Raw genomic sequence first — 57,671 nt, 5'->3', positions numbered from 1 at the left:
CAGAGCTGGAGTGAAGGAAATGACAGATACAATTGTCGTGGTGGATGATGAAAAGGAAATTGCCAATCTGATGGCAACCTTTTTGAAAAATGAAGGCTTTCAGGTGGCAGCCTTTTATAACGGCAGCGAGGCTTTGGCCTTCATTGACCAAAATGCTGTTTCTTTGGCGGTGCTGGACGTGATGCTGCCGGACATCGACGGCTTTCAATTATTGCAAAACATTCGGGAACATTATTTTTTTCCGGTGCTGATGCTAACCGCAAAGGGCGAGGACTTGGATAAAATTACTGGACTGACTTTGGGGGCAGATGATTATATCACCAAGCCCTTTAATCCATTAGAGGTTGTGGCACGGGTCAAAACGCAATTGCGCCGCAGTCAGCGCTATAATCAACCGACAGCCCCGCAAGCAGATACGGAATTTGCCAAAGACGGGCTGATTCTTCAAAAAAACAGCCATAAAGTCTTACTTTTTGAGCGGGAAATCATGATTACCCCGATTGAATTTAAAATTTTGCTGTATTTATTTGAACATCAAGGGACCGTCGTTTCCTCCGAGGAATTGTTTGAGGCCGTCTGGCAGGAAAAATATTTAGACAACAACAATACGGTGATGGCCCACATTGCGCGGCTGCGGGAAAAGCTCAAGGAGCAGCCCCGCAAACCAAAATTTATTAAGACCGTCTGGGGGGTTGGCTATATCATTGAAAAATAACTTGAAAAATCCGTTAATCAGAAGAATTCTTTTCCGCTACGTGTCGACAATCGTGATTGCCTTTGCCATTTTGGCGCTGATTCCCTTGACGATTTTAATCGTCATGAATTTTTGGACCTGGTATGGAGATGAGTTTATTTATCGGCTGGTTCATTTCTTCTATAATAATCTGATTGCGACCTTTTTAATCAGCGGCATTGCTCTTTGGTTAGCTATCACCTTTTATTTCTTTAGCAAGATTGCCAGCTATTTGAATGAAACCATTCATGGCACTAGCCAACTGCTGGCCAGTCCCGAGCAGCGCATTAAATTATCACCAGATTTGGTGGCGGTTCAAGACGAAATGAATGAGCTGCGGGAAAATAATAACCGCACGCAGCGGGCCGCCAAAGAAGCCGAACAGCGGAAAAATGATTTAATCGTTTATTTGGCCCATGATTTGCGGACGCCTTTGACTAGTGTCATCGGCTATTTGACTCTCTTAAAGGAAGAGCCCCAGCTATCTTTAGATATGCGGGCCCGCTACACTGATATTGCCTTAGACAAGGCGGAGCGTTTGGAACAATTAATCAATGAATTCTTTGAAATCACCCGTTTTAATTTGACTAGCCTGACATTGAATAAACAAGTGATTGATTTGAGCATTATGCTAGAGCAGATTAGCTATGAGTTTCTGCCAATTTTAGAAGAAAAAAATCTCCAGTGGCAATTGGAGATTGAAAAGGAAGTTTTGGCAACCGTCGATGCAGAAAAAATGGAGCGGGTCTTTGATAATCTGATTCGCAATGCGATTAATTACAGTTTTGCTGATTCAGTTATTACCTTGAAACTAGCCAAAAAAGAACAAATTGAAATTACGTTTAGCAATAGCGGCTACACGATTCCCCCGGAGAAACTGGCCCGAATTTTCGAGCCCTTTTACCGGATGGACAGCTCCCGGGCCAGCGCCACCGGTGGCACCGGCTTAGGCCTGCCGATTGCAAAAGATATTGTCGAGGCTTTAGACGGCATGATAACTGCCGCCAGTCGTGACAACCAGATTATTTTTACCATCAGCTTACCTTTGAGCAATTAATTTTTGTTAACCGTCACGAGGCTGTGACATTAGTTAGAACAAAGCCGAACTTTACGAAGGACAGCTAGTGAAACCACTAGCTAGTGTTAATTTGCGCTTCGGACATATTGGACCGCAGGAGCAAGTATCATATAGTTCGGGGGTTCAGCTGTTAAAAAAACTAATATCAAAGGCTCGTTTTTTTCTGATTTAAACTGCCCAACGCCTGCAAAATACGGTAAACTAGTGAGTAAATAAATGCAAAAAGGAGATTTAAACCCATGTTGCCAAAAGAAATTTTTGATACGTTAAATTCTGGTGAGCTCTACTTTGAAACCAAGGAAATGAATCAGCTGCAAGCCCATTATCGGGACTTGTTATTCGAATTCAATCAGCTGCCCCCCAACGAACCACAGCGCTTAGCGGCGATTGCTGCTGAATTATTCGGGGATTTTGCTGAGGGTGCTTACATCGAGCGACCCGTTAAAGCCAATTGGGGCATCAACACTTATTTTGGAAAAAACGTTTATGCCAATTTTGGCTTGACTCTCGTCGATGACGCTAAGATTGATTTAAAAGACGATGTTATGATTGGACCAAATGTGACGATTATCACCGGCACCCATCCTTTAAAGGCTGCCGAACGAAAAGAGCGGGGGCAGTACAATCTACCCGTCACGATTGAAAAAAATGTCTGGCTAGGTGCCGGTTCCATTATTTTTCCCGGCGTGACCATCGGTGAAAATACCGTGATTGGCGCCGGCAGTTTGGTGACCAAATCTGTTCCGGCAAATGTTGTCGCTTATGGCCAGCCGTGTAAAGTAATTAAAGAGTTAGAAAAATAAAAAGCATGGCTGTAACCTTAGTCTTGTTAACAGATGGAATCCCAAACTATATTATATTTGGCGGTGTTTACCAGATATTGTTTGGAAAATCAGTTCTGTTTTAACTAAGGTCACAGCCTCACTACCTAAAATCAAAAAATAACCGCAACCTGTAAGCTCACCAAAGCCAGCTAGTGAAACTGGCTTTTGACGAAAAGCTTGGGTTGCGGTTTTTTTTAAAACAAAAAAATTGCCTCCTAATTTTTTTCCTTTAAAACATATTCAGCTAGAGCTTGGGCAACACCGTGTTGATTATTGCTGACAGTCTGAAAACGAGCCTGTTGCCGCACTGCTTCCGGTGCATTAGCCATCGCCACACCGATACCGGCTAGTTCTAACATTGGCAAATCATTGAAATTGTCGCCAATCGTCAACACTTCCTTTAAATCTACGTGATAATATGCCGCTAATTCCCGCAACGCCTTTTCTTTAGAAACTGCTTGGTGAGTAATTTCCAGATAATTATCTTTAGAAAGATAAAAGACAGTTTCTGATAGCGGCAGCTCTTTTAAAAACCCTAACGCTATTTCAATTTCTGCAACTTCGCCGACAATCAAAAATTTATGAATAGGCAGTTGAGCATTTTCCAACAGCTGGCTGATGTCGTGAATCTTTGGTGTGTCCTCAGTAATAGTTGCCTCGATTTCCACCCAACGATCTAGTCTTTCGGCATACCAATCGGCTCCTGAATACAGACTGATGGATAGAGCGGGAAAATTAGTTAACAGGGCTGTGACAATTTTTTGGGCCTCATGCCGCTTAATTTCATGGCTGAAAAGTGGTTGATAATTCGCTGGATTGGCTTCCTTCAAAATCAAGGCACCGTTGTAACAGGCCAGCGGCTCACTTTGTAGATTCAAATCAGCAGCAATCTGATACATGCCCTTAGGAGAACGGGCTGAAGCCAAAATAAAAGGAATATCTTTTTGCTTTAGTTGTCGCAGCGCCAATTTTAATGGCTCCTCCACCTGGTGCTGGTCATTTAAAATGGTCCCGTCAATATCACTGATAACTAATTTAATTTCTCCTGCTGTCATCCTGTTGTCCTCCTTAATAAATAATTTTCAACTGGGGTGTCAAAAGTGCCTGCTGCGCTGCATTTGGTTTTTTATCAGTAATAAGATAGTCAAATTGATTGATGCTGCCAATGCTGTATGTCGACATCTTTTCAAACTTGCTACCTTCTGCCAGCAGCACTTTTTTCTTGGCTTGGGCCAAAATTAATTGCTTCACTCTAGCATCCTCTTCATCCTGATAACTAACAAGACCGTCTTTTAAACCGGCCGCACCGATAAAGGCCAGATCAAAGCGCATATTTTCCAATAACTGGGTTTCCTTTAAAGAATAATAAAACCGGTTCTCTGGATAAAACTTACCGCCAATCAAGTGAAAGCTAACATTTTGTTTACCACTTAATAAAATTGCGTTGTCGAGGGAGTGGGAATAAATCTTACTCTTCTGGGTAACTAATTGCGCTAGTTTTAACACAATCGTTGACACATCAAAAAAATAAGTGCCGTTGTCCTCTATAAAACTATTGGCCAATTTTGCGATATAGCGCTTAGATTCTGTGAAATCCTGTAGGCGCTCTTGGAAGCCCGCCATTTCATTGCCACCATTTTTACGAATGATGCCCCCGTGAATCCGTTTCAGTTGTCCCTTTTCTGCTAACAAGGCCACATCCCGACGAATAGTATCCTTGGAGACATCAAACAACTCCATTAACTCATTGGTTGACAGCTCCTCTTGTTTTTCCAATAATTCTAAAATTCTCACTAAGCGCTGTTCTTGATACATCTGCCTCACCTCATAGAGAGCATACCACACTTTTTAAGTTTTTGTAAGTATTTATAATTTTATCTAAGTTTTTAACCAAAAAAATCTCCAGACTAGCTAATACATTTAGCAAATAGTCTGAAGATTACTTTTAGCATTTTTAAATTTTTTAAACTTCTATCTAACCGCCAAAAACAAGTTTGGCATCTTCAATTTGATACACTTCCTCAGCGACGGCCTCCACAAAATAGCGGTCGTGAGAAGTAAACAATAGGGTTCCCGGATAAGCTCGTATTAATTTTTCCAAGGCGGAAATAGTGGCTGCATCGATAAAATTAGTCGGCTCATCCAAAATCAACACGTTGGCTGGCCGTAAAAAGACTAAGGCGAGGGCAACCCGTGTCGCTTCGCCGCCACTTAACGCAGCTAGCGGTTTGGTGATTTCTCCTTGTGCAAAGCCTAAATTATTTAAAATACTGCGGATGGTTGTTTCGGCAAACTCCGTTCGCTGACTGAGATAATCCAGAAGTCTTTGCTGACTAGCTAGTTGATAATCCAACTGCTGATAAGTCGAAAAAACAACCTTTGGCGAGACGGTGATGCCGGGAGCACCGGCCTGAATTGCCTTTAAAAAAGTGGATTTGCCAACACCGTTGCTGCCGGTAATCGCAATTTTTTTACCTAGAGGAAATTGAAAGTCGACGGCCTCCAATATAGTTTTCTCACCAAAGGCTAGGCTAACAGCTTCACCACGAATCGGAAATTTATTGTGGAGCGTCAACAATTTATTTTCGGGAAAAATTATTGCTCTACTGGTTTTGACGGGGGTCACCTCCGTCAATTGTGTCAATCTGGTTTCCAAACTCTTGGCTGATTTTTGCAGCCGTTTTTGTACGGTGTCCTTTTGCTTGGAAGCAGACAGGCGGTCTGGACGAACAGCTTGCTGTCGCTGTTTTTGCGTGACCTTGCCAGCCTTTTGCGCCTGCTCCTGTTTTTTAGCGATTGCTTTCGTCAGCCACTGTTTTTCCTGTAGGTATTGATCTGCTGCCCGCTCCTGCACTAAGGCAGCCTGCTCTTTTTGCTCCTTATAGGCGCTAAAATTGCCAGCAAATTCCCGTACCTGACCCTCAGCTACCTCCCAAATTTTGGTTGCCAGCTGATCTAAAAAATAGCGGTCATGACTGACAAAAATCAAAGTGCCATAATAATAGGTCAGCTCTGCTAATAAACTATCAATCCCCTGTTGGTCCAGATGGGTTGTTGGCTCATCCAACAGCAAACCCATTTGATAATTGCCCAACACTTCAGCCAATCTCAACTTGGTCGTTTCGCCGCCGCTTAAGACAGCGGCGGGTGCATTGGGCACTCGAAAGCGGCTTAGTAATTCGCCGACTTCGCTGTTTGCCATCAGCTGATCAGTCCCATTTTCCATCTGCGCAAAATAATTAAACTGAATTTCCCGCTGAACGTGACCTTTTTCTGGGGCAAGCTGGCCTTGAATCATCTTTAATAAAGTTGATTTGCCAGCTCCATTGGCCCCAACAATGCCGATACGCTCCTGTTGATAGGCACTTAGTTCAGGGATTGTTAAAATTTCTTGATTGCCGTAGCTATGTTCGATATTGCTCAATTTAACTGCTAAGGTTTCCATAATTTCCTGCTTTCTTCTCAGGAAAGCTGGTGCAACAAAAAAGGTTCTATCATCGGCGCGCCACTCAGCAAATCACCGCCGAAGCACAACAGGTTTAATAGCTGGCTAAAGTCAGCTTTTTAAACCTGTCCCACTAAGGCGCCAATTAGTCTGGCGGCCGCTTCTGATACAACCACTGATTTTTCATTGAAACTGAGGGCAGACTCCCCCCTTGAAACAGCTTTTCCCAAGACTTTTGAATGTTTTATTTAGTTATGATTCAAAAGTGGTAAGCGTAATTTCATGGATGCAGTCATCTGTCAGTCTCCTCATCAATTTAATAAACTAAGCTTAGCAGAAATTTTTCCGAAAGGCAATTGGAACTTATTTGGCCAAGCCTGTTGCAATCTGTTCAAAATTCCAGGCCATCATACTGTAATAGCTATCACCTTCTTCACCGGGCTCAGCTACTGAATCTGTAAATAATTTGGCATCATTGATGGGAATGCCGGTGTCCTTGGCAACCGTCTGCATCGACCGCTCGTCAACACTGCTTTCGACAAACAATGTCGGAACTGAAGAGGCCCGCAGCTGTTCAATCAAGCTTTGAATTTGCTCAGGAGTGCCTTCCTCTTCGGTATTTATTTCCCAAATATAGGCTGCCGGAATTCCGTAAGCCGCTGAAAAATATTTCATACAGCCTTCACTGGTCACCAAAAGCTTTTGCTCATCCGGCAGAGCCGCAAATTTTTCTTTGGCGGAGGCATCTAATTCCCGCAGCTGACTGAGATAAGTTTCTAGATTAGCTTCATAATGATCGGCATTTTCTGGATCTTTAAGGCTAAGCTGCTTTGCAATATTTTCTGCGTAAATCATCCCATTGCTTAAATTCAGCCAAGCGTGGGGATCTTCTTTCCCCTGTTCCTCGGCCCCCTCCAGATAAATCACCTCGACACCATCACTGACGGCAAAATAATCTTGATCTTTGACTTTGCCGGCATTCTCCATCAAAGTCGTAAACCAGCCGTTGCCGCCAGTTTCCAGATTGATGCCGTTATAAAAAATCACGTCCGCTTCAGAGGTCTTTTGGACATCCGCCGGTAAAAATTCATATTCATGGGGATCACGCCCGACTGGGACAATGCTGTATAAATCAATTTTATCCCCGCCGATATTTTTAGCGATATCGGCGATAATCGAATTGGTGGCGACGACCTCCACTAAATCAGCATTTCCCTGCTGATTTTCTCCTTGACCAGCTGTCCCGCTACAACCTGTCAAAACTAACAAACTCCCAAATAAGGCAGCCAAAACTAGCTTAATTTTTTTCATTTTCCAGAATCCTCCTCGTAAAAAAATTTTGCTTCGGTGATAAAAAGAAACCGACGACGAAGAATGCGGCTGCGGTTAAGACAATCGTCGAGCCCACCGCTAAATTGAAGCTATACCCGATAAAAAGTCCTAATAGCGAAGCTAAACCACCGAGGCTTGCCGATAGTAAAATCATCGACCGCAAGCGATTGGTAAAGAGATAAGCTGTGGCGGCGGGCGTAATCAAGAGGGCGACGATTAAAATCGTGCCGACGCTTTGCATAGCGGCCACGGCAACTAATGTCAATAAAATCATCAGCAGATAATGGTAAAACTGAACTTTCATTCCCACGGCTTTAGCTAACAGTGGGTCAAAGGAGGTCAGCAGTAGTTCTTTGAAAAACAAACCAATTATCACGAGCACAAATAACGACACGCCTATGGTTAAATACATATCGGTAGTCTGTACTGCTAAGACATTGCCAAATAAAATATGGAATAAATCCGTCGAGCTGTTGGCAACGCCGATTAGAATCACCCCTAAAGCTAAAAAGGAGCTGAAGGTGATTCCGATGGCTGTGTCCCCTTTGATTAAGCTATTACTTTTGATAAAAGTAATCAGCAGGGAGGCCAGCATGCCAAAGAAAATTGCGCCGACGAAAAAATTAATTCCTAAAATATAGGAGAGAGCGACTCCCGGTAAAACCGCATGGGAAATCGCATCCCCCATTAGAGACATCCCCCGCAAGATAATAAAACAACCAATCGCACCGGCCACGATGCCAATCGTCACCGAAGTAATCAAGGCATTCCTCAGAAATTGAAACTCTGTTAACCCATAGATGAAATTTTCAATCATGCAACATCCCCTCCAAAATAAAGCTGCCCGTTAAAGGCTTTACCTAAATAATTTTTATTAAAAACTGTCGCCGTCTCGCCATATGCAATCACTTCTTTATCGAGAATCAAGAGCTGATCAAAATAGTTTTGCACCTTTGCTAAATCATGGTGCACCACAAAAATAGTTTTTCCGGCCTGTTGCAACTCCCGCAAAATCTCAAAAATAATTTCTTCGCTGACAGCATCAATCCCGACAAATGGTTCATCTAAAAAAATATATTGGGCTTCCTGCACCAAACAGCGGGCAATTAAAATCCGTTGGAACTGTCCGCCAGAAAGCTCGCTGATTTGGCGGCTGCCCAAAGCCGCCAAGCCGACCTGTTCCAAAGCCGCGGCCACCTGCTGCCAATTTTTTTTCGTCAAGCGCCGCAAGATCCCCACTTCCCGATACAAGCCTAAAGAGACAAATTCAGCCACAGTGATTGGAAAAGTAAAATCCAAATTGCTTTTTTGTTCGACATAGGCCACCTGCTGTCGCTGCTCTTTGATTGGCTTGCCGTCAATGGTGATATTGCCGGCAAAGGGAATGATTCCTAAAATCGCCTTAATCAAAGTCGATTTACCCGCACCATTCGGCCCGATAATGCCGGTGATGGCATGATCTTCTAAATGCAGATTTATATTTTTTAATGCTAGCTGCTGCTGATAAGCAACAGACACATTTTGACAGATAATCATTTTTATTCTCCTTTACAATTTTTAGGCACGCCTAACTTTTTATATTTTTAGGCTAACCTAAAAATTATTTCTTGTCAATAATTTTAAAAAAATATCCTTTGGACCTATTTATTTTTTCAAAGAAAAATAGTCGTAAAATCGCTGTATAGTTTTTTTAGTGTTTTTTTCGGTAGCCAGCTTTACTTTTAAAAAAAACTGGGTTAAAATTTCGTTAACCAAAAAAAATAAAGGTTAACGAAAGGAAAATCATGAAATCTATTAGCTTACGAGAATTAATTTTAGCTGCCATCTTTGCAGCCGTTATCGTGGTCTTATCCCAAATTACGATTCCCGCCGGTTTAGTTCCCTTCACCATGCAAACTTTTGCTGTTGGTTTAGTGGCAACTATTTTAGGCAAAAAAGTCGGCACCATTTCCGTCTTCATCTACTTATTGTTAGGTCTTATCGGACTACCGGTTTTTGCCGGCTTCAGCTCAGGCTTTGCTGTTTTATTTGGCCCAACAGGTGGCTTTTTAGTCGGCTTTTTGGCGAATGCCTTTGTCACCGGCTGGTTGTGTGAATTAAAAGAAAACAATTTACCGATGGCAATCATTGCCAATCTAGTCGGTGCTTTGCTGACTTTAGTCTTTGGCACTTTCTGGCTGCAACTTGCTGCCAGCATGAGCTTTGGCGCAGCAGCAGCGGCGGCCTTCACACCATTTATTATTCCGGGCATTGTCAAAGCTGTAGCCGCAGCCTTCGTCGGAATCTTAGTGACTCGCCGGCTACCAGTAGCAGCCCGCAGCTAATTTTTATTTATTCGAACACAAAAAGCGCCGAATCCTGCTGGATATCGGCGCTTTTTTTACATATACAACTGTCCTATACTTAAATAACTTTGCGCTGCTTTTCTTTGATCTGCAGCTTTTTGTATCGATTTTTTAGCATTTTACTGGCTAAAAGAGTCCCACAAATAATTGTCACCCCGGCTAGTGCTTGCTGTCCGTTAAATTCCAAATCATACGAAAATCCCTCAGCTTTAATACTTAGCTTCATTTCCATCACCTTCCCTTTCGTCAATTTCATTCAGTCTATTTCAGCTTACCCGAAATAGCAGAAATTACCAACTCCTAAAGGGGCGATTCTTCAAAAAATCCAACATAAAATTTTATATCAGATAGAAACGTTAAGAAATGTTTAAGGCATTTCACAGAAAAATCATGATTTTAAATCTTTTTCCCTCACTATTCCATATTTTTTAACATAATAAAAAGCAAAATATTCTTTCTTTGATTGCCCAAACGCATAATTTTCGCTCTTGACTTTCTGCAAAATGCATTTTTTTCATTTCTTGATAACATTTTGAATTTTTGATAAAAATTAGTTTTATTTTTATATTCTCAAAAGAGCGTTTTAAAAAACTATTTCTTAAAATAAAGTTTCTTTTATTCAACGATAAAATCGGTCTTTTTCCATGAAAAACGCTTCCTATAATCTCTTTCTGATGAAATAAAATAACAAGTGCCAAAACCTGTTTTCATTCAATTCAAAGGGAGCAAATAATGTTTACTAAGTTCAAGTCTTTCCTTATAAGGAGGGCATTTAATTTGCTAGATTGTTTAGTAAACGGTTATGGTTCCCCATGAAAATAAAAACACACGTAAATATCTTTTTCCATGAAAAGTGGCTAGCTGCTTTGAGTCATTTTTTAACTTGTTGGTTAAGAGTTACAGAAGGAAGGTTTCATCAATGAAAAAAATAAAAAAAGGTTTTATCTTGGTGGTTGCTTTAGCGGCTGTTTTGGTACCTCTTTATCACGTTTTTGCGGCGACGGCAGAAACCGGCACCGTGACCGATGATTTAACGGATACCAGTGATAACTTGCTGGGGATTGCCTCGCAGTTTCATATCTTTGCCGAAAATGCTAGCTTAAATGCCCACACTGAAGGAAATTTGGCCGTTGATAATTTAACTGGTAGTGCCAATTTTGGAACGAATGGCATCGCAAACAGCGGCAAACTGGATTTATATTATATTGAAAATATTTCTGCCATAAATGGTGGTTCATTTGTGTCGGGAAATAATACAAAAGTTGTTCTTGGCAGTAGCATTACCGTTACCAATAATGCTAATCAAGTGTTTGCTAATGGCTTAGACCTCGGCAATGTGACGCTAGATGACGTCTATACAGATACAAATGATTCCTATTTAAATATTGCCGACACTTTAGCAACTTTAGCCACCACTTCAGCATCCTTGGCAACCGCCGCTACTTCTGATGGTGTCGTGGAAAACTTTTCAGATATGAACAATCGCACCATTGACCTAAGTAACGCCACTCCAACCGATGGCGTGATTACTGTCGATTTGACTGCTGCTGATTTGGCTGCATCGACACCGATTTATTTCACCGGCATCAGTTCATCACCCGGTTATACAGTGGTGATTAACGCAACGGATACAACGACTGTTAACAGCCATATTTATATGCAAATTGACGGCCAAAATGTCAGCAACGGCGAAGTTGCAGATTACAGCAATAACGTTGTCTTATGGAATTTCGGAACTACTGCTAACGCGATTAATATTAACGCTGATTTTATCGGCAGCTTACTGGCGCCAAATGCCACTGTTGCCACTGGTCAAAATCTGAACGGTAATATCGTGGCTAAAAATGTTATCGTCAACGCTGAAAGTCATCGCTGGGATCTACAACCAAAAACGATGATGACTACACCTAGCAGCAGTTCTAGCACAGACAGCAGCTCATCAACCAGCACAAGCAGTACAACTACCGATTCGACTACGAGCACTTCATCTACCGACAGTTCTTCGTCTACTACCGATTCAACAACGAGCACTTCGTCTACCGATAGCTCTTCATCTACTACTGATTCGACGACGAGCACTTCGTCTACCGATATCTCTTCATCTACTACTGATTCGACGACTAGTACTTCGTCTACCGACAGTTCTTCGTCTACTACCGATTCAACGACGAGCACTTCGTCTACCGATAGTTCTTCATCTACTACCGATTCGACTACGAGCACTTCAACGACTGATAGTTCTTCGTCTACTACCGATTCAACGACGAGCACTTCAACGACTGATAGTTCTTCGTCTACTACCGACTCGACGACAAGTGATTCGACTACCGACAGTTCTTCGTCCACTACAGATTCGACTACCGACAGTTCTTCGTCCACTACAGATTCAACGACGAGCACTTCGACTACCGATAGTTCTTCGTCTACTACCGATTCAACGACGAGCACTTCGTCCACCGATAGTTCTTCGTCTACCACTGATTCAACGACGAGCAGCACGACGCCAAATTCTGGTACATCGGGTAGCACTTCTACCACAGATTCGACGACGAGCGATTCTTCAACTAGCGGAAGCTCAACGACGGACTCAACGACAAGTAGCAGTATGAATTCAACTAACTCAAGCACTTCGACTTCCAATACTCCGACAGGAACGAGTTCTTCAAATACCAGCAGCGGCTTACCACAATTAAGTGATGTCTCAAGCTGGAGTTTAATTGCGTTGGGTGGGGCGTTGATTGGAGCCGCCATTTATCTCTTCAAACTTAAAAAATAGTTAGTAGTTTGAAATTCTAACGAAAATTTCCCTCCTTTGAAATAGAAAAAACGAGTTCTGCAAAAATCATAGCAGAACTCGTTTTTTCGTTTTTAAAGCCTATTGATAATAGATTGGCTCTGGTGTTGTAAAATCAAAATTTGATATCCAGTGGGCAATTTCTTTGGCCAGCTGCTGCGTTAATGTTGAAGCAGCCGCAATCTGGGCTGATGTAATCTGATTGACATGGACACCGGCTGTAATCACACAGGTGCCGGGTAATAGCGGTTGAATTTTTTTCGCGACTATCAACGCTAAGACATCATCTTTATGCAGGCGACCATCATGGCTGGGAAAACAACGGGTCTCGATGGCCGCCGTTTTAGTTAAGGTGGTGACTGTCCCGATATGCGGCGTGTCACCGCCGCTAATTTTGATTGCTAAATCTTTGCCGACAATCGCCACTTCGGCCGAAATGGTCAACCCCAGTTCACCTGCTGAAAAAATTTTTAGCTCTGTCATCCTTTAGCCCTCCCAGCGTTGACTTAATTGATTGTGAATGCCGAGGGCGTCCAAAATCTTCATCGTATGATGGTCAATTAAATCTTGAATTGTTTGCGGCTGATTGTAAAAGCCGGGAATCGGCGGAATAATTTGCACGCCGAGTTTTGCCAGCTTCGTTAGATTTTCCAAATGAATCACACTCAAAGGCGTTTCTCTAGGCACAATAATTAATTTTCGCTGTTCCTTTAAGGTGACGTCAGCGGCCCGGCCGATTAAATTATCGCTGAAACCACAGGCGATACCGGCGACTGTCTTCATGCTAGCCGGCAAGATCACCATACCGTCCACTAAAAAGGAGCCACTGGCAATTTTTGCTCCAAGGTCACGATTTTTATAGGTGAAGTCGGCTAATTCCGCCACTTCATGGAAGGAATAGTCGGTTTCAATTTTTAAATTTTCTTTGGCCCAGTCGCTGAAAACTGTGTGGACCTCGACTTCAGGATTATTTTGCAGCTGCTGCAATAGATTGATAGCATAAATTGTACCTGAAGCTCCTGTGACACCGACGACGATTCGTTTCATTTTCGATTCCTCCATGATTTTTATTTTCACCTGTAATGGCTATTGCAAATATTTTTGCCAATCCGTTACTTCTTTGAATTGAGCCCGCTGAAATTCCCCCTTCAAATCAAAGGGCACTGTGCCATCCAAAACTAATTTGGAAGACATGCCTTTAAAACGGATGATGCCCGGCGAATATTCCGGCCGCTCCGATGGGTCCAGCGGATGATTGCGCATCCCTTCCAAGACCATGATGTCTTGGTGGGCTTGAAAGCGGGTATTGATGGTCCAGATAACATCATTCATATCAAAAATATCAACATCATCATCCACTAAAATGATGGTTTTCAGCTCTTTAAAAGCTGAAAAAGCTAACAAGGCTGCCTGCCGTTGAATCCCTTCATCAGCGGCATTTTCCTTATGAATCTGCATGATGGTCATAAATTTGCCACCGCCGGCTGACGGATTGTACACATTGACAACTTTTCCGGGAATGGCTTTGTCCACTAGATTTAAAATACTGGCTTCAGTCGGAATGCCCGCCATCGAAACATGTTCTTCACTAGGGCCGATGGTCGTTTGCATAATTGGACGGTCTTTGCGGTGGGTGACTGCTTTGACTTTGATGACATTGACCGCCGGATTAGCCTCACCGTTATAACCGGGAAACTCCGGCATCGCATAACCAGTGTTGGTGTTAATATCTTCGCGGATTGTTTCGTGGGGCAAAATTTCCCCTTCGATAATAAATTCCGCCCGCGCCAAACCAACTTCATCAACAGCAATGCCGTCAACTAATTGGACAGGTTCATTTCTCAAGGAACCTGCTACCCACAGTTCGTTGTAGCCTAATGGCGTGGTCGGCGGTTCAAAGGTGGTGCCAATACTAATCGCTGGATCCAAGCCGATGCTAATCGTAATCGGCATTGGTTTATCGAGGGCTTGATATTCTTCAAGAAAATGCCCGATATGCCGACCGCCGGGCATGATATAAATCCCCAATGTATCTTTATCCTCCAACACCATCCGATGAATCGTGACATCGCTGATTTTTTTGTCAGGACTGGAGCCGTAGACAACACCCATCGTGATATACGGTCCTGCGTCATATTCTGTATTGGTAGGAGCGGCCACCAGCTTACGAATATCAAAATCCGCATCGCTAGCTAAATGAACAACTTCTTGAGCAGGTGCCTGCTCCCGCGACACTTTAATCGGCTTTACCGGATTGCTGACAGCCTGGTTTAATAATTGCCCCAAAGTGCGGTAGTCATGTTTTAAAATTTGACCGACCCGTTGACGGCTGGCCATAATGCCCGTCAGCACCCGCGTTCCCGGAAAGCCTTTGACATTGTTAAACATCATCGTCGGACCGATTTGAGTCGGACGCATCACGGTTCCGCCCGCACCGATGTAACGATAGACTCCCGCCAATTCAGCATGGGGATCAATTTCAACATCTGTTTCATGATACTGACCAGGCATTTCCTTCAACTCAGCTAATACTTTTCTTAAATCATATGGTTCTGTCATCGCTCATACTCCCTTTCGTTTCTTCTTCTTTAGTTTAAGGAGAAATTCAGAGAAGAACAATTCGGATTCATAGGCAAACTATTCCAAATTGGAATAGTTGCTAGTTGCTTTCTCTAAGTTGAATTGCTAGGCGAAAAAAAGTTACTCCTTAGCGGAAATTAGAAAAGCATTGCGCAGTTTTTTGAGAAAAACATTGCCGAGAAAGTGAATTGAGGGCAATGTAAAAAGGCTGGCAGCTTTTCAAGTTTTAAGGGCTGGTAGCAATTTGAGTTATCCAGATTGAGAAGTGACTGCTTTATGCAGGAAAATCCTTTTTTGAGAAAATCAGGGGATTTGTTGCTAGATTGTCTCAAGAAGCGGCTAAGTCTTTTTGAAAAGCTTAGCAATATTTTTCTTGGATGTACGGCATTTTTAGGAGAATTTTCGGTATCTGCAAACAATAAACAATAGCTTTGTTTCTTGATGCTTGCTTTTTGCTGATTGCTTTTTGCATCAGGCTTAGCTGTTAATTTTGCTTGTTTTCCAATTTCTGTATTGAGCGAAGCAGTAAATTCTCCCTCGCCTTTTTCTGTCACAGGCATTTCCTCCAACTCCGCAGCAATCAACTTCTGCTGAGAAGGTACCCCGCTCCTTCTTTTCAAAAGTTGCAGTCGGTTAAAAAGCGGCGTTACTTTTTTCTCGACATACTTTGCCCCGATGATTTCCGTGCAGAGTTGGACCCCATTACGCTCAAATAGTTTCAACGCAATCAACTCCTCCATAATAGTTTTCACAAATTCCGGTGCTAAGTTTTGCTGACAAAGGTGAATAATCAGTGTCTTTTTGCTTCCATCGCCATTTTTGAACATTAAATGTAATTTTCGCATCATAGTCCCTCCAAAAAAATTTCCTTAGTTACTATAAACACAACTTTAGCTAAGGAAAAATCAACACCCTGAGTAAATTTTTTCAAAAAAAAGCAGATAACTTTTTTCGTCATCTGCTTTGAATCTATTTTTTTTATTTAAATGCTGCTAATCAATATTTTTTGGAAGATGTTCGTGCAAATATTCCCAAAATAAGTCGCTGCTTTTGGAACCACGATTCTTTTTTCGCATAAAGCCGACTTCGCTGTACTCTTTTGAATCCAGCGGTACCACCGCCACTAAGTTTTTGTCAAAAGAAGCCGCCGCCCGCTCCATCATAATCGAAATGCCCATTTCATTGGCCACCACATTTAAAATAACTTCTACCCGCCGTCCATAATAACCGATTTTCGGCGTGAAGCCCGCCTTATGACAAAGCGCCATTACCGCTTCATAAATATTCGTGCTCTTTCCTAAAAGAAAAAACTCTTCCCCCTGCAAGGCCTTCAACGAAATCTGCTTTTCCTGAGCCAGCGGATGATTTTTCGGCAGCACCGCCACAAAGCGTTCCTTAGCCAAAGGGACTTCCTCCCAATCCGGCTCCAAAGCCTTAAATCTGCGGGCGACAATCACATCACATTGATCTGTTTTCAGTTGTTCAAACAGCTGATAGCTTTCAGCTTCTGCCAAATGCAGCTGAATCTCAGGCTCCTGCTTATGAAACTGGCCAATGATTTCCATCGCATGATAGGTCGTCATCGTAGGAATCCCATGAATCGCCAATTTGCTAGCGGCCGCATCTTTAAAAGCGGCGGCTGAATCAAGAAAAGCCCGATAATTTTTCAAAATTAAGTCGGCCTCCGGCAATAATTCTTTGCCAGCCGCCGTCAACGCAACTTGTCGGTGCTCCCGCTTAAACAGCGGCAGCTCCAATTCCTTTTCTAAAGCCATAATTTGCTTGGAGACATTGCCTTGAGTGGTAAAAAGACGTTCGGCAGCTTCGCTGTAACTTAGCGTCTGAGCCAGCATCACAAAATATTCCAATTTTTGAATTGTCATCCTTTGAACTCCTCATAGTTTTTGAAAAAACGAGTGGCTAACCCAAACTGAACTCTCTTCGAAAAGATCCCATACACTAGCTTCTGTGGTTATTTTTTACTATTCTATTGGGCAATCTTGTACTGGATTTGCCTCAGTAAAAAACATCTCCACTACTTCTAAATTTCAGAAGGATCGATTATTTCGACAACTGTAAATTTCCCGTCCGCAAAGGTCAATTGAATAATACCCGCATTAGGAATGCTGGTGGTTCTTGAGGTAGCATAGTCGCCGGAAATATAACTTAAAAAGCTATAGATGGCCCCACTGTGGGAAACCGCCAACACTGACTGATGATCCGGCATTTCCATCAGAGATGTCAGTGTTTCACTGACTCTAGTTCGTAATTCTTGAATCGTTTCGCCGCCAAATTGCTGATAATAATCGCTGTATTTTTCATGGGGCATCGGCTGCAAAAGCTGGCGCTCGCCTTCATAGGCGCCAAAGCTCATCTCTTTAATGCCTTTTAACCGTTGATAACTTTGATCCGTGACAATTTCCAAAGTGTCAGAAGCCCGCTCCTGCGTCGAACAATAGGCGTGATCAAAAACAATTTCCTGCTGAGAAAAATAACGAGCCGCCGCTTGAGCTTGGCTGATACCTTTTTCAGTCAGCGGAGAATCACAGCTCCCTTGAATCTTATTCAGTACATTGAACAACGTTTCCCCATGGCGCATCAAATAAAGTGTTTTCGTCAAAAAATCTCCTCCTAATTCCGTTACTTACGTTAATTTAAGAGTAATATACTTTGCCGCCGCAAACAATCTAAAAAAGTAAAAACTGGCTATTCATCGACAGAACCCAGTGGGAAACAAAAAAATCAGCCAGCAATGACTGATTTTTTGAAAAAACAATTTATTGAGGGAGTGTGTGTAGCAAGCTCACTTGTACTAAAAGATAGACTATCTTTAAAAATCCTCTTACCTAGCTCTAGCACATTTATAACTTAATACTTTAGGATTAGAGCCGAGGCTGCTTCTACAGATTTTTTTAGACTAATTCAATAAATTTCAAAACGAGAAGACCGCCTGCTGCCGTTTTATCTTTAAGAATTTCCCAAGTAATATTTTCTAACTCTAATGGTGTTCCCGTAGCATTTTCAGCCTGTGCTGGCACTCCAAAGAGAACCGAAGCTTGCCAATTTTTTTCTGTAGCCAGAATATTGCTTAATTGTAGTTTTAAAAAAGCTGATTCTGATACATCAGAGTTGGCGCATACAATTATTGTCTGTTCTCTATTTTGATAAAAATAAGGCTGTGGTAGATTTTTTTGACTCAAATAGGCAACTTTACCATAATCCGTATCTGTTGCTCCCATCCGTCGTGCCTTAATCAAATCGCTATGCTCCTTACGGATTTGGATAATTTTTTTGGTGTCTGCTAAAGTTGTCTGTTTCTCTGGTTGCTTTAGCTGTTCCCAATCCAGCCAACTACCATAAAGCCAGCTACCAGTTCCAAAATCTTTTTTCTCAAATAATCTTGGGGCTAAATTTGGCAATGGCCGGTAGCTTGCTGCGAATTCTTCTCCAGACATAAAAATCGGAATAGCGGGTACTAATAATGTCGTGTAACCTAAAAGATAACGGCTACCTTGTGCCGCATAAGGGTTTTCCAATTTATAGCCGTCCCAGCCGCCATCATGGCAACTTAATTGCACCGACATACGCTGATAATCCTGCAATCTCAACGGAAATTCCAGCAACAATGTTCTACCTTCTTGCTTAACCGTAATAGAAAAGTCAACTTCAATATTCTCTACCAAATCAAAATTACTATTCCACAGTTGCCCTTGACGGTCCTTAATTTGAATATTTTTGATTTCAGATTCTGCCAGTATATTTTCAATTCTTATTTTCCCAAGCTGTTCTCGATAAACAACATCATAGGTTTCTGGTTTGATTTGACGAGTTTCTGTTCCTTGCCAAATTAATTCTGGAACTGGTGTCGACTGATACCAAAAATTATCCGTCGTACTTTGAACTCTACCATCTTGATAAAAAATTTTTACTTGATAGTCTTCATTTGCCCGTGATTGCCGATCTTTAAAATAACCGCCGGCATCGTTTAGTATTCGCGAAGATAGATTCAGGCCATAGTTATGAGACACATTTTCGCCATGCTGTAAAAAGTCAACTACACCATTGGTTGCCGGCCCGTTCTCTGCGATGATGACAATTCTTTTGCCTGCCTTCAAGCTACGTTTTCTTAACTCTGCCCACAAATCATTACGGTAATGAGCGACATCCAATCGAAATCCGTCAATCCCAAAATCCGTCACATAGGTCAGCCAAGTTTTCAGCCACCATTCATCCAAATCTTGATGATTGCCATACCAGTCAAAATCCTTCATGCCCCATGATTCACCCTTAAACCACTCAGGATGTTCCTTAACCAAAGGACTATTCTTCATTACGCCATGAGTAATCACGTCTAAAAATATTTTCAACCCCTGCTGATGGGCGGTATCGACTAAGTTTTTAAATTCTGCCTTTGTTCCCAAAGAAGGGTCGAGCTGATCAGGGCGAATACACGCATACTCAGTCCAGATATTATAAAAATGCTGATCATCACATAATTGATGGCCAGATAACCAGATAGCATTCACTCCTAATTCGCTCAAATAAGGTATTTTTTCAGCTAAAGAAGCAAATGTTCCTGATTCTGGTCCCTTTGGTGAGGTAAAGCCTTTGGTAGCTATCTCATAAATGATTAGCTGATCGGTATCCAGTGGTGCCTCAATGATATTTTCCATCATTATATCTCCTTTACTTATGCAACTTCAATTTAGCAGCGGTGGCCACATTCAGAAAAAATAGTCTTAATTACCCATTGCTAGCTTGATAACTACAAGTCTAAATCACTACTCGATGTCGACATTTTAGACTTTTTAGGAAGTAAGCTTTTTTTCCTGCAAATTAGTTTGCTCAGCAATTTTTTTGAAAAAGCGAACCAATAAATAACTCCTGATAAAGAGCAACAAAGCCGTTCCGAAAACAAGACCCATGTATAAACCAAAGATAAAAAAATACGGAGAGGCGATCATCAAAAATAGCGGCAGCAGCCAGAGGGCTAAAAGTCCTGTGCTGCGCATTGGATATTTGACTGTGATTTTCACAATATTGACCAGGATAGTCTTAACTGACTCTTCGTAACGAGCCATGTAAAAAAAGCTATACTGCAAAACATTGCCAAAAATAAAGGCGACAATCACCCAACCGACTACCAGCCAGATGGAAAAGCCCTGCGCAATTTGAAAGTAACGCCAGTTCACTAAAAGCATTCCGCCAAAAAAAAGGCCGGCAAGAAAAAATAAGGTTCCTTGCTTTAAATTTTTCCGGAAAGCCCTAAAAAAACTCGGGACAATTGCAACTGCTTCGCGATTGATTATTTTGATTGCCACTGAAAATCCAGCAGCTTGAGAAGCGCCAATGGTAAATAGCGGCAGACTAGTGACAATCAATAAAAAGTTTAAAATCAATAGCTGCCAAAGCAAGCTCATCCAGCGATATAAGGGACCATCTAAACTAAAAAAGTGGTTCATCTAATCACTCCTTCACTGCTCCAACGACAATCCCTTGGACAAAATATTTTTGCAAGAATGGATAAATAACTAACAATGGCACAATTGCCACGACAATTTTTGCAGCATTTAAATTTTGATTGGAAACCGCCAGTAAACTTTGTAGCTGTTCTGTGGTCATTCCAGAGGCATTTTGCAATGTTTCGGCAATGTTGACGGTCAGTGATTGAATATAAGTCATCAGAGGATAATTTTCAATTTTGGTCATATAAATCAAGCCACCGAGAAAATCATTCCAGCTACCGACAATACTAAATAAAGAAACAGTTGCCAAAGATGGTAATGAGATGGGGATATAAATTTTTGTCAGGATATCCCATTGGCTAGCCCCCTCTAGCTGAGCCGATTCCTCCAAGGCCTTCGGAACTCCTCGGAAAAAGTTCATTACTAAAATCATACTGCCGATTGGCACAGCCCCCGGTAAGACTAATGCCCAAAAGCTATTAATTAGGCCTAAATTTTTGACTATCAAGTAAGTAGGAATCATCCCACCATTGAAGAGCATGGCAAAAATAATAAAGCCCATAAAAAATTTCCGCGAGTAGAAAACTTTCTGTGATTTTGATAAAGGATAGGCCAAGGTCACTATCAAAAAAAGATTTAATACTAAAGCGGCAGCAACCCGTAAAACCGAAGTCCCAAATGACCGCCAAAACTGACTGTCATTCATAATCCGCTCATAAGCAGCCCAAGTAAACTCGACTGGCAGTAAACTAACTTTATTAGCAGCAACCGCTTGAGAACTACTAAGGGACAAAGAGACAACATTCATTAAAGGAATTAAACAAGATAGCGTTAGTAAAATAACAATGCCGTAGATAATCCCCTGGCGCAAACCAAATTTCTCCTTCATATTGATCTACTCCTTCTTCGTTTTAAGATATTTTTTTAATAAATTTATGCTCACTCATATACCGTTTCGTTAAAATCAGACAGCTTTGATTTCTAGGAAAAACTGAAACGGTATCAAGAAGTTCTTCTCAGATATTCTAAAACATCACACGATCAGTGGTCTTTTCAGCCAATTTATTGGAAGAAAGGATTAGCACTAGGCCGACAACCGAGCGAATCAGGCCAACGGCAGCTCCTAAACTATAATCCCGACCCAATAAACCAATCCTGTAAATATAAGTATCCAAGACATCCCCACTAGCGTATACAGGCGGAGAATACAAATTGTAAACTTGGTCGAAGCCGGCACTTAAAATGCCCGGCAATGCTAAAATTGTCATCAAAATAATAAAAGGCAGCATGCCAGGTATTGTTACATGCCAAACCTTTTGCCACCAGCTTGCACCATCCATTGTAGCGGCTTCGTATAAGCCTGGGTCAATCGAAGTGATGGCAGCTAAGAAAATAATCGAATTATAACCGAAGCTTTTCCAGACATCCGTCCAAATAAGCAATTGAGGGAAGGCAGTGTTACTGCCTAAAAAGTTAATTGGGTCCATACCAATTGCCCCTAAAAGCTGATTGACCGTCCCATCTAAACTGAATAAGTTGACAACTACTGAAGCTAAAATGACCCATGAAAGAAAATAAGGCAGATAAACGACTGTCTGCATAGAACGCTTCATCCACTTCACACGGATTTCATTGAGTAAAATGGCAAAGACAATGGGAATTATTGTATTTAAGATAATTTTACCTACAGCAATAAAGACAGTATTATAAGTCACTTTCCAAATATCTGGCAGGTTCAGCAAATAACTGAAATTGCTTAATCCGACAAAGTCAGAACCTAAAAAACCTTTGGCAGGGACAAAATCTTGAAAGGCCATAATTAGACCAAACATTGGTCCGTAAGTAAAAATCAAAAGAAAGGCCATTCCGGGAACAATCATGGCTAACAAAAGTCGCTGATCTTTCGCAAACCAATTTTTCCTTTTAGTATTGCCGAGGTAGCTATTGCTTCTTGGCTGCATTTTATTTCTAAAAAACCAATTTTTAGTTACTTGTTTTTTTTCCATAAGGTCCTCCTTTGCTTAAAAGAAACCATCCTTTAATGCCAAAATGTTTCAAAAAAATCGGGAGTAAACAGTGAACTCCCGATTTTCTTATCACCTTTTGCGTACAGCACAATGTAGTTATTTCTCTTCAGCTAAAATATCACTCATCTCATTGAGAATTTCGGTACCGCCTTGGCTTTCCCAAGTGCTGACATAACTAGAAAAATTGCTCAATGGTTCTTCACCGGTAACATATTTGATAAAGGTTTCTTCTTCAAGCTTGGCGATTTGGGCACCATTTCGTTCGTTGGCTCTAATCGTTTGGAAAATTACAGCGGGATAGACCTCATTTAAAATATTTTCTTGACGAACGCCATTCATCACTTGGCCAATTGCCATACTGCGAGACTCATAAACTGCCCAGTCCGTTGGGTCAGCATTTTCTGGATCATCGAGATAGTTTTTAATCTTCAAAGCATTGTTTTTTACATTAAAGTTACTGATATCATCAATGTTCAGTTTTCCTTCGGCCGCTTCTGTCGCTTCAACCGCATCAGCAATCTCACTAAGATTACTGTACATTTCAATGTTCAATGGACGTACCGAACCATCGACCGCTTTTTGATAATAATCATAAATCTCTGGGTATTCTGTTTCTAAATCAGATGAATTGGCAATTTCATCAAACAGTAAGTTCATCATTTGCACGACAGCTTCTGGATTGCTAAAGTCTTTGCGAACAACCACAAAATTACCAACTCCTACTTTATCGACAGCATTGACCTGTCCTTCACTATCTTCAACGGCAAATGGTGTAAATTCTGCTGTTGAATCAGCCGTTTTAACTTGGACTAGCCCCCAATCGGATAAATGCCAAGGGCCCGGTAAAATTCCTAGCTCACCATTGACTAGCATCGCTGTAATATCGTCCCCGCTACGGGTACCAAATTGCGGATCTAAAATACCATCATCAAAAAGCTCCTTCATATAAGCTAAGCCTTCTTCCATTTCAGGTGTATTAGAACCGTATTCCAATTGACCATCTGCCGTTTCCAAATAGGTCTTGGGATAAGCTTGAAAAGCATTTAAAATGGCATTGGCTGTATAGCCAGAGCTGCCATGGCTATCGGCGGTTAAATTACTATTTAAAGCTAAACCAACCGTTTTGCCTGTACCGCTGATATCGGCATCGATAAAAGCTTGCGCTGTAGTTTTTAATTCGTCTAAACTAATGGCATGATTGCCATCTTGATCCAACTGAATATTTAATTGATCCAGCCAATCTTGTCTAATCCAGACTAAATTTGGGCCAAAATCGGTTGCTGTCCCAGGTAGCCCCATCAAGCGATCATCAATTGTTGCTGCTTCTAATTGAGCGTCATCATAGGAACTGTAAATATCTTTTAAATAATCACTGGCATATTCCTCATAGACATCGGTTAAATCAGCAATTAAATCATTGGCAGCCAATTCCTCAAATTCATCTAAAGAAACGGTCATTACATCGGGTAAATCACCAGAAGCAATCGCTAAGGAAACTTGCCGATCATAATCATCCCCGACAGCCGCCTCGAAAGCACTCTCAATTTTGACATCATATTCCTCTTCAATTGCTCGACGATAGGCATTGTCACCATAGCTATCGCCTTCTGGCAATTTAGAATTTGGTTGCGTTTGCTGTCCGACAGTCATAATAATTTTACCGTCTTCCGTGACATTACCTTCTTCCGCTTCTGTGCCGCCGCTGCAGGCTCCCAATAAGACAACGGATGCTGCTAGTAATGAATAAAAACCATTGCGTTTTTTCATTTTCTTGCCCCCTGATAGTTGATACACTAAGTATAAGAAATCGCTTACGCCATTAAAACTGATGATTTTCCAGATTTATGTAATATTTTCCGCTAATTAAACCGCTTTCAGATATTATTACTAGTCTTGATTGTTTCACCTGCATATTCAGTCTATACTATTTTTAAGGAAAGACGGAATTTTTTTCTGATAAAGGAGTGGCAAGATTATGCGGGTACTAATAGTGGATGATCATTTGGATCAAAGAGAATTACTTAGCTTTCTCTTGCAAAAACAATCAAACGACTGGCAGATTTATAATGCTGCAAATGGTAAAGAAGCCTTGAATGTTTTTGCTGAAAATAACATTGATTTGATTATCACTGACGTCAAAATGCCTTTTATTGACGGCATTGAACTAGCAGAAACCTTGCGGCAGCAAGCAAATCTGGTGCCAATTCTCTTTATTAGTGGCTATGATGACTTCCAATATGTAAAAAAGGCTCTTGATTTGCAAGTAGTCAACTACTTATTGAAACCTATCAATCCAGAGGAATTTTATCAGCAGCTGGCTAAAATGATTGCCTTAAGCAAAGAACAGAAAAATAATGCCAAAATGAAAGAGCACATTGTTCTACAGGATTCTTTGATGAAACTGATTCAAGGTCACTCTATCGATCAACTAGCGATATCTGAAAAAGAAATCATACTACCTATTTTAGAGGGGACTAAGTTTTTACTAGCTTTGGACGTTAATCCGCGTGAGTCCGCCAGATTTGCCCGCCATGTTACTAATGGTGATGGCCTGCAAAAATTATTTTTGCAAACTAGTTTGACCCGTTTCATTTACCTACTAAATGGCCCTAGCAAGTTTGAGGCTTTAAGACAAAAACAACAACTACTAGAAGAGTTACAGCCCCAGTTAACAGAAGACTATGAGACTGAACTTTCAGAAGAAATTGTCGCTAGCAATGATTTTTATAGGGTTTATCAACAGTTAACTAATCAAATCAATCTCAATTTCTACCAAAAGGAAAGCCGTGCCGCTGACACTAAAGAGCTACCCACAGCCAGTCCTGAGCAAGAGGAGCTGGTCATGAAAAAATTGAAGCAGGCTTTACAGCACCGGGACTATCCCCGCTTTGCTAACTTTTTGACTGAGTATCTGACCCGCTATCAAGAATCTGCGAGTGAGACACCAAGTATTGTAAAATTTTTCTTTGCCAATCTTTATCGGATGATTATTGAGGTCAGCAAGAGTGACTCTATAGCAGCCCGCCAACCAATCAAACAAATTTTAGAGTCTGAGCGCTATCATGAAATTCTTGATATCTATGACAGATTACTGACTCAGTTAAACGAACAAAGTGATGCGCTAAGCTCCACCACCAATAATTATGTGGCTGAAACTAAGACCTATATTTTAAACCATTATCCTGAAGAACTAAATTTGGAGATTTTAGCAAAAAATGTCCATCTTTCTCCAAAATATTTGAGCGATTTATTTAAGCGGGAAGAAACTATTGGAATCATCAAATACTTAAATAATGTGCGGATGAAAAAAGCCGAAGAATTACTGCAAGATACCCATTTTCGAGTCAATGATATCAGCAAAAAAGTCGGCTTTAACAGCTATTCCTATTTCATCAAGCAATTTCAAAAGAAGAATGGAACAACTCCAGAGCGTTATCGAAAACTAGCACAAACAAAGGAAGACAGTTATGATAAACCGCTTTAAAACAGCCTTTCGCAACCTTGCTTTTCAAAAAAAAATAATGGCTATCTCTTTAATATCCGGCATTTTTCCTCTTTTGCTGCTGGTTTTTTTCAGTGTGGGCAATATCTATCAATTAATGTCTACAACTGAACAGTCCAATACGCAAGATAATTTGAACTCTGTAGAGCAACAGCTACAGTTACGATTGACAACACTGGAAGAGGGCATCTCCTATTTAGCAAATAATGAACTTTTAACAACAGCCTTAGCTATCGAAAACCCTAGTAACTTTGCCCAATACGATTTATATACCAATACCATTGTGCCACTTTTCCGTGGAGTCGCCTCCCAACAATCCGCCATTGAGGCAGTTACCTTGTACACCACTATAAATCTTTATGATCACAGTACATATGTAAAAAAAATTGTGGCAAATGATATTACCCAACACTTTACATTGAATAATACCACTGAAAATGATTACTATTTTGACCCTGAGACACAGAAACTATATTTATACACTCAAATTTATTCTGCTAAAAAAACAGATATTAATATTATCGTCTTTGAAGTGTCCTTGCCTATCCTATTTGCAGGCTTTGACACGATTTCTTTAGAGCCTTATCAGCTATCTATCTCGGATGCGACTCATCAATCGCTCTTTACCTTTTCAAATGAAACAGAAAATCAACAGTTGAATTTTTTTGCGAAAATCATCCAATTTTTCAATAATTCTTATTCAACCAGTATGACTGAATTAACTAATCAGTGGGAAATTGCTTTTTCGCGACCAAATTATTCTGTCTACTATGGAGTTTTCCTACAGGCTGTTATTGCCATTTTGATTTTTATTTTAGCCGTCATCATGCTGACCTTGTCCATCTTCGCTCTTTCGCGAACTATCGTCTCGCCAATTAAAAATTTAGCCCAAGATATGGAAAACGCTCCTGAAAAAACTTTGGAATCACAGTTTAGCTATGAATCCAAAGATGAAATTGGCCGACTATACGAAAGTTTTTCAGATATGATTGTAAAAATCAATCAGCTGATTGACGATGTCTACAAAGGTGAAATTCAACAACAAAAACACGAATTGCGAGCTCTGCAAGCTCAAATCAATCCGCATTTTTTCTATAACTCATTGTCATTGATTAACAATAAAGCAATCGTTTCTGATAACTTGGAAATCAGTGAGATGGCTCAACTGCTATCCAATTTTTACCGCCTTAGTTTAAACAATGGCGAAAGCAAACTGACTGTCGCAAAGGAATTAGAACTGACCATCATCTACGCTAAAATCCAGCTAAAAATGCACAATTATTCCTTTGACTTAGTTACAGAGGTCGCTGATTCTTTGATGGACTATCAAATTATTACACTTTTGATTCAACCCTTTGTTGAAAATGCTATTTTCCATGGGATCGACCACATCGCAGACCAAAGAAGGGGCAAACTCAGCATCCTCGGTTATGAGACCGAGCAGCAGTTAATTTTTGAAATCAGTGATAATGGTGCCGGCATGACCGACGAACAGCTAAAACATATCTTCACCTTCAGGAGCAAACACTACGGCATGCGTAATGTCCAACAGCGGATAAAATTATATTACGGCCTAGAAGACGCTATTGAATACTTTTCCGAAGTAAATGTGGGGACCACGGTGAAGATTAGTTTGCCGAAGGGAATTTAGCTTAGTCATCTGAAACTATTAAACCAGAAAAGCTGGAAAAGAATGGCAACCAACCAAGAATTTTTCACTCCCCCGGCCACCGCATCTCCAACAAATATTCGACATGATACTTCTCAGCCAAGCTTTTTAAAAAGCTTGGCAATTGGTCGTCAGCGGGGGCACTTGCCAATAGCGTCATCAATTGCTGATAAGTTTTCCGCTCTGCTGGATTGGCTGATTTTTTGAAATAGCCCCAAATATGCTGATAAGCGACTGTCAAAGTCTTGACAGTCGGCTCTTTATCCTCTAATTGCGCAAGAATTTTGTTGTAGCGGGCATCTTTAGCCAGACACCATTCATTATTTTTGGCTAATAAACGAATTTCATTATAAGCCTGCTGACTGCGGGACATGACCCAGTATTTATTTTGGCTCCAAGATTGCTGGAAATTTTTCAATAAAGCTTTAGTCATCTTTTTGCTTTCCTTCGCTGGTCTCTCTGGCAAATTCTTTACTGGCTTCATACTTGGATATCGCTTGTTTACGCCGCTCTTTGTGGTCAACGACGGGCTTGGGGTAATCCTCTCCTAAAATTACTCCGTACTCCTCCTGCTCTTCTTTACTTAAGGATTCCGGCTGATGAATAAATTTATTCGGCACATTGGCCAGCTCTGTGACATATTCCCGGATAAAATCACCCTTTTGATCAAAACGTTCTGATTGAGTCGTGGGATTAAAAATTCGGAAATACGGCACCGCATCTGTTCCGGTGGAGGCGGCCCACTGCCAGCCGCCAATATTGCTGGCGGGGTCGTAATCAATCAGCATTTTCTGAAAATACTGCTCGCCCCAGCGCCAGTCAATTAACAAATCCTTCGTCAAAAAAGAAGCCACAATCATTCGCAGACGGTTGTGCATCCAGCCGGTTTTCTGCAATTGGCGCATCGCGGCATCGACAATCGGAAAGCCGGTCTGCCCCTGCTTCCAGCAGTCAAACAAAGCGGCATCGTTCTCCCATTTAATATGCTGAAACTGGTCCTGTAGCGGCTGATTTTTCTGCTTAGGGGCAAAGCTGTAAATCATATTATAAAAATCCCGCCAGCAAAGCTCCTGTTGGAAAACTTTGCGGCCTTCAGAAGAAGCGGCCGCCTCCACTAGCTGCCAAACAGTCCGAATCGAAATTTCGCCAGTGCGCAAAAACCGTGACAAATGGCTTGTCTGATCTAGGCTCGGAATATCTCGAGATTTCTGATAATCTTTGACTGAATTTTTAATAAATTTTTCCAAGCGCTTTTTGGCGGCAGCTTCCCCTAAAGGTCGCTGGTTTTCCGGCAGTTTTTCAAGCAATTTTTTAAACTGCTCTTCATCCTCGGGAAATAAAACCTTTTGCTGAACGGCTTGCGGCTGAAAATCCACCTTCAGCGGCGTCTCCTTCGTCTGCTCGGCCCATTTTTTATGGTACGGGGTGAATACTTTATAATGCTCCACCTGCTGATTTTTGATTTCATCAGCGCCGTGAAGATAAGCATCTTGATAGGCGTGGCTAGTAATCTCATTTTCCTTGAAAAATTCCTCGGCAGCCTGATCCCGCTCAGCTCCAAAGCCGCTAGTATCCTCATTATAATAAATCCGTTGCCAGTCGGGCAGTTGCTTCTTTAATTTTTTAAACAGCTCCACAGGCTCGCCTACCATCACTTGCAGCTGAGCCTGCTCGTCAATTTTTTCTTTAAAATAACCAACACTGGCAAAAAAAGCCTGGTGATTGGGACTATCTTCAATAAACTGCTCAGGATTAGCCTGAAACAGTAGAATCAGCTCGTCTTGACCCAAATCACGGCAGGCGTGGTATAAAGCTTTATTATCTTGAATTCTTAAATCACGGCGAAACCATACAACTGTCTGCATCTTACTACACCTCAAAATTTCTCAATTTAACGTTCCTGTTACTTTTCAACGTAGCATAGATTGCTTGAAAGTGCATTTGATAAGCTAACTGGTCAGCTGGATTTTTTAAGATTTCACTTGAGAATAACCACCATAAATTTCAAAGTTCCTGCTATTCTCCTACGCAAATTTTAAACTATTTGCCCGCAGCTATTCCGCCAACTCCAGCATCTTTAAAACGGTGCGGGAATTTCGAATGGTCACCCGTCGATTCACGGTTGAACTGGCAATTTTCGACCAACGGGATTTATTGAAAGTCTTCAGCGGAGTTGACCAAAAGATAACATTCTGATAAACAGAAAGCTGTTCATACTGCGGGTCTATTTCACCAACGGCCTCCACTACCTCCGCCACAGTCAATGGCGGTAGCAGAAAAATGGCATAGGTCACGATTTCTTTATCTGTCGTCCACCATTCCGGCGCATGAGCGACCACTTCCTGCAACTCCTCCACAGAAATAATGGCGACGGGAATCGCCAAGTCAAATTCTGCCAAAATAATTTGCTGGCACAGCTCAACTAAAGCAGCTGGCTCTTGTTGTGGAGCGCTGAACAAAATATTCCCGCTATTGATATAAGTTTTAACCTTCGTAAAGCCGGCAGCCGCAAAAACCTCCCGCAAAATCGGCATACTAATTTTATTTTTCCCACTGACGTTGATGCCTCTTAAAAAGGCGATATATTGTTTCATACTGGCTCCTTGTCCTCTATTATTTTAAATCAAGTGATCCTTGCTTGCTTCAACTTTTTTAGTATTACTAAAGTCAAAATTATTATTCGTTTTTTCCTCAGCGATAACGGCAAGTGCGCCGCTCGATGACGTCTAAGCCGCTGAAAATCAAAAAGCCCAGCAGGCCGATGGTTAAAATACCGGCAAACATTTCCGGATAATCCATTTTAGTCCAGGCGCTCAAAATCAGATAGCCCAAACCATAACGAGTATTATAATTTTCCGCAAAAAACAGTGAAGCTAAAGAAATCCCCACACTGACCCGCAAGCTTGCTAATAAATTAGGCAGCAGCGCTGGTAAAATCAGCAGACGGATTTTTTGCCATTGGCTGCTGTTGTAGTTGTCCATCACTTGATTGTAGCCTGCGGGAATATTTTTGACGCTGTCCCGCACAGAAACAATCACTTGAATGGAGACAATCGCAAAAATCAGCAAAATTTTCGATAGATTTCCCAGACCAAAGAAAATCATAAAGACTGGCAAAAAAGCAACTTTTGGTAATGGATAAAGAAAATAAATCAGCGGGCCTAAAAAACGATCCACCAGTTCACTGCGTCCCATAAAAATTCCAAAGGGTAGTCCAATGGCAACCGCTATTGTTAAAGCGGCAAGAATTCGTAAGAGACTGGCGCCGGCATGAAGTAGGAGTGGGCCCTTTATTTCCCAAGCTTTCACAATGGTGATCAGGGGACTCGGCAGCGACTGATTATTGGTCAGCAGGCATAAAAGCTGCCATAAAATCAGCGTCGATAATACGCCAAACACCAAGACGCTTATTTTTGATTTATTCATGGGCGGCCCCCTTCAACAAAGCTCTTAAGTAAATACAGAATTCGTAAAAAGCTAAATCTTCTCGCCGATTTTCCAGTTGAAAGACTGGATTTTCAACAACCTGTAGCTGGCCAGCCGCCATAATTAAAATGATTTCCCCCAGATAGGCTGCCTCTTCAATATCATGAGTCACCGTAATCAGCGTATTTGTACGTTTTTGCTGCTCCCGCAAAATTAACTCTTGAGCCATTTCCTTCGTCTCCTGATCTAAAGAAGAAGTCGGTTCATCTAAAAGCAGGTAATCGGGATTAGTCACCAACCCACGAGCCATCGCAACTCTTTGCTTTTGACCGCCGCTTAAAGCCGCCGGATATTGCTCCTTGAACTCAGTTAAGCCTAATTCTGCCAGCAGGATGTTCACCTTTTCACGTCTTTTATCCTTGGCCAGCCGCTGAATTTTCAACGGCAGCTCGACCCCTTGAAAAACTGTCTGCCAAGGAAATAAAAATAAATCTTGAAAGACAATCTCCACCGCTTCAGGCGTCGTTCCCTGATAAATAATTTCGCCGGCTACCGGCTTTTCAAAGCCCTTCAGCAAAGACAGTAATGTACTTTTGCCAATACCTGAACGCCCCAGTAGGACATAGCTCCGTCCTGCTTCAAAACTAAAAGACAGCTCTTCTAGAATTTTTTTTTCGCCATATTGAAAGGAAACCTTGTTAAACTCAATTACCATTTTTAAACTCCTCGTGAATAAAACTACAAAAATCAGCTTGATTCTATGCTATACTGTTATCCGAAATGAATCTAAGAAAGTCAGGTGAAATGCGTGTTTAGAACTCTAGTCTTCCACGAAATTCGGCCGCAAAATGAACTGAACGGCCAGCAGCGCCCCATCATTGTCCACGATGGCTACCAAGATGCGCTGCCGTTGCCTCTTTTTGATAGTTTACCGCTTTTTGAAGAACGAATAAACTATCTCGTGGAAAAAAACTATCATCTTTTAACTCTTACTGAGCTGAAAGCTTTTTATCAACAACAAACTCCGCTACCGGAAAAGTCGGTCCTGTTAACCTTTGACGATTGCTTCCAATCTTTAAAGGAATACGCTTATCCCGTTTTAAAAGCCGCCGGAGTCAAGGCTAGCGTCTTTGTAGCCACTGGCTGGCTTTTTCCAAAGCCCGCCGCTTATCAAGCGGATGTTTCAAAAGTTTTGAGTCCCGAAGACTTAACAGCGATGGCAGAAGTCTTTGAATACGCCAATCACACGGCCCATTTCCATCAGCGTCGAGGAACGACAGCGGCCAAATCAATGTGGAAAACACCAGCAGATTTTAAAGCGGATGTTGCTTTGGCCAATCAAGCTGAGATTATTCAGCATAAAGATGTTTTCGCCTATCCCTTTGGCCTATATGATCAACAAACCGTTACTTCTTTAGAAGAGATGGCTTTTAAATTAGCCTTTACTACCAAGCCTGGCTACAACACAGCGGCGACCAATCCATTAGAGTTGCAGCGGGATGTTATTCCGGCAGCGATGTCGCTAGCAACCTTTAAAGAATTAATGGCCGCTCCAGCCGACTGATTACAAAATAATTTTAAAAAAAACAACTTAGACAAAGGAAAGGAATGAATCAAGAAAAATGAAAAAAATTTGGGGTACTTTGGGGATTATGTTATTGGGAATCGGTGTGTTAAGCGCCTGTGGTTCCGATACTGCAGATAGCACCGACACAACTGACAGCACTACCGTTGCCAGTGAAGCAGCGGTCACCGACCAAACTTTGAATGTCGGCATTCTGCCATCCGAATCAGCAATTCCAATTATTTTGGCCAAGGAAGAAGGCTACTTTTCTGACCTAGGTCTAGATGTCGAAATCAAATCTTTCTCCTCGCCAAATGACCGCAACGTTGCCATTCAAGCCCAGGAAATTGATGGCACCATCAGCGATGTCATGACAGAAGCTACCTTTAAAAAGAATGGCACCGACTTAACAATTACCTCAAACATTTTAGAAGATTTTAAAGTCTTGGCTTCACCGGACTCTGGTATCACGGAAATGAGTGGCCTAGCGGATAAAACTGTTACTTTAGTACCAAATTTTATTTTAGAATACATCATGGACGAATTTGCAGCGGAAAATGATTTCACCTATGAAATTGTTGACATCCCTTCTTTTTCTGCCCGTTCGGAGGCCCTTTTAAATAACCAAGTCGACGGTGCCGTTTATACGGAACCGCAGGCCAGCATGTTAGCTGCTCAAGGAGCCATCGTCTTAGGCAGCTCCAAAGAACAAGGCATCAAAGGCGGCACGATTCAGTTTATGGACGCTGTTTTAGATGATCGTCCACAGGATATTAAAGCCTTTTACACTGCATACAATCAAGCAATTGATTATATGAATGAGCACGCCGCTTCAGAGTACGCAGACATTTTGGCCAACTATCAATTTCCTGACGCCATGAGCCAATACTTGGACAGCCAAGAGGAAGACTACCCTTATGCCCAAGCAGTACCACAGGACCAATTTGAAAAAATCATCACTTGGACCAAAGATAAAGGCCAGATTGACGAAGAATATACCTATGAACAATTAACCGATTTTAGCTATTTAAGTAAATAAAAAAAAATCAAAAACTCTTTTGCAGCGGTGAAGCTTTGCTGCAAAAGAGTTTTTTTAGACGCTATCTTAAAACAAATGTTCAACTTTCTCTACACTCTGAATCACCTTGTCAAAGGGTGATTTTGATTAGCAAATCTTCAATACACCTGCGCAGCCTCGCTGCCATCCAAGACCCGCTGAGCACCGGCATATAAGGCTTCCATTTCCATTTCGCCTGGTGCGACTGCGACTGGGGCAATCCACGCGACGCCCTCGGTAATTTTTGCAACAATATTTTTTGAATAGCTGACGCCACCCGTTAAAATTATGCGGTCAACTTTCCCGTGGAGCACGGCTGCCATCGCACCAATTTCCTTTTGAATTTGATAGCACATGCCGTCAATATAATATTGGGCTTCTTCATCGCCAGCTTGAATCCGTTTTTCAATCACCCGAATATCAATCTCATCAAGATAGGAGCTTAACCCGCCATTGCCGGCAATTGTTTTTTTGACTTCAGGTAAAGTTAATCCCTCCTGCAAAACTTTGGCAACGAAGGGAGTTACCGGCAGAGCGCCGGTTCTTTCTGGCGTGTATGGACCTTCACCGTCTAGGCCGTTGCTCAAATCAATAATGCGGCCATTTTGATGGGCGCCGACGCTGATGCCTCCACCGAGATGCGCCACCACCACTGAGCTAGTCTTATAGCTTTTGCCAATTTCCGCTAAAATTTTTCTAGCCACAGCTTTTTGATTCAGCGGATGCCCGACCGACCGCCGCTCAATCCCCTTCAAACCTGAAATGCGGGCGACTGGAGTAAACTCATCCACCACCACTGGATCCACAATATAAGCCTTCACACCAAATTTCTCAGCAAAATCATTGGCTAAAATCGCCCCCAAGTTTGAAGCGTGACTGCCATTTTTTTCTGACAAAATATCGGCAAGCATTTTTTCATCCACTAAGAAAGTTCCGCCAGGCACCGGATCTACTAAGCCGCCCCGGCCCACAACGGCGGCAATATCTTGTTGGTCGATGGTCTGTTGGTCTAAAAAGCGTTGAATTTCTGCCTCCCGAAAACTCCTCTGTTGAATCACACCCTTATATTGTGCCAATTCTTTTTTTGAATGGCTGATGCTTTCTTCAGCGAGGTGCTGGCCCTCTGCAAAGAGGGCCACCTTTGTTGAGGTGGAACCAGGATTAATCACCAGTACGATTGTTTTCATTTTACCCTCCTAATTGTTTTAAGGCTAAATCCAAAGCGGCTAATTTACTGGTAGTTGAGTCACTGCGGGAGGTTACGACAATCGGTACTTTGGTACCGACGATGGTGCCGCCCATCGTTGCGTTGGTAAACAACAGCAAAGACTTATAGAAAACATTACCGGCATCAATATTCGGTACCACCAAAATATCAGCATCCCCAGCAATCGGTCCGCTAAAACGTTTGTGGGCCACAGCTTCTTGCGAAAGCGCTAAGTCTAATGATAAAGGGCCATAAATTGTAGCATCCTCCAACACTAAAGATTGGGTCACTTCAGTTGCTAAGACTGAAGATGGCATTTTCGGATTATAAGTTTCCGCCGAACTTAACAAAGCAACTTTCGGATGAGAAATACCAATTTGGTGGGCCACTTTGACAGCATTTTTGACAATCATTTTCAGCTGCTCTGCATCGGGTTCAATATTCATTCCCGAGTCAGTCATTAAAATCGGCCGGTCCAACTGTTCCAAATGCATGATTGCCACATGGGAAAGCAGTTTTTGGTCCCGTAGATTGTATTCTTTTTGCAAAACTTCCTTTAAAATATCATGGGTGGAGACGATTCCCTTCATTAAGATGTCCCCATGGCCCGCCGCTACAAATTTAACGGCTTCTGGAATTCTATTAGCTTTACTCGTTTGATGATAGTCCCACGGTGCGCTCGGGTCGAGATTTTCTCCTTCATCAAAAATTACAAATTGCACTGTCTCGCCGTATAAATCTTTGGCAGCTTTAACAACCTGCAAAATTTCGGAATTGCCGCCACCGGGAATTGCAATTGTCGTCATATCTTCACCTCTGTCTTTCAAAATTTAATCCAAAAAAATGAGTTGAATCCATGAGGGAACCACCCGCCATTGATTCAACTCAACTCAAGCATTGTTACTTTTTTATGCAGAACCTTTTTACATTTCGAAACCCCTTATATTAATACTCGAAAAAGCCCTTGCCGGTTTTACGGCCTAATTGATTCGCGCGCACCATTTTCCGCAACAATGGATGCGGCCGGTATTTAGGATCGCCGGTTTCGCTGGTTAGCACTTCCATAATCGCCAGGCAGACATCCAGTCCCACTAAATCCCCTAAAGCTAGTGGTCCCATTGGATGATTGGCTCCCAGCTTCATCGCTGTATCAATGTCCGCAGCATCTGCGACACCTTCAGCATAAATGCCGATTGCTTCATTGATCATCGGAACTAAAATCCGATTGACTACAAAGCCAGCTGAGTCTTCTACAACTACTGGAATTTTGCCGATAGATTCAGAAATCGCAACAATTTTGTCCACGACTTCGGTTGGTGTTGTTAACCCCTTAACAACCTCAACTAATTTCATCACTGGTGCCGGATTAAAGAAATGCATTCCGACAACCGGTCTCGATAATCCATTGGTTAATTCGGTTACAGATAATGAAGAAGTGTTGGTGGCAAAAACTGTTTCAGGCTTACAAAGTTCATCTAACTCTTTAAAGATGTTCTTTTTCAGTTCCATTTTTTCTACAGCTGCTTCCACTACTAAGTCACAATCTGCGACATCTTTAGACGTTCCGGTACTAATCCGCTGCATCACAGCAGCTACATCCGCTTCCGTCATTTTTTCTTTTTTAACTAAACGATTTAACCCTTTTTCAATTTTCTCTTTGCCCGCTTCGGCCCATTCTAATTTTACGTCACAGAGCATCACTTCATACTCTGCTTTCACCGCAAACGTTTGAGCAATACCAGAACCCATCGCACCGGCACCGATTACCGCAATTTTCATAAGCTTCCTCCTCACAAACTGCTCTTAAAGAACAGCTAATTCAAATTTTAACTATCATGTAGCTGTGACATCAGCCCTGTATAACTTATGTCACAGCTACAGCAATTACCCTTTACTTTTGCCTGTGTATGGCTCATGCTTTCTTTTTTCTAAGAAAGCTGCCATGCCTTCCGCTTGGTCTTCCGTTGAGAAGCATTGGCCGAACAATTCACTTTCAATCCGGTAGCCATCCTCTACAGATAAACCAATCGTCTTATTGGCAACTTCCTTCACCGCTCTAACGCCAAACGGTGCATTGCCAGCAATTCTTTGGGCCATCTTCATCACGCTGTCCATCAGCTCTTCTGCTGGTACAACCTGATTGACTAAGCCAATTGCCAAAGCTTCTTCCGCTTTAACGTTTCTGGTAGTGAAGGCCATTTCTTTCGCTTTGGCCGCCCCTACAGTTCGAACTAGGCGTTGCACGCCACCATAACCCGGCATAATACCTAAGCCAACTTCTGGCAATCCGAAGACACCCCGGTCGCTGGAAATGCGAATGTCACAGCTCAAGGCAATTTCACAACCGCCGCCTAAGGCAAAGCCATTGACTGCCGCAATCACCGGCATCGGTAGATTTTCAATTAATTCCATCATCCGATTGCCAGTTTCGGAAAAGACTTGGGCTTCTTTTGAAGGCAAATCCTTCATCTCAGCAATGTCCGCTCCAGCTACAAAAGCTTTTTCGCCGGCTCCGGTAATCACCAAGCAGCGAATATCCGATTCCGCAATTTTTTCTAACAAGCTGCTGGCCTCTGCCACCACTTGGCTGTTTAAGGCGTTCATCGCTTTCGGGCGATTATAAGTCAACAGGCCGATTTGATTTTGCTCTTCATACGTTACAAATTCCATCGCCTACATCCTCTCTACAATTGTGCTGACACCCATTCCTCCACCAACACAAAGCGTTGCTAAACCATAATCAGATTTGCGTTTTTCCATTTCATGCAATAATGTCACCAAAATTCTGGCACCAGATGCCCCAACTGGATGACCTAAAGCAATCGCTCCACCGTTCACGTTAACCTTGCTTGGATCCCATTCTAAGCCTTGACCAACTGCAAGAGCTTGCGCTGCGAAAGCTTCATTGGCTTCCACTAAATCCATTTGATTGATATTCATGCCAGTCTTTGCAAAGACTTTCTTCGTGCTTTCGATTGGTCCAACACCCATGATGGCTGGGTCAACACCAGCAGCCGCTCCGCCAACAAAGCGGGCCATTGGTTTCACGCCTAATTCTTTGGCTTTTTTAGCGCTCATGATAACCACTGCGGCTGCACCATCATTAATTCCTGATGCGTTGGCAGCTGTAACAGTACCGCCTTCTGGCTTGAAGGCTGGGCGCATTTTCGCTAATCCTTCCGCTGTAATGCCATCCCGTGGAAATTCGTCTTGTTCAAACATGACAGTTTCCCGTTTAACCTTGATTGGAATTGGCACAATTTCATCTTTAAATTTGCCTTCTGCAATCGCTTTAACTGCTTTTTGCTGACTTGCAGCCGCAAATGCATCTTGTTCTTCTCTAGTGATGCCATATTTTTCAGCAACATTTTCGGCAGTAATCCCCATGTGATAATGATGGAAGGCATCTGTTAAGCCATCCTCGATTAAGCTATCGAAAATTTCATTGTGACCCATGCGGTAACCAAAACGGGCTTTCTTTAAAACATATGGCGATGCGGACATATTTTCCATCCCGCCGGCCACGATAATATCAGCTTCGCCGGCTGCAATCATAGTTGCTGCCATATTGACACTCTTCAAGCCGCTACCACATAAAATATTTAAGGTTTGTGCTGGGACTTCTACTGGAATACCGGCCTTAACCGCTGCTTGGCGGGCAACGTTTTGTCCCCAGCCAGCTTGTAAAACACAGCCCATCGTTACTTCATCCACCATGTCCGGCGCAACACCGGCCCGGTTCAAGGCTTCTTTAATAACTGCTGCACCAAGGTCCACCACTGAAGTATTAGTTAGAGAACCCCCGAATTTACCGATTGCAGTTCTAACTGCACCTGCTAATACAATTTCTGTTTCCAAATGTTGATCCTCCTAATTCTTTTTAAGGTAATAAATTTCTCGTGAGAAATTTAGTTTTAGCCTCATACGTATATCATTCCGCTATGCTTTGAAACTTGCTTTTGTGTTCTTCAAAAGCTTAGTTGAAAAGTACGGAATAGTTATATTCCGCATCCTTCTCTTTGAATACTGCGAAAAGCGGAACTGACATCCTAATTCTTTTTAAGGTATTAAATTTCTTCACAGAAATTTAGTTTGATTTGCGAATTCGACTTTTCACGATAATTCCAAATAGTTGAATCGCAAACATGTCTTCTTCTTACCACTTCATGCCGTAGCGTTTTTCCCATTCAGCTTCTAGCTCTTCCCGGAAGTTAGGGTGAGCAATTTCAATCAGAGCCCGGCTGCGTTCACGGATAGATTTGCCGCGTAAATCAGCGATACCATATTCTGTAACAATCACAGCTACATCGTTACGACCGGTTGTTACAACGGAACCTAGGTCTAAGAATGGCACTATTTTACTGATGGTATTGTTTTTAGTTGTCGAAGGCATAGCAATAATTGAAATGCCGCCTTTAGACATGTTGGCGCCGCGAACAAAGTCCAACTGTCCGCCGACTGAAGAAATTTGTAAAGGTCCAATTGTTTCAGAAGCAACTTGACCAGTTAAGTCCACCTGAACACAACTATTGATTGAAATTAAATTATCATTTTGGGCAATCACATATGGATCGTTGGTGTAATCAACTGGCGCCATCATAACGCTTGGATTATCATCAACAAAATCATAAAATTCCCGTGTGCCCATCAAGAAAGTTGCGATCATTTTGCCAGGATTTAGGTTTTTCTTGCTGTTATTGATAACGCCCATTTTAACCAGTTGCATGACGCCATCACTGAACATTTCACTGTGGATACCTAAATCTTTTTTGTCATGAAGCTGATCTAATACTGCATCTGGCAAGCTACCGATACCTAATTGTAACGTATCGCCATCTTTAATCATGCTGGCACAGTATTTACCGATTTGGACTTCTTCTGGTGTTGGTGCAGCTTTTGGTAATTCTAAAATTGGAGTATCTTCCTCCACGATATAATCAAACTCATCCACATGCATAAAGCAATTGCCGTGGGTCCGTGGTAGATTCTTATTGACTTGGGCAATAACAATCTTGGCATTTTTAGCAGCTGTCATCGTGTAGTCAACAGAAATACCTAAACTAGCATAGCCGTGTTGGTCCACCCGACTAACTTCAATCAAAGCTACATCTGCATTAATACTGCCGTCGGTAAATAAAGCCGGCATTCTTGAGAAGAAGCGCGGTGTATAATCCGCATAGCCTTCAGCAACAGCTTTGCGGTCTTTGCCGCCAACATATAAACTGTTATGGCGAACATGGCCAATTGCTTCTGGTTGTGAATAAGGTGATGTTCCTAATGGCAGCATTTGTGAGGTCACAACATCTTTTAATTCTGGTATTCTTTTGCCGAATTCACGAATTACGGCGCTCGGTTCGCCACATCCCAAACCAATAACGACGCTATCGCCATCTTTAATTACTTTGACTGCTTCTTCTGCTGTTACATATTTACTCATAAACACTCTCCTCTTTTCAATTCAAGCTAATAAGTACAAAGCAGGCCTTTCCAGTAAAATATCCAGCAAATCTCCTTAGATAACCCCTAGAAAAAGCCTGCTAACCCAAGTTTCCAACAACTATGTTTTGACCTAACCCGTTGATAAGCAGTCACATTTTGGTCTAGATAAGATAAGGACCAAAATGCGACTGAGCTTAATTATTCTTTTGTAGCTTCGATTAAAGCGTCTACGAGACTATTTAAATCTGGTACATCCAAATCAGTAATAGCAGAGTTGATGCTCAGAGTTTCATCCATGATATTCATCATCTTCAACTCTTCATCCAAGTATTCGCTCATTAACGTACCTGATTGCGGTGCCCATGAACCATTTTCAATTAACGCAAAGGTCCGATTTTGCACATTTAGCGCCTTCATATCGTTCAGATAATTCTTCATTGGCGGATAAATGCCTAAGTTGAAGGTTGGACAGGCCAGTACGATATGGCTGAACTTAAAGGTTTCGGCAATCAAGTAGGATACGTCAGTACTGGATACGTCGTAAACCCGCACATTATGCATGCCTTTGTCGTGTAGCAGAGATGCCAATGATTCTGCAGCATATTCAGTATTTCCGTACATGGATCCATAAATGATTAGCACGCCTTTTTCTTCGGGCTCGTAACGGCTCCATTTGTCATATTTATCCAATAGATAGCCGAAGTCATTGCGCCAAACTGGACCATGCAATGGGCAAATCATTTTGATATCGATTGTAGCAGCTTTCTTCAAAGCAGCTTGTACGAAAGGTCCATATTTCCCTACGATATTGGTGTAGTAACGGCGAGCGTCATCAATCCAATCCCGGTCAAAGTTCATTTCATCGTTGAACAATGCGCCGTGCAAAGCTCCAAAGGAACCGAAGGCATCGGCAGAGAATAATGTTCCTGTGGTAATATCATAAGTCATCATTACTTCAGGCCAGTGAACCATTGGCGCTGCAACGAAGGTCACTGTATGCTTACCAAAGTTACGAGTGTCGCCTTCTTCCACTTGGTCTTCATGACCATCCACATGATAGTTGAATTGGTGCATCAGCATAAATGATTTTTCTGAGCTGATAATTTTTAATTTCGGATAGCGCAGAATTAGCTCTTCAATCGAACCGCAGTGATCTGGTTCCATATGGTTCACGACTAAATAATCTAATTCCCGATCGCCTAAAACCATTTCTACGTTGCGGATAAAGTCTTGGGTGATTGTCCAGTCTACCGCATCGAATAAGACAGTTTTTTCATCTAAGAGCAGATATGAGTTATAGGATACGCCCCGAGGAATTGGATGCATATTTTCAAACAATGCCAAGCGGACATCGTTGCCTCCAACCCAGTATAAATCTTCTGCTACCTTTCTAACTGTATACATATATTAAATCCCCCTATTTGGTCTGACATTTAGTAAAAGCACAGCTGTTAATATCCTTCGATGAAGGCTGTTTTTTCTTCGCCACAAGAAGGACAAGTCCATTCTTCAGGCAGGTCTTTAAACAGTGTTCCTGGTGCTACTTCACCCTCTGGATCACCTTTAGCAGCATCATACTCGTAGCCGCAGCCGCCACATACATAGAATTTATATGAAGGAGCAGATTTTTTAGGTTTAGAGCGTTTAATTTTCACCATTGGCGGAGCCTCTTTCTTCGCTTCTCCGGTATCTAATGCTTGTGATAACAATGGTAGAACTTCTTCGATATCACCGACAATACCGTAGTCAGCATTTTTAAATATTTTCGCATTTGGATTTACGTTGATTGCCACAATTGTTGAAGCGTCTTTAATCCCCTTCAAATGCTGGCCGGCACCGGAAATACCGCAGGCAATGTATAAGTTGCCTTTGAATTTTTGACCGGACATACCAACATAACGGCTTAATGGCAGATAATGAAGCGTTTCTGCAACTGGACGAGAACAGCCGATAGCTGAGCCAGATTGTTTCGCTAATTCTTCAATTAGCTTCATGTTTGATTCTGGTCCTACGCCGCGGCCGGCACTGACCACCCGCTCTGCTTGGGCAATTGGTGTATCAATCGGGATTCCCACCGAGAAATCGTAGCCATCCTTCTTTAAGCTTTCGACTAAGGCTGCAACGTTTTTCTTTTGATCCGCGTCCTTGAAGATCATCTTCTTGCGGTCCCCCGTCGCTGGGCCCTTTTTTGCTGGGACCCCAGTCGCTTTCGGTTCTTTACCAACCAAGTAAGAAGAAATAACCACCCGTTGAATTTCATTGGTTCCTTCGTAAATTGTTGTAATCTTAGCATCACGGTAGAAGCGTTCCACATCGCTGCCTTTAATGTAGCCGGCACCGCCATAGATTTGTAAGGCGTCATTAACAATTTTCAGCGTGTTATCTGAAGCAAATTGTTTCGCCATTGCAGATTCCATCGCAAATGGTTTGCCGGTATCTTTCAATTCAGCTGCGCTGTAAACCATCAAGCGGCTCGCCCGTAATTCAGTTGCCATATCTGCTAATTTGAAGGAGATAACTTGTTGGTGAGCAATTGCTTTACCAAATTGTTCCCGTTCTTTAGCATATTCCAAAGCACTTTCAAAGGCACCTTGACCGATTCCTAACGCTTGCGCTGCAATCCCAATCCGGCCGCCGTCTAGCGTATTCATGGCAATGTTAAAGCCTTTGCCTTCAGGTCCTAATAAGTTTTCTTTCGGTACTTTCACGTTGTTAAAGATTAATTCAGCAGTTGAAGAAGAACGAATTCCTAATTTGTCATAGTGTTCGCCAAATTCAAAGCCTTCCCAGCCTTTTTCAACGATGAAGGCGCTGATACCTTTGATACCGATGCCTGGTGTCGTTACTGCAAAGATGATATAAACATCTGCTTTTGGTGCATTCGTGATGAAAATTTTATTACCATTTAAAATATAGTTTTCGCCATCAAATTCAGCAGTTGTTTCCGTTCCGCCGGCATCACTACCTGCTTCACTTTCAGTTAAACCGAAGGCTCCTAATTTTTCACCTTTTGCCATTGGCACCAAATATTTTTTCTTCTGTGCTTCTGTACCATAATTGTAAATTGGATAACAGCCTAACGAGACATGCGCCGATAAGATAACCCCAACGCCGGCATCCACTCGAGATAACTCTTCAACACCGATAGCATAACTCGTTGTATCCATGCCACCGCCGCCATACTTCTCTGGAAAAGGAATGCCGAGAATACCCAGTTCACCCATTTTTTTGACAATTTCATCAGGAAATTGGTTTTCAAGATCTAAAGTCGTTGCAATTGGTTTAATGTCTGTCTCTGCAAAATCTCTGACTTTAGCGCGAAAAGCTTCGTGTTGCTCAGTTGTGTTTAACTGCATGTGATTGACCTCCAATATAATTTTTATCTACAATTTGCTATCAAAGATGATCAGCAAATTAGTATTCAAATAATTTTTATACAGTAAGCGTTTTCAACACTCCTTACTGCAATGACCCTGTCTAACACCTTTTGGTTTAATAAAAGATTTTAGGCATCTCTTTCATAACTTCCTCAGCCTCGGCAAACATGTCATCGATAATCGATTTAACCGGCCGGATACTGTGAATTGCGCCGGAAATCTGGCCGGCCATGATGGACCCATTGACCATATCGCCATTGACAACCGCTTTTCTCAGTGAGCCCATGGTTAATTCCTCTAGCTCGCTGCGGGGCACTTTCAAATATTCCATCTCTAAATATTTCTCAGACATCGGATTTTTAATCACCCGGACCGGTGCGCGAGATGTACGGCCAGTGACCACCGTTGAATCGTCCTTCGCTGCTAAAACTGCTAATTTATAACTCTCAGGAATTGGCACTTCCTCAGAGGCCAAGAATCTAGTCCCTACTTGAACACCTTGAGCGCCCAAAGCGAAACTTGCGACAATGCCGCGGCCATTGACAATCCCACCAGCAGCAATCACCGGAATCGAAACGGCTTCACTCACCTGTAAAACTAAAGACATTGTGCTGCTTTCACCAATATGTCCACCAGCTTCGGTTCCCTCAGCTACTACGCCGTGAACCCCTAGAGCTTCCATTTTTTGCGCCTGATCAACAGTCGCAATTACTGGAAAGACCTTGACGCCAGCTGCTAATAATTTCGGCACATGATCTTTTGGAGTACCGGCACCGGTTGTGACAATCGGGACACCCTCCTCGATTACAATATCGACTAATTCTTCAATATTATCCATCATCAGCATTAAGTTAACAGCAAAGGGTTTGTCTGTTAATTCTTTACATGCCTGAATTTGATAGCGTAAGGTGGCGCCATCCATTGCGCCTGAAGCGATAATTCCCAAGCCGCCAGCATTAGAAACTGCTGAAACTAATTCATATCGGGAAATTTGTGCCATCGCCCCTTGAAATAAAGGGTATTTAATACCTAATAATTTTGTTAACGACATTCATTCTTCACCCATTTCATCATTTTTTTCAATCTTTGTGTCGTTAGATTGCAACCAAATTTTTGAAATAATTCTTTTCTGTGCATCTGTTGAACCGCCGTATAAGCCGGTCACTTGAGCGTCTCTTGAAAAACGCTCAATCACATTATTACGGGTATAACCATAGCCTCCAGTCATTGCAACTAGGGCTTCTGTCGCTTTTATTGATGTTTTGGTACAAAACAGTTTTACTTTTGCAATCTGAACCGTCGCCGTGTAATCCAGCATATCGGTATTCTTTAAAAAGGATTCCGCCGCTTCAATATCTGTTACTACATCCGATAAAACCTTTTGACATTCAATCAAATTGATTAACCGCAGTCCGAATTTGCGTTCCTTGGTCACGTATTTTAGACCGTAACCAAAGGCTCCTTTGGCAATGCCGATTGACTGCGCCGCAATCGCTAAGCGAATCCGGTTGAAAATCATGCCCACCTGTTCTTCGTTGACCAAGTCGCCGCTGAGAATATTTTCTTTGGGAATTTTCACCTCGCGAAACTCAAGATCTGCCACCGGCAAAGCATGGAGGCCGACTTCTGTTGTTTCCGGTCCAATTTTTAAGCCAGGTATCTTCTTATTTAAAATGAAAATGCCATAGCCCTCTTGCCCGTCCATTTTTTTGACTTTAGAAGCCACCATGAACAAGCCAGCAATTGGCGCATTGGTGATTGTCGCCTTGGCCCCATTCAACAGCCAGTGATCGGAATACTCCACGGCCGTTGTGCGGACTTCTGAGAGCTGACTACCTGAGCCAACTTCATTTAAAGCAAAAGCCCCCCAGATTTCCCCTTCCAGCAACGGCTGCAGATAAGCCGCTTTTTGCTCTTCGGTACCAAAATGATAAATTGGCCAAACCGCAAAGCTCGACTGGGTCAAAAAAATACTTGAAAGGGTGGGAAAGCTAGTTGATAGCTCTTGAATAACCTCCAAGTGATCTTTAAAGCTGGTCCCGTCACCGCCGATTTCTTTTGGAAAACCGCAACGAATAAACCCCTGTCTGCTGAGATCTTTCATTAATTCTAAAGGGAATTCATTGGTCCGATCAAAGACAGTTGCTTGTTCATCTAAGCCATTTTTCTTTAACTCCTGTAGATATTGCATCAATGAGTTTTCCAAAAGTGGGTCTCCTTTTTAGCAAACTAAAGCTCGTGTTACTCGACTGGCTGATAAAAGAATTCCAAAATCGATTCGTATAAAAACTTTTCCTCCGGCGAGTAAAAATTTTTGACCGGCCGGCACAGCAATAAGACAAATTGTAAGGGATCTTTAATTTCACGTTTGGTAACTACCGATTGATCCGCCAAGCGATACATTGCATTTTGCAGGATGACAATAATATCCGAATGACCGGTGAGATCCATTAAATACTCTAAAGAATCGCCGGTAAACTGCAATCGCGGCTGCTTCAAGTGTTCCTTCAAGCGCTTGCTGACTAAATCAAAAGTAGTGTAGCTTTCATTAAAGGTGCCCAACGGATAATCCTTTAAATCTTCCCAAACAAGACTCTTTTGTTCACTGAGTGGATGGCCGTAGCGCATATAAGCGACAAATTCGTCAATTTGGATGACTTGCTGTTCAAAACTCTTTAAATCTAAATCTGCTGGATCAACTAAAACGGCCAAATCCAAATCATTTTCGACTAATTTCTTTGTCAAATCCTTGGCGCCGCCTTCGACAATTTCAATTTGAAGCTCCTTGTGATCTAAGATGAACTTTGGCAGAAAGGAGAGAAAATACATTCTCAGCACCGCTGATGGGATACCGATTCGGATTGTTCCCTTTTGCTTCAAAGATTCCCGGCGAATCATCGCCTTCATCTCTTCATACTTGGCTACAATCTCTACCGCATAGTCATACAAAAGCTTACCGCTAGGGGTCAACTCCTCAAAGCGACCATTGCGCCGCTCAAACAACAGCAGTTCCTCTTCCGTTTCAAAGTTGGTAATCATCTGACTCAAAGCAGGCTGAGTTATATGAATTTTCCTTGCTGCTAAAGAAAGATTACAGCCGCTTTCCACGACCTTGATGAAATAGCTTAATTGGGTAATATCCATTAACAGCCCCCTCTCAAATCACTTTGCCGTCACTCGCCGCCTTCAGACATTCAAAATCCTCAGCAACAATTCTCGTGCAAAAACGCACTAGTATTGCGCCGCTCCTTTAGTGAATGACTGAATTAGCCGTCGATTAAAAATTGCTTGTCGAACTAGCAAAAAAAGATTTTCTAAAAAGAAACAACTATTTCTGATAAAAAAATTACGTCTAAAAACACCATAACCGACAATTTTATATAGAAATAAAATTGCCATAGCATAACTAAAACAGAGAAAGATTTTTTGTAAGCACTTTCAAGTGCAATTTTAATACTTTGTGATAAATTTGAAAAATTATGTAATTTTATCCTACCTATTAGTAAAACTTATAGGTATTCAGTTTGTAATTATTTATTTTAGCTTGAGAACTACTCGCAGTAATTGTTTCTAGTTTGACTAGCGTTTTTTTATTTCCGAAAAAAAACTTAATTTTGCTGCTTTTTAAAAAGAATTTTTTTATCTTATCTAATGTTTTACCTGTTACCATTAAGAAACAGATGTGATTGTTAATAAATTAGATAAATGCATCCTTTTGTGCAACAGTGATCTTCAACGCCAGCCGTTATTCTCGCTTTTCTTTTTTGGCCTTACTAAAATTCTAGCAAAAAAAATAGCAAAAAGCTATTTTAACTCTAAAATTATTCACTTTTTTACATAATATAGGTTTTTTTATTTTCAAGAAGTTTTTTCGCCATGATGTGATACTCTCCCTATAAAACAACGAAATCAACTTTTTCAAAGGAATAATTAAGAATAGTAAGTTTTTCGTTATCAGAAAATCTTCCCTCAAAAAACAACCAGCCGGACAAAAATTTAGTATAAATGTTGAATTAGAATAGGGAGATTCTTTTTTGACTAAGTAGTCTGTTAAAATTAAATGGATTTATAGACCCTATAAGTAACCCTAATAGAAATATTTTTCACAAGTGTAAAAATATTTATTCTTTTCCAGTTCAACTTAAATCGAACCCTCAATTAGATAATTGTCTTTTCACACTTAAAACTATTCTAGTCATTTCAAATAATAATAGAATTTCTATATTTAACAGGATTCTTAAATAAAGGCGTCTCATTTCGCTAGTGAAATTCTTAATTAAAAACATTTACCATCAGTCTAAATTAATTTATTGCGAAAAAGAATTATTTTTTTCGAATAATTCTTTGGTTCTCCATTTTATTGTGAAGGTTTTTTCAATCGACTTTTGTCACCCAATTTCTTTTGAAAAAGCTGCCAACACTTGATAAACAGTAGACTTTTCGGTCGTTTGAAATAATCATTTTTCCAGAACTATAAGTTTAGCTTATGGGAATAGTAAATAGAAGTTTTTGGACTTTGAAGCAAATCCTTTTTAAAATTATTTTGTAAGCGCTTTATAAAAAAGATCGGAGGAAACATAATGGAGAAAACGAAGAACAGATGGGCCGTCCTGGTTGCCGCTATCGTCATTAACATGTCTTTAGGAGCCGGCTACGCTTGGTCAGTTTTCCAGTCTGCGCTTTTAGAGGTCAACAGTGATTGGGCTTTAAGTCAAACGTCTTTAGCTTTCAGTATTTCCTTTGCAATGGTGCCGATTGCGATGATTATCTGCGGACCAATCATTGATAAACAAGGCGGTAAGAAAGTGGTCTTATTATCCGGGTTATTATTTGGTATCGGGATGTTTGCGACAGGTTTTGTTACTAGCATTCCTATGCTCTATCTTACTTACGGCTTGATTTTAGGTCTAGGAATTGGTGCCGGTTATGGTACGGCAACTTCCTTAACAGTTAAATGGTTCCCTGATAAAAAAGGTTTGGCCGGTGGATTGACTGCAGCCGGTTTTGGATCAGGTGCGATTATTTTAGCACCGATTGCCACCAGTATGATTAATTCCGTTGGTATCTATAATACCTTCAGAATTTTAGGCGTTGTTTTATTAGTAGTTGTCTGTGCGGCTTCCTTCTGGATGGAAAAAGCACCGGTTTCGGCAACCGCCAATACTGCCGTACAAGCAAATGAAAACGACAAGAACTACAAACAGATGTTAAAAGAACCAAATTTCTGGCTGCTATGGGTCGTTTATACTTTTGCGGCTACAAGTGGCATGATGATTATCGGTCACGCTGCTAGCCTTGCCGATTATTATTCTTTAGGTACCGGAACGGTCATCGTAATGATTGTGGGGCTGTCTAATACATTAGGTCGAATTATCTGGGGCGCCATCTCCGACCGTTTGGGCAGATATGTAACAGTATTGCTGATGTTTATCTTTTCGGCTGCTGGATTATTACTATTAAACTTCAACCAGAGCATTGGCACATTTGCCGGCATTCTCGGCTTGATTTTAATTCCTTCTTCCTTCGGTGGCTTCCTAGGATCATTCCCTGGGATCACAGCCGAAAACTGGGGCGCTTCAAAAGCCGCTTCCAACTACGGCTGGATGTTTACCGCTTATGGAATTGCCTCCATCATGGGACCATCTCTGGCTTCGCAAATTCGTGAAGCAAGCGGCTCTTACTCGATGGCCTTCATTATCGCAATGATTATGGCTGTGATTGGTATCCTGTTGATTCTTTGGTATATGGCGCAAAAGAAAAAAGCAGCTGTAAGAGAAGAAGCATCAGATTAAATTTTGTTGATTTAAGTGAAACACCCCCTGCTTCGATTAAAATATTAATCGAAGCAGGGGGTTGTTTTTTGTTTGGATACTGAAGTAGAAATAATATTTTGAATTAGGCTAGTCACATCCGCAAACAACAAAATTAAGGCACACTAAAAACCTCAAGTTTTGCAATTACAAAATTTGAGGTCAAAAGTATTATAATTCTTTCTCTTGTTGTCAAAAAAGAGTCCATGTTTCTAAAGGAAGTAATCTTGCTGTGACTTTGCCAATGATTTGCTCAGCATTGATTAAGCCATAGTAACGACTATCTGTAGCATAAGGACGATTATCACCCAGAAGCAAGTATTGATTCATCGGCACTTCTTGCTGAGAAATAATTTCCATGAGCGAAAAATCCTCAGTAAATTGATGCCCATTACTCTGACTTTCATTTATTTCAGAAACGATAAATTTTTCATCGACTACCTGATCGTCTACATACAAAGTATCTTCTCGGTAGCTTATCTTTTCACCAGACAAACCAATAACCCGCCTAATTTGAATCGCATCCCCTCTTTTGAATGCCACAATGTCAAAGCGCTTTATATCAGTCTTTTTTTGAATTAAAACCAACTCGTCATTGCGCAAAGTAGGAGACATTCCATACCCTTGAACCTTTTTAAGGGAAATAAAAACTGAAGAAATCAGGAATACTAACACTGCTGCTAAAAATATTGCAACAAAAACCTCTTTCAACAACTTTTTCTTTCGTCTCTTTTTATACTTAAACCGTTTTTTTTTCGACAAACTTTTTTTATTTTTCTGTATTGATGGGGTATTTTTCTTTTTGGATTGTTTTCCCGCTTTTTTAGATGCGGGATTATCGATTGTTTTAGTAGTCTTCTTTCTTGTTGTCTTTTTTAAGCTGCTTTTCTTTGTGGAGGCTCTGTTCAAATCCAGATTTGGCTTGTTTCGACTGTTTTGTCTCTTCTGTTGATTATTTTTTTTGTCCATGACAAACACCTTTATTCCTCAAGAAGAGCAGCCTCATCAACATTGTAAAAATCAAAAACTTGTTTTTCATAACTTTTTACTTTTTCAATATCCTGTAAATATTCATCGGATAGTTCTGTGTTGCCATAAAATCGGGTATAGTTGGCACTGCCATTCACCCCTAACTCCTTAATCGCATTATAATAACGATTTAAGGCTATCTGTCCCTCCGTAGTATTCAATTCACTTGCCTTCAAAGTACCATAGCTAGCCATCGAAGTGGACAAGTAACGAATATTTTTTTGCAGTTTATCCTGCTCGTCCTGTTGGTCTTTAGCCAATTGAATTTGATCTTCAAAATCTCGAATTAAATAATAGGATTTTACAATGGAGTCCGCATCATCTACAGACAAATTCATAGCTTGATAATAATTTACATAGCCAGCTCCACCACTAGCTAAAAGAGTTAATGTAAGGAGTATTGCAACACCTCTTATGTTACGCTTTTTTCTTTTTTCCAATAGTTTTTTTTGAATAGCCAATCTTTTTCGTTTCTTTTTATTCCGTATTTTTTTCTTTGGCAATCTTTTAAGCTGTTTTCTTGTCTGAAAATAACGAATAAAGAAGAAGATAGCAAAAATCAGAAAGAGAATAGCACTTGCCAGACAGCCAATAAAGACCCATTCTAAAACTGTCATCTACGCCCACCTTTCCCTTTAAGCATTATGCTTTTTTTTCAGTTTTCTTCTTTTCAATCGTTCAGCCTTTTCCCGCTTCTTCTTATTTTTTTTGATTACTTGAATGACCACAACCAAAATAACTACAACTGCAATAAAGCTAGCGACAATTAAAGCAATTAATTTCCAGTCAATTCCTTTTTCCTGTACTAAACCAATGTCCCGTTCGTTGAACTCATCTGCTTGTTCTTGGGTAATCTCGAAATCCTCTGACCACTCCCAGCGTTGATCTCCCGCCGTCACTAAAATAGTTGCTGTATAATTTCCCGCCACCATCTGTTCACCATTCATACTAATCGGAAAATCTATTTGAGTATTTGGTGCCATCCGCATTTGGGTTTTTTTCGTTTCATAAAGGACAGTACTTTCCCCTTGGTTAGTAATTTGCACCTCTGTCGACATATCATTCAAAATAGTCGCCTGTGTATTGGAATAATTAATAAAAATCGTGTTCCGATAATTTGCCGTTCCTGGATAGACTTGATTGAATTGTAAATCAGCAGCCACGGCAGTATCTGTTTCTTGAAGAATCATGGCGATTGCGTAGGCAAATTTGTTTTTAACAACTGAACCGCTGACTTCTTCCGCTTCTTCATCACTATCTTGTTTTTGCAAGCGAATACCACCTAAGATGATGCCATCGTAAGTAGTTTCAGGCATTTGAATATTGAGCTCTAAATCGCGGGACTCTCCAGCAGGAATCTCGACTGTATTGGGACCAGTCACGATATCTGCAAAATCAAATTTCAAAGAAGCATCATTTTCAATATTCGTTTCACCGTACTCTAGTACACCATTTTGATTAGTTTTGGCACCATTTATGCCTATCTCAACTACGATGTCTTGTTCACTTGGATTAATTAATGAAATGGACACGGTCTGCTGCTGACTAGGACTCATCTGCAAATTGAAATAGCCTGCATCTCCCATCTGATTTCCAGGGAAATTGACATTGTAAGTAAAACCCGCTGCACCACCTGCACTACTATCTGAGGTGCTCGCCTCTACTGAAGTTGCAGTCCCTATAAAAACACTCAAAATTAACAAGACTAAAGATACTATGTATTTTTTTTTTACTTTCATGCTTATTCACTCCATCCAACTATATAAATTGTGTAGTAATATTTGCTTCTTTCTCTTTGGAACAAACTGTATGCTCCGTTGAAGAGTTTTCACTTGGTCTATATAGATTGTTGTAATATGTATAAATCATTGTAGATACCATCTGAAAATAAGAGCTGATGGGGATACCCACATCAGCTCTAGATCTTTTTTAGTTCATTGATAATTAAGGTTGAACAGCAATTGTCCAAGTTACTTCAGCTTCGTAAGTACCAGTAGTCATTATTGAACGGGTAGTTTTAGGTACAAATAATGAAACTGATGTATTAGCACTATCAGTCACCCCTTTGTTAGCTCCTACGTGATCATCCGCAACCCAATCAGCACTTTGACCGTATTCTACAAAGTACTCACCTTTACCTGTTAAGGCATCTGCAGCAACTGTTCCTGTGTCAACAACTGTTTTAGCCTGACCACTTTCATCTAATTCAAAACTACTAAGCATACCTGATTCAGGCCAGATACCTACGTCTTGAGCTGAGTTCATAATACCGTGATTGTAGGTGACTGTTGCACCTGTAAGCTCTTCAGTTCCACTGGCCTTTGTAAATTGTTTAGTCAAAGCAGCAGTCAAAGTGTACCCTCGTTCATCATTACGAATATCAGTCCATTGTACGTAGGCACCACGACTGATTGAACCATTAGCATCAGTTGATGTATTCGCTCTAGCGTAAGTAGTTATTGCATCTGTACCAGTCGTAATTCCATCAAAATACAGATTAGAAACTGCTTGAATAATCAATGTGCCTGTTTCTTCAGGTGTAGTTACTTCACCTGGATCAGGTTTGATTGGAACCGTTGGATTTTCCGGGTCTTTAGTATCATCGCCACCGCCGGCTTCCCCTTGAGTCACTTCAACTGAACCTGACGATACAACAGAGTTTCCAACGACACCTGTTGATGCAGCCGCTGTTGTTGCACCCACTAAACTTAATCCCAAAGCAGCAATTAAGGTTGTTGCACATAAACTTCTTTTTTTCATTTTTATTTCCTCCTGATTTTTTTAATTATGGTAACTCAGCTAAAAGCCAAGTTAACTCCGTTTCGTATTGCACCGGATAAATTTTTGTAGCATCCGGTATCGTTAATGAAATAGCACTATTTTGATAAGCTTGCTTTTGATAAAGCTCATCCATAATTGGAGCGCCAGTTTCATCAACTAATGGTGTTAAGGTGTTCCCCTGATCATTTTGGTTGCTTCCAGATGCCCCAAACTCAATGGTCCATGTCCCATAGCCATTGCCGGAAGCAGCTCTAGCAACCTCATAAGAGTTATTAATATTACTAATATTGATGGTATCCCTTGTAACAGTTGGCATTTTACTGGTATTTATTGCGTTCGCCCAACCTTTGTCAAAGGAAAGAACAGCCCCTGTTAATTCTTTCTCTGAGCTTTCTTGTACAACATCATTTCTAAATTGATAGTTTTGTTTGACTTGTAAGGTCCATCCATCTGCGTTTTCTCGTTCGTCAGTAATCTGAATGTAGCTACCTCTTGCTGGAGTATCACTATGAAAAAGCTGCCCCCGTGCATAAAATATCCGATTACTATCGGTAATTTTTGCATCTCCAAAGTCTAGCGAAGAAACAAAGTCAAAGCGCAAAGCGCCTGTTGTAGAGTTATCTTCACCTGGATTGACTTCTTCACCGGGTGTTTCTGGATCAACTGGATCAGTTGTTCCCCTACCGGTCACTGTTACAGATCCGCTTTGATCAAGGCTAGATGCAGAAACTTCACCTTGATTTACGACCAGTGTTAAGCTGGCTGCTGTCAATATAAGTAGAAATGAGGAAAGAAATCGTTTAGCTTTCATGATTTTCCTCCTTCTTTCTTTTTCTGTAGAAAAGTATCGCAACAATCAGTAACAGAACTCCGCCAGCAACTGCACTAACATTTCTCACCATTTCTCCAGTTTGCGGTAATTTCCCTCCTGTACTTGGAAGTGAACTGGAAGTAGTTGATTCCTCAGTACTACTTGATGAGCTACTTTCACTATCACTGGAAGACGAAGAGGCTTGTGAAGAATCACTACTTTCTGACTCCTCATAAAAAGTAATTTTCCCTTTGGTAGAAACTTCACCACCATTTACTGTTCCGCCTTGTGCTATGCCGCTAGTCGGAAAAACAATGAACGTTACCAAAAGCAGAACAGAGAAAACGATGATTGATTTAAGTTTTTTTCTCATTTCTTCCTCCATTCTGTTTTTACGGTGGAGATACTTCTAGTGTCCATAAAATAGTACCTTGATAGTCTCCTAGTCGGCTGGCATCGATGGCTTGGACATCCAGTTTTAGCCCATCTCCATCTGCGCTCCAAGCAGAGCTAATGTTTTGACTACCACCACTACTCTTTTGATAGACTGTCATTGACTGATCTTCCAACAAAGTTAAGTCACTATCCCCATATTGATAATGTAAGGCATTTGCTAAAACATGTGACCCACCTTCTAAAGTCATAGGCTTTTCAACAGTGGCTTTAATCTCCCAAGCGGTTTGACCGCTTGCTCCTCGAGTATCGCTGACTTCAAGGTCATCTCCAACAATGTTCGCTTCATTTACGCGAATATTTTGAGCACGATATTCAATTTGTCCAAAGTTAATTTCTGACGGTGCTCTGACAATTTCAACTGTCCCTAAGACCACGCCCCCCGGATTTACTACAGATGAGGAAGCCGTCAAAGAGTCACCAGGAATAGTTTTACCTTCAGCATTTACTGTATTAGTAATCGTTGTATTATATGCATCGCTTTCTACAACCGCAGTAAAGCTGATTGTTGCTGTTTCTTGTGAAAGTAGCGTTCCTGCTGAGAAAGTTAAAGTTCCATTTTCAAAAGAATAATCGGTTGATTCAAGAGTTGTCCCATTGATATTTCCCGTGATTGACGTTTCATCAAGCGTTAGGAAATCTGGTATGACATCAGTTGCAGTGACATCATTTAGTGTAGACGTCACACCATCACTGCGACTATTTGACACTACAATTGTATATGTCAGCCTATCTCCAACCGAGGTTGTACCATCCGCACTACTTGAAACAACTGTTTTGTCAACAGCGATATCAGGCATGATGTCTTCTACGACATATTCTGTAACACCGGTAAAAGTTGCATCATGATAACTTATCGTTTGATACGGATTAATATTCCCTATAGTATTATTTGTACTTGGTGGGCTTACAACCGCGCTCGCTTCACCTGCATTATCATTGAAGAAAATTGAAACTTTTTCTCCTGCAACAAAATAATCACTAACTGTCACTGACCAAGTCCCATCTGGCTGGACTGTGAAAGTCTCCGGAAGGAAAGTTGGCTCGTCTGTATCACCGGCTGTAGCACTTTTAACACCTATATAACCAGTTGCCCCAGGCTCAGCATCACTTCCACTTAATGTTCTAGAAGCATTGGTGACTTGATCGGCAGTTATGGTTGGTGTTGGTATGGTTGGAGGTGTCACATCAACCGCTGTAATTGGAGTTTGTACCCAACGTTCATCAATAGTTGGTGTCCCAACGTGCACTTGACCACTATCAGGATCACCAGTTCCACGCCAAGCCCTTAAAACTTCTATTTCAGAGCCCGCTTCAATAAACTCGCTGTTACCATTTACAATATTTTCAATTGTAAACATACCGTCACGGGCAGTTTCCCCATAAACAGATGTCCCAGCAGAAGTTGTTCCTGTGAGAACATAACTTGTGCCATCTAGCTTTGTTACTCTGACCTCAACCGTCACTTCACCCGTCCAAGCATCACGAATACCTTCTACCCCTTCAGGAATTGAAACGTGTCCATAGATATATTTGTCTGCGTCGGTTGAAACCCGCAGCTCATCAACAATTGGATAGGCGTTATTTCCACTTAAGCGAGCATAGTTTTGCATTCGGTTGGCAGTCACCCCAAAGAACGCTAACATTTCTGGCGTTGTTGTATAGGCTGTACCGATTTTCCCAGGAATTAGCTCCAAAGAAAAATTACTCGCTACTGTATTGAATCTCGTGCCACTAAAAGCTGCTGATCCCAGTGTAAATGCCTTAGTGGGATCACCATCCAAATTGGAGCTACTTGACCATACACTTAAGTCTGAGTTTACAGAACGCAATTGTGCTCCAGAACCATAAAATACATATCCTCTATTATTGTTTCTAAAATCGTAATAAAGCATATTATCAAACTCAAGACGGCTGTTAGTAGCGTAATTGAAAGTATAGTTTCCACCAGAAGCTAACTGAAATTCAGTACCCGATTCTGCTGTGATATCTACTGCATAATCTGATTCAATTCCTCCAGAACGATAAGAATCGATATCAATCATACTGCGAGCATCTTGAAGATTAAATGCATTGCGCATTGAGCGACTTGTAGTGTACTGGATAGCGTACTCATTAGAATTACTTTGAACGTAGACTCTAGATTGCCCAGAAACATTCATCACGTTATCGCCACCATACATACGAATGGCGGCTCCACGATTGGCTGTCGCTGTAACACCACTAGAATTAATATCTTCTTTTTCCACTCTAAGAACAGAATTGTTCATGATGTTGAAGGTCATGTGCCCTTCTTCTCTAAAACGGATTGTTCCACCAAGTGAATAACCATTATCAGATTGAACTGAAGCATTAAAGGTAGAGGCTTCATCAATATCAAAGATTCCATAATCACTCATCATGACCGTAACTGGTGACCAGCGTCCATCTAAGTCTAATAAAGAACCATTTGCAACCGAGTAATGAGCGTTAGCACCCTCCACACATATTAAACCGCCGTAACGGTCACGATATCTTGTTGTACCGCTCAATTTAACAGTGCTAGGTGTTGACCCATCATCTACTCCAGTGTAGAAATTGAAGTAGGTTCCCTCAACTGCTATCAGAGGGGTCAGTTGATTACTTCCTTCCAAAGTGGAACCTTTCTCGACTCTGAATTGAGCACCATTTGTCCGGTCAGTTCCGCTAACTGTCGAGTAGAAAAGCATATCAACCAAGTCAACTTTAAGATAAGCGCCATCAGTCAAAATAAATGACTTGATTTCAAACATCCGCTGCCAATCGGTCCCCACACTTGTTTGTCCACCAGCAGAATTTGGTGCAGCACCATAATCACTAGCAATCAGATTATTTTGCCCTCTAAAGGTAGCAGTAGCTGTTGGAGCATACATGATACGCTTAGTATTTCCAAGGCCTTTGTTAT

The 57,671-nt window shown here is 41.4% G+C and carries 52 protein-coding genes (1 of these 52 cut by a window edge); 10 read left to right on the top strand and 42 right to left on the bottom strand.

Features of this window, described 5'->3' with window-relative positions:
* Window positions 1-19 precede the first annotated feature (19 nt).
* The 3 genes from vanR to AC1Z3S_RS01305 all read left to right on the top strand — a co-directional run bounded on the left by vanR (window position 20) and on the right by AC1Z3S_RS01305 (window position 2,614).
* Window positions 20-715: a VanR-ABDEGLN family response regulator transcription factor gene (vanR, locus tag AC1Z3S_RS01315; RefSeq protein WP_461738840.1), complete on the top strand. Its 696-nt coding sequence runs from the start codon at window positions 20-22 to the stop codon at window positions 713-715.
* Window positions 705-1,790 carry a vancomycin resistance histidine kinase VanS gene (vanS, locus tag AC1Z3S_RS01310; protein WP_461738839.1) on the top strand — a complete coding sequence of 362 codons (1,086 nt, stop codon included), beginning with the start codon at window positions 705-707 and terminating at the stop codon, window positions 1,788-1,790. The genes vanR and vanS overlap by 11 nt, the downstream gene beginning before the upstream one ends.
* Before the next feature lie 260 nt (window positions 1,791-2,050).
* Window positions 2,051-2,614 carry a sugar O-acetyltransferase gene (locus tag AC1Z3S_RS01305; RefSeq protein WP_461738838.1) on the top strand — a complete coding sequence of 188 codons (564 nt, stop codon included), beginning with the start codon at window positions 2,051-2,053 and terminating at the stop codon, window positions 2,612-2,614.
* Window positions 2,615-2,850: 236 nt separating this feature from the next.
* On the opposite strand, the gene AC1Z3S_RS01300 is transcribed toward AC1Z3S_RS01305, so the two are convergent.
* The 6 genes from AC1Z3S_RS01300 to AC1Z3S_RS01275 form a co-directional block, all read right to left on the bottom strand.
* Window positions 2,851-3,690 (bottom strand): HAD family hydrolase, encoded by an 840-nt coding sequence (locus AC1Z3S_RS01300; protein ID WP_461738837.1) that lies wholly within the window; start codon window positions 3,688-3,690, stop codon window positions 2,851-2,853.
* Window positions 3,691-3,703: 13 nt separating this feature from the next.
* Window positions 3,704-4,450: a DeoR/GlpR family DNA-binding transcription regulator gene (locus tag AC1Z3S_RS01295; RefSeq protein WP_461738836.1), complete on the bottom strand. Its 747-nt coding sequence runs from the start codon at window positions 4,448-4,450 to the stop codon at window positions 3,704-3,706.
* 160 nt (window positions 4,451-4,610) lie between these two features.
* On the bottom strand, window positions 4,611-6,080 hold the full coding sequence (gene abc-f, locus AC1Z3S_RS01290; protein ID WP_461738835.1) for a ribosomal protection-like ABC-F family protein: 1,470 nt from the start codon (window positions 6,078-6,080) through the stop codon (window positions 4,611-4,613).
* Between the two features lie 363 nt (window positions 6,081-6,443).
* On the bottom strand, window positions 6,444-7,391 hold the full coding sequence (locus tag AC1Z3S_RS01285; protein WP_461738834.1) for a metal ABC transporter solute-binding protein, Zn/Mn family: 948 nt from the start codon (window positions 7,389-7,391) through the stop codon (window positions 6,444-6,446).
* Window positions 7,378-8,229 (bottom strand): metal ABC transporter permease subunit, encoded by an 852-nt coding sequence (locus AC1Z3S_RS01280; RefSeq protein ID WP_461738833.1) that lies wholly within the window; start codon window positions 8,227-8,229, stop codon window positions 7,378-7,380. Before AC1Z3S_RS01280 ends, AC1Z3S_RS01285 begins: the two co-directional genes overlap by 14 nt.
* A complete protein-coding gene (locus AC1Z3S_RS01275; RefSeq protein ID WP_461738832.1) occupies window positions 8,226-8,948 on the bottom strand; it encodes a metal ABC transporter ATP-binding protein in 723 nt (240 codons plus the stop codon). Before AC1Z3S_RS01275 ends, AC1Z3S_RS01280 begins: the two co-directional genes overlap by 4 nt.
* Window positions 8,949-9,196: 248 nt before the next feature.
* On the opposite strand from AC1Z3S_RS01275, the gene AC1Z3S_RS01270 reads away from it, so the two are divergent.
* Window positions 9,197-9,736, top strand: a complete 540-nt coding sequence (locus tag AC1Z3S_RS01270) for a biotin transporter BioY (RefSeq protein ID WP_461735806.1) — start codon at window positions 9,197-9,199, stop codon at window positions 9,734-9,736.
* 79 nt (window positions 9,737-9,815) lie between these two features.
* Here the strand turns inward: AC1Z3S_RS01270 and AC1Z3S_RS01265 are convergent, their stop codons facing one another.
* Entirely contained in the window at window positions 9,816-9,983 is a 168-nt protein-coding gene (locus tag AC1Z3S_RS01265; protein ID WP_461735807.1) for a hypothetical protein, read from the bottom strand.
* A 202-nt stretch (window positions 9,984-10,185) separates the two neighbouring features.
* Window positions 10,186-10,455 carry a hypothetical protein gene (locus AC1Z3S_RS01260; RefSeq protein ID WP_461738831.1) on the bottom strand — a complete coding sequence of 90 codons (270 nt, stop codon included), beginning with the start codon at window positions 10,453-10,455 and terminating at the stop codon, window positions 10,186-10,188.
* 221 nt (window positions 10,456-10,676) lie between these two features.
* Between AC1Z3S_RS01260 and AC1Z3S_RS01255 the strand changes: the two genes are divergently transcribed.
* On the top strand, window positions 10,677-12,533 hold the full coding sequence (locus tag AC1Z3S_RS01255; RefSeq protein WP_461738830.1) for a collagen-binding domain-containing protein: 1,857 nt from the start codon (window positions 10,677-10,679) through the stop codon (window positions 12,531-12,533).
* A 99-nt stretch (window positions 12,534-12,632) separates the two neighbouring features.
* Here AC1Z3S_RS01255 and lpdD read toward each other — a convergent pair whose 3' ends face one another.
* From lpdD to AC1Z3S_RS01200, 11 genes are all read right to left on the bottom strand, one after another.
* Window positions 12,633-13,034, bottom strand: a complete 402-nt coding sequence (gene lpdD, locus AC1Z3S_RS01250; protein ID WP_461738829.1) for a prenylated flavin chaperone LpdD — start codon at window positions 13,032-13,034, stop codon at window positions 12,633-12,635.
* 3 nt (window positions 13,035-13,037) lie between these two features.
* Window positions 13,038-13,598 carry a UbiX family flavin prenyltransferase gene (locus AC1Z3S_RS01245; RefSeq protein ID WP_461738828.1) on the bottom strand — a complete coding sequence of 187 codons (561 nt, stop codon included), beginning with the start codon at window positions 13,596-13,598 and terminating at the stop codon, window positions 13,038-13,040.
* Between the two features lie 39 nt (window positions 13,599-13,637).
* Window positions 13,638-15,110, bottom strand: coding sequence for a UbiD family decarboxylase (locus AC1Z3S_RS01240; RefSeq protein WP_461738827.1), 1,473 nt, complete (start codon window positions 15,108-15,110; stop codon window positions 13,638-13,640).
* A 158-nt stretch (window positions 15,111-15,268) separates the two neighbouring features.
* Window positions 15,269-15,976 (bottom strand): DUF2922 domain-containing protein, encoded by a 708-nt coding sequence (locus tag AC1Z3S_RS01235; protein WP_461738826.1) that lies wholly within the window; start codon window positions 15,974-15,976, stop codon window positions 15,269-15,271.
* A 147-nt stretch (window positions 15,977-16,123) separates the two neighbouring features.
* The gene (locus AC1Z3S_RS01230; RefSeq protein WP_461738825.1) at window positions 16,124-17,014 is read right to left on the bottom strand and encodes a LysR family transcriptional regulator; all 891 of its coding nucleotides are present in this window, start codon (window positions 17,012-17,014) and stop codon (window positions 16,124-16,126) included.
* A 158-nt stretch (window positions 17,015-17,172) separates the two neighbouring features.
* The gene (locus tag AC1Z3S_RS01225) at window positions 17,173-17,751 is read right to left on the bottom strand and encodes a histidine phosphatase family protein (protein WP_461738824.1); all 579 of its coding nucleotides are present in this window, start codon (window positions 17,749-17,751) and stop codon (window positions 17,173-17,175) included.
* 292 nt (window positions 17,752-18,043) lie between these two features.
* Window positions 18,044-19,804, bottom strand: a complete 1,761-nt coding sequence (locus AC1Z3S_RS01220; protein WP_461738823.1) for an alpha-amylase family glycosyl hydrolase — start codon at window positions 19,802-19,804, stop codon at window positions 18,044-18,046.
* Between the two features lie 135 nt (window positions 19,805-19,939).
* Window positions 19,940-20,593 (bottom strand): DUF624 domain-containing protein, encoded by a 654-nt coding sequence (locus tag AC1Z3S_RS01215; RefSeq protein WP_461738822.1) that lies wholly within the window; start codon window positions 20,591-20,593, stop codon window positions 19,940-19,942.
* Window positions 20,594-20,597: 4 nt separating this feature from the next.
* Window positions 20,598-21,485 carry a carbohydrate ABC transporter permease gene (locus AC1Z3S_RS01210; protein ID WP_461738821.1) on the bottom strand — a complete coding sequence of 296 codons (888 nt, stop codon included), beginning with the start codon at window positions 21,483-21,485 and terminating at the stop codon, window positions 20,598-20,600.
* A gap of 136 nt (window positions 21,486-21,621) precedes the next feature.
* A complete protein-coding gene (locus AC1Z3S_RS01205; protein ID WP_461739410.1) occupies window positions 21,622-22,557 on the bottom strand; it encodes an ABC transporter permease in 936 nt (311 codons plus the stop codon).
* A 162-nt stretch (window positions 22,558-22,719) separates the two neighbouring features.
* The gene (locus AC1Z3S_RS01200; RefSeq protein WP_461738820.1) at window positions 22,720-24,390 is read right to left on the bottom strand and encodes an extracellular solute-binding protein; all 1,671 of its coding nucleotides are present in this window, start codon (window positions 24,388-24,390) and stop codon (window positions 22,720-22,722) included.
* A gap of 208 nt (window positions 24,391-24,598) precedes the next feature.
* On the opposite strand from AC1Z3S_RS01200, the gene AC1Z3S_RS01195 reads away from it, so the two are divergent.
* The gene (locus AC1Z3S_RS01195; protein WP_461738819.1) at window positions 24,599-26,107 is read left to right on the top strand and encodes a response regulator; all 1,509 of its coding nucleotides are present in this window, start codon (window positions 24,599-24,601) and stop codon (window positions 26,105-26,107) included.
* Window positions 26,091-27,776, top strand: coding sequence for a sensor histidine kinase (locus AC1Z3S_RS01190; protein ID WP_461738818.1), 1,686 nt, complete (start codon window positions 26,091-26,093; stop codon window positions 27,774-27,776). Before AC1Z3S_RS01195 ends, AC1Z3S_RS01190 begins: the two co-directional genes overlap by 17 nt.
* A 64-nt stretch (window positions 27,777-27,840) precedes the next feature.
* Here the strand turns inward: AC1Z3S_RS01190 and AC1Z3S_RS01185 are convergent, their stop codons facing one another.
* The 5 genes from AC1Z3S_RS01185 to AC1Z3S_RS01165 all read right to left on the bottom strand — a co-directional run bounded on the left by AC1Z3S_RS01185 (window position 27,841) and on the right by AC1Z3S_RS01165 (window position 31,935).
* On the bottom strand, window positions 27,841-28,227 hold the full coding sequence (locus AC1Z3S_RS01185) for a YbgA family protein (protein WP_461738817.1): 387 nt from the start codon (window positions 28,225-28,227) through the stop codon (window positions 27,841-27,843).
* Window positions 28,220-29,659: a cryptochrome/photolyase family protein gene (locus AC1Z3S_RS01180; protein WP_461738816.1), complete on the bottom strand. Its 1,440-nt coding sequence runs from the start codon at window positions 29,657-29,659 to the stop codon at window positions 28,220-28,222. Before AC1Z3S_RS01180 ends, AC1Z3S_RS01185 begins: the two co-directional genes overlap by 8 nt.
* Before the next feature lie 189 nt (window positions 29,660-29,848).
* On the bottom strand, window positions 29,849-30,388 hold the full coding sequence (locus AC1Z3S_RS01175; protein WP_461738815.1) for a DUF1697 domain-containing protein: 540 nt from the start codon (window positions 30,386-30,388) through the stop codon (window positions 29,849-29,851).
* A 97-nt stretch (window positions 30,389-30,485) separates the two neighbouring features.
* Complete coding sequence (locus AC1Z3S_RS01170; protein WP_461738814.1) at window positions 30,486-31,220, bottom strand: ABC transporter permease; 735 nt, start codon at window positions 31,218-31,220, stop codon at window positions 30,486-30,488.
* Entirely contained in the window at window positions 31,213-31,935 is a 723-nt protein-coding gene (locus tag AC1Z3S_RS01165) for an ABC transporter ATP-binding protein (RefSeq protein ID WP_461738813.1), read from the bottom strand. The genes AC1Z3S_RS01170 and AC1Z3S_RS01165 overlap by 8 nt, the downstream gene beginning before the upstream one ends.
* A 93-nt stretch (window positions 31,936-32,028) precedes the next feature.
* Between AC1Z3S_RS01165 and AC1Z3S_RS01160 the strand changes: the two genes are divergently transcribed.
* Window positions 32,029-32,784 carry a polysaccharide deacetylase family protein gene (locus tag AC1Z3S_RS01160; RefSeq protein ID WP_461738812.1) on the top strand — a complete coding sequence of 252 codons (756 nt, stop codon included), beginning with the start codon at window positions 32,029-32,031 and terminating at the stop codon, window positions 32,782-32,784.
* Window positions 32,785-32,842: 58 nt separating this feature from the next.
* Window positions 32,843-33,823 carry an ABC transporter substrate-binding protein gene (locus AC1Z3S_RS01155; RefSeq protein ID WP_461738811.1) on the top strand — a complete coding sequence of 327 codons (981 nt, stop codon included), beginning with the start codon at window positions 32,843-32,845 and terminating at the stop codon, window positions 33,821-33,823.
* 137 nt (window positions 33,824-33,960) lie between these two features.
* Here the strand turns inward: AC1Z3S_RS01155 and buk are convergent, their stop codons facing one another.
* The 11 genes from buk to AC1Z3S_RS01100 form a co-directional block, all read right to left on the bottom strand.
* On the bottom strand, window positions 33,961-35,028 hold the full coding sequence (gene buk, locus AC1Z3S_RS01150; RefSeq protein ID WP_461738810.1) for a butyrate kinase: 1,068 nt from the start codon (window positions 35,026-35,028) through the stop codon (window positions 33,961-33,963).
* A 1-nt stretch (window position 35,029) separates the two neighbouring features.
* On the bottom strand, window positions 35,030-35,854 hold the full coding sequence (locus tag AC1Z3S_RS01145; protein WP_461738809.1) for a phosphate acyltransferase: 825 nt from the start codon (window positions 35,852-35,854) through the stop codon (window positions 35,030-35,032).
* A 139-nt stretch (window positions 35,855-35,993) separates the two neighbouring features.
* On the bottom strand, window positions 35,994-36,827 hold the full coding sequence (locus AC1Z3S_RS01140; protein ID WP_461738808.1) for a 3-hydroxyacyl-CoA dehydrogenase NAD-binding domain-containing protein: 834 nt from the start codon (window positions 36,825-36,827) through the stop codon (window positions 35,994-35,996).
* A 105-nt stretch (window positions 36,828-36,932) separates the two neighbouring features.
* On the bottom strand, window positions 36,933-37,718 hold the full coding sequence (locus tag AC1Z3S_RS01135) for an enoyl-CoA hydratase/isomerase family protein (protein ID WP_265459905.1): 786 nt from the start codon (window positions 37,716-37,718) through the stop codon (window positions 36,933-36,935).
* Window positions 37,719-37,721: 3 nt separating this feature from the next.
* The gene (locus AC1Z3S_RS01130) at window positions 37,722-38,906 is read right to left on the bottom strand and encodes an acetyl-CoA C-acetyltransferase (protein WP_461738807.1); all 1,185 of its coding nucleotides are present in this window, start codon (window positions 38,904-38,906) and stop codon (window positions 37,722-37,724) included.
* 298 nt (window positions 38,907-39,204) lie between these two features.
* A complete protein-coding gene (locus tag AC1Z3S_RS01125) occupies window positions 39,205-40,485 on the bottom strand; it encodes an acetyl-CoA hydrolase/transferase family protein (RefSeq protein ID WP_461738806.1) in 1,281 nt (426 codons plus the stop codon).
* 200 nt (window positions 40,486-40,685) lie between these two features.
* A complete protein-coding gene (locus AC1Z3S_RS01120; protein WP_461738805.1) occupies window positions 40,686-41,891 on the bottom strand; it encodes an FprA family A-type flavoprotein in 1,206 nt (401 codons plus the stop codon).
* A 47-nt stretch (window positions 41,892-41,938) separates the two neighbouring features.
* On the bottom strand, window positions 41,939-43,843 hold the full coding sequence (locus AC1Z3S_RS01115) for an acyl-CoA dehydrogenase family protein (RefSeq protein ID WP_461738804.1): 1,905 nt from the start codon (window positions 43,841-43,843) through the stop codon (window positions 41,939-41,941).
* A gap of 136 nt (window positions 43,844-43,979) precedes the next feature.
* On the bottom strand, window positions 43,980-44,915 hold the full coding sequence (locus AC1Z3S_RS01110; RefSeq protein ID WP_461735829.1) for a nitronate monooxygenase: 936 nt from the start codon (window positions 44,913-44,915) through the stop codon (window positions 43,980-43,982).
* On the bottom strand, window positions 44,916-46,070 hold the full coding sequence (locus AC1Z3S_RS01105; protein ID WP_461738803.1) for an acyl-CoA dehydrogenase family protein: 1,155 nt from the start codon (window positions 46,068-46,070) through the stop codon (window positions 44,916-44,918).
* A gap of 35 nt (window positions 46,071-46,105) precedes the next feature.
* On the bottom strand, window positions 46,106-47,008 hold the full coding sequence (locus AC1Z3S_RS01100) for a LysR family transcriptional regulator (protein ID WP_461738802.1): 903 nt from the start codon (window positions 47,006-47,008) through the stop codon (window positions 46,106-46,108).
* Between the two features lie 1,436 nt (window positions 47,009-48,444).
* On the opposite strand from AC1Z3S_RS01100, the gene AC1Z3S_RS01095 reads away from it, so the two are divergent.
* A complete protein-coding gene (locus AC1Z3S_RS01095) occupies window positions 48,445-49,656 on the top strand; it encodes an L-lactate MFS transporter (protein WP_461735832.1) in 1,212 nt (403 codons plus the stop codon).
* Between the two features lie 210 nt (window positions 49,657-49,866).
* Here AC1Z3S_RS01095 and lepB read toward each other — a convergent pair whose 3' ends face one another.
* The 7 genes from lepB to AC1Z3S_RS01060 form a co-directional block, all read right to left on the bottom strand.
* The gene (lepB, locus tag AC1Z3S_RS01090; protein ID WP_461738801.1) at window positions 49,867-50,643 is read right to left on the bottom strand and encodes a signal peptidase I; all 777 of its coding nucleotides are present in this window, start codon (window positions 50,641-50,643) and stop codon (window positions 49,867-49,869) included.
* 11 nt (window positions 50,644-50,654) lie between these two features.
* Complete coding sequence (locus AC1Z3S_RS01085) at window positions 50,655-51,320, bottom strand: hypothetical protein (protein ID WP_461738800.1); 666 nt, start codon at window positions 51,318-51,320, stop codon at window positions 50,655-50,657.
* 18 nt (window positions 51,321-51,338) lie between these two features.
* A complete protein-coding gene (locus AC1Z3S_RS01080; RefSeq protein ID WP_461738799.1) occupies window positions 51,339-52,442 on the bottom strand; it encodes a WxLIP family cell surface protein in 1,104 nt (367 codons plus the stop codon).
* A gap of 205 nt (window positions 52,443-52,647) precedes the next feature.
* A complete protein-coding gene (locus tag AC1Z3S_RS01075; RefSeq protein ID WP_461738798.1) occupies window positions 52,648-53,463 on the bottom strand; it encodes a WxL domain-containing protein in 816 nt (271 codons plus the stop codon).
* Window positions 53,464-53,488: 25 nt separating this feature from the next.
* Window positions 53,489-54,295 carry a WxL domain-containing protein gene (locus AC1Z3S_RS01070; protein WP_461738797.1) on the bottom strand — a complete coding sequence of 269 codons (807 nt, stop codon included), beginning with the start codon at window positions 54,293-54,295 and terminating at the stop codon, window positions 53,489-53,491.
* Window positions 54,285-54,668 carry an LPXTG cell wall anchor domain-containing protein gene (locus AC1Z3S_RS01065; protein WP_461735839.1) on the bottom strand — a complete coding sequence of 128 codons (384 nt, stop codon included), beginning with the start codon at window positions 54,666-54,668 and terminating at the stop codon, window positions 54,285-54,287. The genes AC1Z3S_RS01070 and AC1Z3S_RS01065 overlap by 11 nt, the downstream gene beginning before the upstream one ends.
* Before the next feature lie 19 nt (window positions 54,669-54,687).
* Window positions 54,688-57,671, bottom strand: the 3' portion of a protein-coding gene (locus AC1Z3S_RS01060) for a pectate lyase-like adhesive domain-containing protein (protein ID WP_461738796.1). It continues 943 nt past the right edge of the window; the window shows 2,984 of its 3,927 coding nt (coding positions 944-3,927); its start codon lies off the right edge, out of view; the stop codon is at window positions 54,688-54,690.

It is taken from the genome of Enterococcus sp. LJL90, assembly GCF_056924355.1.
Note: the sequence above shows the minus strand (reverse complement) of the source record. Positions and strands in the feature narration are given on the sequence as shown.

Coding starts and splice junctions, on each gene's coding strand:
- AC1Z3S_RS01255 (WP_461738830.1), top strand. CDS start 10,677: ATGAAAAAAATAAAAAAAGGTTTTATCTTGGTGGTTGCTTTAGCGGCT.
- buk (WP_461738810.1), bottom strand. CDS start 35,028: ATGAAAACAATCGTACTGGTGATTAATCCTGGTTCCACCTCAACAAAG.
- AC1Z3S_RS01135 (WP_265459905.1), bottom strand. CDS start 37,718: ATGGAATTTGTAACGTATGAAGAGCAAAATCAAATCGGCCTGTTGACT.
- AC1Z3S_RS01295 (WP_461738836.1), bottom strand. CDS start 4,450: ATGTATCAAGAACAGCGCTTAGTGAGAATTTTAGAATTATTGGAAAAA.
- abc-f (WP_461738835.1), bottom strand. CDS start 6,080: ATGGAAACCTTAGCAGTTAAATTGAGCAATATCGAACATAGCTACGGC.
- AC1Z3S_RS01085 (WP_461738800.1), bottom strand. CDS start 51,320: ATGACAGTTTTAGAATGGGTCTTTATTGGCTGTCTGGCAAGTGCTATT.
- AC1Z3S_RS01230 (WP_461738825.1), bottom strand. CDS start 17,014: ATGACAATTCAAAAATTGGAATATTTTGTGATGCTGGCTCAGACGCTA.
- AC1Z3S_RS01200 (WP_461738820.1), bottom strand. CDS start 24,390: ATGAAAAAACGCAATGGTTTTTATTCATTACTAGCAGCATCCGTTGTC.
- AC1Z3S_RS01220 (WP_461738823.1), bottom strand. CDS start 19,804: ATGGAAAATATCATTGAGGCACCACTGGATACCGATCAGCTAATCATT.
- AC1Z3S_RS01120 (WP_461738805.1), bottom strand. CDS start 41,891: ATGTATACAGTTAGAAAGGTAGCAGAAGATTTATACTGGGTTGGAGGC.
- AC1Z3S_RS01210 (WP_461738821.1), bottom strand. CDS start 21,485: ATGAAGGAGAAATTTGGTTTGCGCCAGGGGATTATCTACGGCATTGTT.
- AC1Z3S_RS01180 (WP_461738816.1), bottom strand. CDS start 29,659: ATGCAGACAGTTGTATGGTTTCGCCGTGATTTAAGAATTCAAGATAAT.
- vanR (WP_461738840.1), top strand. CDS start 20: ATGACAGATACAATTGTCGTGGTGGATGATGAAAAGGAAATTGCCAAT.
- AC1Z3S_RS01175 (WP_461738815.1), bottom strand. CDS start 30,388: ATGAAACAATATATCGCCTTTTTAAGAGGCATCAACGTCAGTGGGAAA.
- AC1Z3S_RS01205 (WP_461739410.1), bottom strand. CDS start 22,557: ATGCAGCCAAGAAGCAATAGCTACCTCGGCAATACTAAAAGGAAAAAT.
- AC1Z3S_RS01190 (WP_461738818.1), top strand. CDS start 26,091: ATGATAAACCGCTTTAAAACAGCCTTTCGCAACCTTGCTTTTCAAAAA.
- AC1Z3S_RS01215 (WP_461738822.1), bottom strand. CDS start 20,593: ATGAACCACTTTTTTAGTTTAGATGGTCCCTTATATCGCTGGATGAGC.
- AC1Z3S_RS01185 (WP_461738817.1), bottom strand. CDS start 28,227: ATGACTAAAGCTTTATTGAAAAATTTCCAGCAATCTTGGAGCCAAAAT.
- AC1Z3S_RS01100 (WP_461738802.1), bottom strand. CDS start 47,008: ATGGATATTACCCAATTAAGCTATTTCATCAAGGTCGTGGAAAGCGGC.
- AC1Z3S_RS01170 (WP_461738814.1), bottom strand. CDS start 31,220: ATGAATAAATCAAAAATAAGCGTCTTGGTGTTTGGCGTATTATCGACG.
- AC1Z3S_RS01270 (WP_461735806.1), top strand. CDS start 9,197: ATGAAATCTATTAGCTTACGAGAATTAATTTTAGCTGCCATCTTTGCA.
- AC1Z3S_RS01070 (WP_461738797.1), bottom strand. CDS start 54,295: ATGAAAGCTAAACGATTTCTTTCCTCATTTCTACTTATATTGACAGCA.
- AC1Z3S_RS01275 (WP_461738832.1), bottom strand. CDS start 8,948: ATGATTATCTGTCAAAATGTGTCTGTTGCTTATCAGCAGCAGCTAGCA.
- AC1Z3S_RS01145 (WP_461738809.1), bottom strand. CDS start 35,854: ATGACGACAATTGCAATTCCCGGTGGCGGCAATTCCGAAATTTTGCAG.
- AC1Z3S_RS01300 (WP_461738837.1), bottom strand. CDS start 3,690: ATGACAGCAGGAGAAATTAAATTAGTTATCAGTGATATTGACGGGACC.
- AC1Z3S_RS01245 (WP_461738828.1), bottom strand. CDS start 13,598: ATGAAACGAATCGTCGTCGGTGTCACAGGAGCTTCAGGTACAATTTAT.
- AC1Z3S_RS01165 (WP_461738813.1), bottom strand. CDS start 31,935: ATGGTAATTGAGTTTAACAAGGTTTCCTTTCAATATGGCGAAAAAAAA.
- AC1Z3S_RS01075 (WP_461738798.1), bottom strand. CDS start 53,463: ATGAAAAAAAGAAGTTTATGTGCAACAACCTTAATTGCTGCTTTGGGA.
- AC1Z3S_RS01065 (WP_461735839.1), bottom strand. CDS start 54,668: ATGAGAAAAAAACTTAAATCAATCATCGTTTTCTCTGTTCTGCTTTTG.
- AC1Z3S_RS01195 (WP_461738819.1), top strand. CDS start 24,599: ATGCGGGTACTAATAGTGGATGATCATTTGGATCAAAGAGAATTACTT.
- AC1Z3S_RS01155 (WP_461738811.1), top strand. CDS start 32,843: ATGAAAAAAATTTGGGGTACTTTGGGGATTATGTTATTGGGAATCGGT.
- AC1Z3S_RS01285 (WP_461738834.1), bottom strand. CDS start 7,391: ATGAAAAAAATTAAGCTAGTTTTGGCTGCCTTATTTGGGAGTTTGTTA.
- AC1Z3S_RS01305 (WP_461738838.1), top strand. CDS start 2,051: ATGTTGCCAAAAGAAATTTTTGATACGTTAAATTCTGGTGAGCTCTAC.
- AC1Z3S_RS01280 (WP_461738833.1), bottom strand. CDS start 8,229: ATGATTGAAAATTTCATCTATGGGTTAACAGAGTTTCAATTTCTGAGG.
- AC1Z3S_RS01110 (WP_461735829.1), bottom strand. CDS start 44,915: ATGTCGTTAACAAAATTATTAGGTATTAAATACCCTTTATTTCAAGGG.
- AC1Z3S_RS01240 (WP_461738827.1), bottom strand. CDS start 15,110: ATGACAGAACCATATGATTTAAGAAAAGTATTAGCTGAGTTGAAGGAA.
- lpdD (WP_461738829.1), bottom strand. CDS start 13,034: ATGACAGAGCTAAAAATTTTTTCAGCAGGTGAACTGGGGTTGACCATT.
- AC1Z3S_RS01265 (WP_461735807.1), bottom strand. CDS start 9,983: ATGAAGCTAAGTATTAAAGCTGAGGGATTTTCGTATGATTTGGAATTT.
- AC1Z3S_RS01125 (WP_461738806.1), bottom strand. CDS start 40,485: ATGAGTAAATATGTAACAGCAGAAGAAGCAGTCAAAGTAATTAAAGAT.
- AC1Z3S_RS01080 (WP_461738799.1), bottom strand. CDS start 52,442: ATGAAAGTAAAAAAAAAATACATAGTATCTTTAGTCTTGTTAATTTTG.
- AC1Z3S_RS01115 (WP_461738804.1), bottom strand. CDS start 43,843: ATGCAGTTAAACACAACTGAGCAACACGAAGCTTTTCGCGCTAAAGTC.
- AC1Z3S_RS01140 (WP_461738808.1), bottom strand. CDS start 36,827: ATGAAAATTGCGGTAATCGGTGCCGGTGCGATGGGTTCTGGTATTGCT.
- AC1Z3S_RS01235 (WP_461738826.1), bottom strand. CDS start 15,976: ATGCGAAAATTACATTTAATGTTCAAAAATGGCGATGGAAGCAAAAAG.
- lepB (WP_461738801.1), bottom strand. CDS start 50,643: ATGGACAAAAAAAATAATCAACAGAAGAGACAAAACAGTCGAAACAAG.
- AC1Z3S_RS01095 (WP_461735832.1), top strand. CDS start 48,445: ATGGAGAAAACGAAGAACAGATGGGCCGTCCTGGTTGCCGCTATCGTC.